The sequence below is a fragment of the Bacteroides hominis genome, from assembly GCF_033042785.2.
In the GTDB taxonomy this organism is placed as follows: domain Bacteria; phylum Bacteroidota; class Bacteroidia; order Bacteroidales; family Bacteroidaceae; genus Bacteroides; species Bacteroides hominis.
The window spans coordinates 2417627-2475297 of sequence record NZ_CP178829.1 but is presented as its reverse complement, the minus strand read 5'-3'; the positions used below and the strand labels follow the sequence as shown (position 1 = coordinate 2475297).

The window sequence follows — 57671 nt, the reverse complement described above, 5'->3', positions numbered from 1 at the left end:
TTGGTAGGCACTTCCAATTTAAAGTTACCCTCCACGTTCGTAATCGTTCCGGTTCCCTGAGCACCTTTCAATTTGATGTTAGCCCCGATTATAGGCTCACCTGCGGTATCTACGATGGTTCCCGATACTTGAATTGTATTCTTTTTCTGTTGGGGAGATGCAGCCAAAGACTGTGCTTCAGCCTCTTTGCGTACATGAAGAGAAATATAATTATCTGCGAAATTATAAGAAATATTATTCTTAGAGAGCACCTCACTCAGTAAATCGGCCACCCTATGAGTACCCTTCTTCACACTTACCTGACGAGAAGCATTGATTTCTGCATCACTATAGATAAACAGATAGTCTGTCTGTCTTTCAATTTCCGCCATAAACTCCTTTAACGGAAGTTGGTTTCGAGACATGTTTACCCTTGCATTTTGCGAGCTTACACCGGCATGTGCCTGAAGGATAAGCAGAAATAATAGCAAGACTGTGCATTTCATAATTCGCAAGATTTGAATAATTTCACGTTGTTTAATTGCATAAGATAACAGCAATAAGTTTTTTTTCATACTTTTGCAATGTAATAAGGTTAATACTTTGTTGTTTTTTATTAGGACCAGCCAAATGTGTTGACTTTATCGGGAGGGAAAGGTGTACCAGACCATTTCCTCCTTTTTTTTCACTTCATACTGTTTTTCTATTTCATAGGCATCTGTCTTTAGTTAGAGTATCATCCGTATTTATCAATAAATAATAATTTCTTCTTCACTAACTATCTTGTATTTGAAAGGCATGGCACCTTGCAAAGCTTTTAAGATACTCTCCAAAGAATCACTTTGCCGGAATTTACCGGAAATGCGTTGGGTTACATTGACCGAACGTTCTATCTTGAAATTTACGTCATTCCATAAAGCGACGCTGTTCAGCACTCTCCCGAAAGGTTCCGACAGGAAGCTCACTATTCCGTTCTTCAGGTATTCTTCATTATCAAAGTCCGATTCCCGCTTCATCAGACGGTCTCCCCACAGCACCGCCTTCTCTTTGGGTTGCAGAAATACTTCATTCCTTATATCTGCCGGGTCGTAAATGTGAACACAGCCTTCTACAAGGTCCGTCTCAAATTCAGCACTATTCTTATAGGCCGATATATTGAATTTAGTTCCGAGCACTCTGACCCGATAGCCCTTGGCCGAAACGATAAACGGCTTTTCAGGATTCTTTGCCACATCAAAATAAGTAGCGCCATCCAATTCTACTTTACGGTCCGACTCATTAAAAGATGCCGACAGGCGGAGACTGCTGCAAGGACTCAGCCAGGCAACGGTTCCATCCGGTAAATCCACTTTTACCCGCTGTCCCTTGGGAGCTGTAATCATAGTATAGTTTTTACCGAATTCCTCTGACAAGTATTGCTTTGTGACATAGAAAGTACCTGCAATCAACACCGCAAAAACAGCGGCATATTTCAAAGATACGGTAATTGTCCGCTTCAATCTTTTACGAAACAGGAGTTGCGCGAAATGCTGCTTCCCTTTTCGGCTGACTTCAGGATCGTCCTGCCGGGAAAGTATTCCGGTCAACGCCACTACATTCTGCATCCGGAGAAATTCTTTCTTCAGAGTTTCATCCGTCTCTATCCGGTCGAAAAGGTCTTTTTTCTCCCGGTCAGTCATTTCTCCTGCAAAATATTTATCTATTAGTTCATTCATTTTTTAGGGTTTCTATTAATAAGGCGTAACAGCCTTTAAAATCCACTAAAAGAAAAACAACTTTTTTTCAAAAAACTTTTTTTCTTTGCAATCAGACCCGTGCAGCCAGAATAAAGCATCACAATCCCCTGTCCCGGCCTTTCATCGGTTCATACCTCTCCCTCTCCGGAAACCTCTTCTGAACAAGCCCATCACAAGATTAAAATCAAACACACAAAAGTCCCTGATCAAAGTTCGTCAGAATACTAAAGAAAATGGGATTCTCCATATCATACTGTCCATCTCAGCACTCAAGATGTGTATCTTAGCAGCCAAGATGCAGATCTCGGCAGCCAAGATGTCCATCTTAGCGGCTAAGATGAACTTTACATGCAGACCAGAAGATTTTTCAGTCATGACTTCACCACTTCATAAAGAAGCACATCCCATCAAGCAATGGACTTCTTAATGCACTTTCTCACTCTTAACGATCACCGCATTTGCCCGAAGACACCCTACTGATCCCAAACAATAAAACGGCCTCAGATGCAATTTCAAATGTCATCGACAGTTTGAAAAAGTCAGCATCTGCGGCCGTTTACAAAACCAGCTTTGTTCATGTGCCATTCTGTTTCCGGCACATCTCCCAAACGATTTCCTTATTTCTTCTTGATCTTCTGTGGAGGTACACCCTCAAAAGTCATCTTCACAGGTTTAATAAATCCGTCTTTGTCAAAAGTCATTTTGTCAATGCAAGTCGCGCGGTGATCGCGCGCATTATCATTCAGCGGACGACGATGATAAACAATATAATAATCATCCGACCCGGGAGCATGCAACACCGAGTGATGTCCGGCACTGGTTGCCACTGAAGAATCCTGCCCCAGAATTTTGGCTACACGTTTAAAAGGACCGAACGGAGAATCGGAAATAGCATAAGCTACAGAGTAATCAGGGCTTCCCCAACCTCCTTCACTCCACATAAAATAATATTTGCCGTCTTTCTTGAACATAAACGGTCCTTCGACATAATTTTCCGGAGTCACTTCTTTATAGATAGTACCGTCTTCGAAAGGTACCAATCCTGTAAAATCATCGTTCAACTGCACTACATTACAATGTCCCCAACCACCATAATACATATAATAACGCCCGTCATCATTGTACACAAACTGGTCGATCGGTTGCGCTCCATTCACTATCTCATTAATCAACGGCTTGCCCAGCAAATCTTTGTACGGTCCTTCCGGACGATCGCTGACTGCCACGCCAATGCCACCAATCTCTCCTTCGTGAACATCGTTCGCTCCAAAAAAGAAATAATATTTTCCATTTTTGCTAATCACCGAAGGAGCCCACATCGCTTTCTTAGCCCATTTAACGGCTGTAGTATCCAGAACCGAAGCATGTTTGGTCCAGTTCACAAGGTCTTTGGAAGAGAAACAATCAAAGAAAGTCTGTTTTTCGTAAACATCGCTCCAAGTTGGAAAGATCCAATAAGTATCATCATAAATAATGCCTTCCGGATCGGCATACCACCCCTGGAGTACAGGATTACCACTCGTGGCCTTATGGGCAGCCACTTTCTTTTGCTGTGCAAAGCAGCAAGCACCGCCCACCATCAGGACGATGCAAATAACTAAGTGTTTCATTGTTGTGTTTTGAATATAAAATAAGTAATTCCTAATAGCTTGACAAAAATAGGGATTCTTTTTCAGATAATGAAAACAAAAAGGGGAAAGTAGTCTTTCAGTTCTTCTTTTAACTTGCGCAATGCGATGGCAATCTGATTCTCAACCGTATTGGGAGAAACATTCAGCCGTATAGCTATCTCTTTATAGCGGAGATTCTGCAAACGGCTCATAATAAATATTTCACGGCAACGCTCCGGCAAGCGATTGATGGCATTATTCAATATCTCCTCAATGTCAGCATCCGAAAGGCGATCGTTGTCAAATGCTTCCAATGAATATAGTTTCAGTTGGAGTTCCCTGTTTTCTATCTCCGAAAGCGAACCTTTACGGATATCACGAACCATCTCTTTACGAAAATAGTCGATACAACGGTTTTTTGCCAATGTAAACAGATAGGCATTCAGGTTCTGAAGTGTTTCGATGATATCTCTGTGTTCCCATAAATAGATAAAGATTTCCTGGACAATATTCTCCGATTCATCCTCTGAAATCAGATACGTTTGGGTAAAACGCAGTAACTTCGGAAAATAAACATCATAAATTTCTGAGAAACCGTCTTTTTTCATACTATCATCTGTTGTAACTAAAGGAACGATAATTATTACACAGGTTGCAAAGATATAAAAAGATTTAAAATTCATTATTACAAATATATGAATATTACTCTTATCTTTGTGAAAAACTAACATAAATACAACATGAAACATTTAGCAGTCTATTTTTTACTGGCATTGCAAGGAGTTCTGTTCAGCCTTTCACTCTCGGCCGCAACTCCTCAGAACACAATAGCCTATTGTGATGGGAACGTACGTTTTAGCATTCTCACAGATGGAGTTATCCGTATGGAATGGAGTCCTTCGGGTACGTTTACCGACGCCCCATCATTTGTAGCAATCCACCGTAACTTACCGGTTCCGGAGTACACGGTACAAAATAAAAGTGCGGTGGTAGTGATAAGTACCGCCCGTATGAAATTGAAATATAAAAAAGGGAAAGGTCCTTTTACGAAAGATAATTTAACGATTACATCGGCCAAAGGAATGTTGCCCTTCGAGTGGACACCCGGTACAACGCAAAAGGGAAACCTGAAAGGGACGGACCGCACACTGGATGGTTTTGAAGGAAACCACAACATATACAGCCATCAGGACATGAAGCTGGAAGACGGTCTTCTCTCAACAGACGGATGGACTCTGATTGACGATTCAAAGAATTTCCTGTTTGATGATTCGGAATGGCCCTGGGTAGAGACACGTGAAAATAAAGACGGACAAGACTGGTACTTCATGGCCTATGGACACGACTACAAAGCTGCCCTGAAAGATTATACAGCCTTTGCGGGAAAAGTTCCTCTCCCACCCCGGTACGCATTCGGCTATTGGTGGTCAAGATATTGGAGTTATTCGGACAAGGAGATGCGGCAATTGGTGGACAACTTCCACACTTATAATATTCCTTTGGATGTATTGGTGGTAGACATGGACTGGCACTATACCGAACCGGGGTTCGGCGGATGGACGGGATGGACATGGAATCGCCGACTCTTTCCGGATCCTGCCAAATTCCTCGGTTATCTGAAAGACAATGACTTAAAGATTACCCTAAATCTACATCCTGCCGATGGTGTGGCCCCTTATGAAGAAAAATATCCGGAGATGGCACAATGGATGGGAATAGATACGGCTAAACACGAACCTATCCCCTGGGTAGTTTCGGACAAACATTTTATGAATGGTATGCTGAACAAGGTACTCCGCCCCATGGAAAAACAAGGAGTAGACTTCTGGTGGCTCGACTGGCAGCAATGGATGTATGACAAGAAAGTGGACAGCCTCAGTAATACCTGGTGGATCAATTATGTTTTCTTCTCGGATATGGAGCGTAACCGTGATACGCGTCCGATGCTCTATCATCGCTGGGGAGGACTGGGCAATCACCGTTACCAGATCGGCTTCTCGGGAGATGCTGTCATATCATGGAAATCGCTTGAATTCCAACCTTACTTTACTAACTGCGCCTCCAATGTATTGTATGGTTACTGGAGCCATGACATCGGTGGGCACATGTTCAAAGGCGGTGAAAAAGAAATACTCGATCCGGAACTTTTCACCCGCTGGATGCAATACGGTGCTCTGACACCCGTGATGCGAACTCACTCTACAAAGAATGCGGTCCTGAATAAAGAATTATGGAATTTCAAAGGGGATTATTTCGAAGCCTTACGTAACTCGATCCTATTCCGCTACCAATTGGCTCCTTATATATATACGATGGCCCGGGAGACTTACGATAATGGTATTTCTATCTGCCGCCCGATGTATTACGATTATCCTGAAGCCAAAGAGGCATACGATTTCAGAAACGAATACATGTTTGGTGACCAGATTTTGGTAGCCCCCATCACTACTCCCATGCAAAACGGACTTTCCACAGTAAAGGTGTGGCTGCCGGAAGGTAACGACTGGTTTGAATGGACAACCGGAACCTTGTTGAAAGGAGGACAGACAGTAGAACGCTCGTTTACACTGACCGAATATCCGGTATACGTAAAAGCGGGCTCCGTACTCCCTCTTTACAACCGGGTGAAGAATCTGAACAGCAATAACGAAGAGATCATCGTAAATGTATTCCCCGGAGGAAGCGGTTCGTTCTGTTTCTATGAAGACAACGGCAATGATAAATATTATGCCGACGAATATGCCCATACCCGGATGGCCTGTGAACGAAAAGATAATCTTTTAACCGTAACGATTGCTCCTCGGAAAGGCAGCTATCGCAACATGCCGCTTAACCGTCAGTTTAAGATAAAAGTATTAGGTTCCGCCATTCCGGAAGCAATTACCGTGAATGGAAGCAAAGCAGAATATGAATACATCGGCGATGAATTAGCATTACTGATCACTCTACCGGAAACATCGTGCAGCCAGGGAAACACGATAGAAATTCAATATCCGACTTCTATCCCGGAATTAAATGACGGAATGGTTTCACAATTCAAACGATTCAGCAAGGCTGTCACCGCGCTCAAATACCGGGATGCCGGGATCGTATTGACCCCTGCCATGGGAACAACCGAAGCGACCAGCATTGCACTGAATTACTCGCCCGAACGTTTTAACAAACTGATAGAAGCATTCAAAAGAAACTATAGTCAAATGCCGGAAATGCTCAAGGAGCAAAAACTGAACGAGACTAATACCCAATGGTTTTTGGAAACAATCGGCTGGAAAAAATAGAATCACTTACATCTTATATTTTTTCCCACGAAACATTGCAAATCCAAGTAAAACTGATATCTTTGATAGAAATAGATATCACCTATCCATGGATTGAAATTATCTATTTGACGAGTAAACAATTTAGCGCTACTTTTGTCAAGTAATAACACGGAAGAGGGGCTGTAAAAGACTTCACATCATTGAAAGCTTTGTTTCCGGTAAAAACCAAAACTATATGGAAAAGAAAAAACTTACAGCAGCTAATGGTCGTCCTATTGCCGACAACCAAAACAGCCAGACAGCAGGCCCCCGCGGGCCAATCATGCTACAAGATCCATGGTTGATTGAGAAACTCGCTCATTTCGATCGTGAAGTGATCCCCGAACGCCGTATGCACGCTAAAGGCTCCGGAGCTTACGGCACATTTACCGTCACACACGATATCACCAAGTACACACGAGCCGCTATCTTCAGCCAGGTAGGTAAACAGACAGAATGTTTCGTACGTTTTTCAACTGTAGCAGGAGAACGCGGAGCCGCCGATGCAGAACGCGATATCCGTGGATTTGCCATGAAGTTTTATACAGAAGAAGGAAACTGGGATCTGGTAGGTAACAATACCCCTGTGTTCTTTCTGCGCGATCCTCTGAAATTCCCCGATTTGAACCATGCAGTAAAACGTGACCCACACACCAACATGCGTAGTGCCAATAACAATTGGGATTTCTGGACCCTATTGCCTGAAGCCCTCCATCAGGTAACCATTACAATGAGTCCGCGCGGTATTCCGGCTTCTTATCGCCACATGCATGGATTCGGCAGTCATACTTACAGTTTCCTAAACGCTGAGAACAAACGTATCTGGGTTAAATTCCACCTGAGAACCATGCAGGGCATCAAGAACCTGACTGATCAGGAAGCTGAAGCCATCATAGCCAAAGATCGTGAATCACATCAACGTGACTTGTACGAAAGTATCGAACGAGGTGATTTTCCGAAATGGAAATTCCAGATCCAGCTGATGACAGAAGAAGAGGCTGACAACTATCGCATCAACCCGTTTGACCTTACCAAAGTTTGGTCGCACAAAGATTTCCCGTTACAGGATGTAGGTATCCTTGAACTGAACCGTAACCCGGAAAACTATTTCGCAGAAGTAGAACAATCGGCTTTCAACCCGATGAACATTGTTGAAGGTATCGGTTTCTCTCCCGACAAGATGTTACAGGGACGCCTATTCTCTTACGGCGATGCACAACGCTATCGACTGGGAGTAAACTCTGAACAGATTCCGGTGAACAAGCCACGTTGCCCGTTCCACGCATTCCATCGTGACGGAGCTATGCGGGTGGATGGCAATTATGGCTCGGCCAAAGGCTACGAACCGAACAGCTATGGTGAATGGCAAGACTCTCCGAATAAAAAGGAACCGCCTCTGAAGGTTCATGGAGATGTATTCAACTATAACGAACGCGAATACGATGACGATTACTATAGCCAACCGGGTGACTTATTCCGACTGATGCCTGCGAATGAACAACAATTATTGTTCGAAAATACTGCACGTGCTATGGGCGATGCAGAACTGTTTATCAAACAACGGCATGTGCGCAACTGCTACAAAGCTGATCCGGCTTATGGTGCAGGAGTAGCCGGTGCCTTGGGCATCAATCTGGAAGAAGCATTGAAAGAATAATTTTCCCTCTTTTTATATGCGCCTTAAATGTTAGACAATAACATTTATGGCGCATTTTTATATCAATGATTCGTCGTCTTCCGTTATTTGTCTATCACAATGCCTTCCACAATTTCTGGAAATCATTATATTTACCGTAGCATACCAATACGTCATCCGGACGAATCTTGGCATTCTCGGGCAATTCGTTCACTATCTTGTGCTCTACCAACGAAATGCCCAAGCAGTTCTTGATGGTATTGGAGCGTTTCAGTCCTATCAGCTTTAAATGAAACTCTTCATCCAGATTTAACTCATTGACAAAATAGCCTACAAATTTCTCGGGAACATTGAATTTGACTACATAGTATTCCGAATCTATCCGGAAAGTTTCCATCTTTGTACCAAAATCCAGCAACTGCACCAAACTTCGGGCGGCATCTTCTTCCGGAGTCAGTATCTTCTCCAGTCCAAATGCTTCAAGCACTGCTTTGTGTACTCCGTCGATGGCACGTGCATAAATATGTTGCACCTGCTTTTGCTTCAACATAGCCACCACGCGGATTGAAGCTCCGAAATTCTCACCAATGGCAACAATCACCATATCAACACTGTTAAGAGGCAAAACGGAAAGAGACTGCTCGTCCGTCGCATCGATTACAAAGGCAGTGGCAATCTTATCTTTTATGCTATCTACCCGTCCTTCGTCCAAATCGGCCCCTATCACCTCGTGCCCTAAGGCGGAAAGTTCCTCAGCCAGCACATGACCGTAGTTTCCAAGACCAATAATAATGTATTTCATAATAAATTCAACTGATTAGTTTATGATAATGTTATCGCTCGGATAACGGTATTTTGTATTCTTTTTCTGTTTCACGATGCCCAGCACCAGAGTGATAAATCCTACACGGCCGATAAACATAAGCAGAGATACCAGCAACTTACTTTCATCACACAGCAAAGGAGTGGCATTCAGACTGGAGCCAACCGTACTTAAAGCCGACACACATTCAAACGTCAGGGTCATGATAGACATCTTGGGTTCCAGTATGCTCAGAATAAAGACAAACACAAACAAGATTCCCAAAGAAACGACTACCGCAGCATTGGAACGTCGGATGGAGTCATGTGACAACTCACGGCCAAATACCTCCACTCTTTCGGTTCCTCTCAGCACAGCGATCAGGTTGAGTGAGGCAACAGCAAAAGCATTTACTTTCACACCACCGGCTGTGGACTGTGCCGCACCACCGATCCACATCAGGACTATATAAAGCATGATGGTTTGTATGCTCAGTGAAGTCAGGTCTACACTGCTGAATCCGGCGGTTCGGGGGCAAGTGGCATTGAAGAAAGCCTGTGTCCACTTATCGGCAACCGACATGCCTGCAAACGAATGATCCCACTCGAAAAAAGCAATGGCAAGCGTTCCGAAAACCAGTAGCAGAACAGTCATTATCAATACAATCTTAGTATTGAGATTGAACAGATGATGTACCTGATGATTGTCCCACTGGCGGGTACGGATCAGACGCCAGAAACGACGGGCATGGTAAACTATAATATCTTTAAAATTAACCAGAATCGGAAATCCGATTCCACCAAAAATAATCAGGAAAGACACGGTTATATACAGCCAGTTATGCTGGGTCATAATCATCGGATTGCCTAAATTACCGGGCAACGTAGAAAATCCGGCATTACAAAAGGCAGAGATGGAATGAAAGGCAGAAAAAGCCAGTTCATCCTGAACATCCATCCCCAGCGTACCATGTATACTGAACCAGATAGAGAGCATGCCTATCCCCTCAATGACCAATGTAAAACCTAATATGTACAATAAAGTAGAGAATAACGACCCCAATGAATTGGAACTTACCATATCACGTACGACCAACTGATTGTACAAAGAAGTATTTCCCATGAAGAACATGGCAAAGAAACTGGTCAGTGTCATCACTCCCAGACCACCGATCTGAATCAAAAGAATGATAACTGTCAGTCCGGCCGGCGTAAAAGTAGCGGATACGTCAACGGGAACCAACCCGGTTACGCAGACGGCACTGGTAGAAGTAAACAACGCGTCGACCCACGATAAGGTAACCCCCTCCACAGTACAACGAGGCAACATCAACAACCCCGATCCGATAAATATAATCACCAGGAAGCTGACAGCCAGAATCAAAGAAGGATTGGTTCTCCTGCCCAACAATCGTACCAGCCCATTAGACAAATTCAGTAAGGAGAAAAGCAACAGCAAGACAATATGGTAAAAGTAACCGTGCAGGAATTCCCACAGATGCAGAATAGCCCCTCCCTCCTCGGGCCGATGGAAGATAACAGGAATCAAAGTCAGATACAGTAACCAGCTCAGTATCCAGGCCAACTTCCGGAAATTCTTTTTCGTATCTCTATATTCAAGCAGGATATGCAGCGTAACGTCGATCAGGAATATAATCCAAACCGTCTTATAAAGAAGATGTATTTTCGTAACTTCATGGGCAGAGAGCGTAAAGCCATGTTCGTAAATCACTCCGACTATCAGCATGATGGAAGCCAGATAGGTGATAATTGCCATTAATCGTAACAAAAGTCGTACGTAAGGCTGCAACAATTTATTCTGGTACAAAAAGAATTTATGATAAATCTTCATCGGATTGCATATTAATAGAGTCGCACAAACTTAACTAAAATAACAAACATATCCGATTCTTTGTTGCTGAAATCATATAATTCTTAAAAATTATACTTACTTTTGGCATCAGAATAATCAAATAACTACAATATTATGAGCGACAAGAAAAAAAGGTACATACTGCCTGAAGAAGAAATTCCGCATTACTGGTACAACATACAAGCCGACATGGTGAACAAGCCGATGCCCCCGTTGCATCCGGGAACCAAACAGCCATTAAAGGCAGAAGATCTGTATCCGATCTTCGCGGAAGAGCTTTGCCGTCAGGAACTGAACCAAACCGACCAATGGATAGAAATACCGGAAGAGGTTCGTGAAATGTACAAATATTACCGCAGTACTCCATTGGTCCGTGCCTATGGGCTGGAAAAAGCATTAGGCACACCGGCACATATTTATTTCAAGAATGAAAGTGTCAGCCCGATGGGTTCGCACAAATTGAACTCGGCCATTCCACAAGCTTATTATTGTAAAAAAGAAGGTGTACAGAATGTAACAACTGAAACCGGTGCCGGACAATGGGGAGCTTCCCTGGCTTACGCCGCCAAACTTTTCGGTTTGGAAGCAGCCGTTTATCAAGTGAAAATCAGTTATGAGCAGAAACCTTACCGCCGTAGCATCATGCAGACCTATGGTGCCCAGGTGACTCCTTCGCCTTCGATGTCGACCCGTGCAGGAAAAGATATTCTGACTGCACACCCGAATCATCAGGGCTCATTGGGTACCGCCATCTCTGAAGCCATCGAACTGGCTCAAACTACTCCAAACTGTAAATATACATTAGGTTCCGTTCTGAGCCATGTCACCCTGCACCAGACCGTGATTGGCCTGGAAGCTGAAAAACAAATGGCAATGGCAGGTGAATATCCCGATATGGTGATCGCATGCTTTGGTGGTGGTTCCAACTTCGGTGGCATCGCGTTCCCATTCATGCGCCATAACATCCTTGAAGGTAAAAAAACACGCTTCATTGCTGCCGAACCGGCATCTTGCCCGAAGCTGACCCGCGGTAAGTTTCAATACGACTTCGGCGACGAAGCAGGATATACCCCACTGTTGCCTATGTTTACATTGGGGCACAACTTTGCTCCGGCCAACATCCACGCCGGCGGACTTCGCTACCACGGTGCAGGAGTGATCGTTTCGCAACTCCTCAAAGACAAACTGATGGAAGCTGTCGATATCAGCCAACTGGAATCTTTCGAAGCCGGATGCCTGTTCGCACAGGTTGAAGGTATTATTCCTGCTCCGGAATCTTGCCACGCCATCGCAGCCGCCGTTCGTGAGGCAAACAAATGCAAAGAAAGCGGAGAAGAGAAAGTGATTCTGTTCAACCTGTCCGGTCACGGACTGATCGATATGGCTTCGTATGACAAATACCTGTCCGGTGACTTGGTAAACTATTCGCTTACAGATGATGATATCCAAAAGAATCTGGATGAAATAGGCAATCTGGCTTAACCGTCGGATCCCATCAGAGCTTTTGCCCCATAACAATATATGTAATCACTCATTACATATATTGTTATGGGGCAAAACATATATTGTTACGGAAATGTTATCTTTGCATATGAATCAAAGAAAAGAATATGAAATATATCGGAGCACATGTCAGTGCATCAGGAGGCGTTGAGTTCGCTCCTGTCAATGCACACGAAATCGGGGCCAACGCATTTGCCCTCTTTACTAAAAATCAACGCCAGTGGGTCAGTAAGCCACTAACCGAAGATAGTATCCGTCTCTTCAAAGAAAATTGTGAGAAATTCGGCTTCGCCCCCGAATACATTCTCCCGCACGATAGTTACCTGATAAACCTGGGACATCCCGAAGAAGAGGGACTGTCCAAAAGCCGGGCTGCCTTCCTTGACGAAATGCAACGTTGCGAACAATTGGGACTGAAACTGTTGAACTTCCATCCCGGCAGCCACCTCAACAAGATACCGGTGGAAGAATGTCTGGATCGGATCTCAGAAAGCATCAATCTGACTTTGGAAAAGACCCAAGGAGTAACTGCCGTTATTGAAAATACTGCCGGACAAGGAAGCAACCTGGGAAATGAATTCTGGCAGCTGAAGTACATCATCGACCGCGTGGAGGATAAAAGTCGTGTAGGGGTTTGTCTGGACACCTGCCACACTTTTACAGCCGGTTATGACTTTCTGAATGATTATGATGATGTCTTCGGAGAATTCGGTGAAGTAGTCGGATTTGAATATCTGCGGGGGATGCACCTCAATGATTCCAAAAAAGAATTAGGTAGTCGAGTAGATCGTCACGACAGCATCGGTAAGGGACTAATCGGTTTCGCTTTCTTTGAGAAACTAATGAAAGATCCCCGTTTCGACAATATGCCGTTGATTCTGGAGACCATTGACGAAACACTGTGGCCCGAAGAAATAGCTTGGCTGAGAGAACAAGCTCAATAGATATTGGCCATACTTACCAAAGGTTCGTATAATTTTTCAATATCTTGTGCATCCATCTCGATCTGCACCTGATCCCCCGGAACAAGTTTTTGCTTTGCCGGGGGTATATCTTTCCGATCACGGTGTATATTGATAATCTCACAACGTTCCGGCAATAGTAATTCGCTTACCGTCTTTCCATCAAAATATGAACCACTCATCACTTCGACAGAAAGAGTATAGCGCTTCTCCTCCTGAAAGTCAGGAGAACTGATCATGTCATCATAAAGTGTTACATTAAACGGCTGGATCTGCAACATCTCCGTAAAATAGTAGGTCAGCCCTCCCACAACAATGGAGGGGTAGAAAACCTCCAGATGTCCTGTGATCTCGGTAATCAAAACGATTGCTGTCAAAGGAGTCCGGATCACCGCAACCAAAAAAGCAGACATACATATCAGCATGACATAGCTGATGTTTTCGTATCCGATAATGCCCTGACGTACCAGAATCAAAGCAACGATCTGCCCGATCAGTCCCCCGGTAACCAGAGTGGGAATAAAACTTCCTCCCGGCAATCCGGAAGAAAACGAAAGCACACTAAAAACAAAATGCAGAATCATCATCCCCACAATCCACATAATATGGGTGTCAGCATGCATCGCCTGCTCCAATAAAAATTGTTCACCTCCACCGGTCAGATTCACTTCCGTGAGTGATATTAAATAAGCAATAAACAGCAAATAGAGCATCTTCACATAAGCCGGATGCTTGATGGCCGGATAAAGTCGCTTAAACCAAACTGTAATAACCGAATAAATCTTACCGGATACGGAAATCACCGCAGCCAGCAATAAGAACAATTTGACTTGTGAAGAAAAAACCAGTCCGGGAGAAATAGCGTCAATCTGGAAATAAGGGTTAATGGGAAAGATCATACTCGCCACACCACCTGCCACCACTCCGGCGAGCAAAGTGGTTATGGCGGTCTTAGGTGCATCAAAACGTTCGATAGACTCAATGACCAATAACGAAGAAGCCAAGGGAGCGGCAAAAGCAGCAGCCAATCCGGCACCTGCACCGGCGGCAAGCAGTTGTTTTCGTTCACCGGCAAGCACCCTTCCCCATTTAGACACCAGACAACCGATATAAGAGCCGATCTGCACGGAGGGTCCCTCACGTCCCAAGGACAAACCGGCACTCAACGCCAACACTCCTCCCACAAACTTAGATACTAACTCTATAAAAGGATGCTTGTAGGAGATACGTCCGTTAATCACTCCACGGGTTTGAGGAATCCCCCCACCGGTGATCAACGGCATCTTTTTCACCAGCCACATCACAAATAAGAGGATACCCCATAAAGACAAAAAGATAGGAATATGCCAATACCAATGTGGCTGTGAATCAAAAAAGTTTCTACGAGTATTAAAAAAGAATTGTAACAGATAGTGATAGGGTACAGCAACAAGCCCTGTCAACAATCCCACGAATATACTGACAAAATAAAGACGGGCATCTATCAATTTCAGCTTCCATACCCGCCATTTCCTCATATCCTCTAAATCACCTGATTTTCCAAACATATCTCCGTCCGTTATACCGTTGCAGAGTACAACAATCCGGAGATTGCTTGGTTTCACCGGAATAGTTAAAATTAGTTCAAACAAATAAAGGCCGCCACAAGCACTCGTCTTGCAGCGGCCTTCTATATGTAGACCTATTGTTTAGAACTTACTTACTTCACTTCCTCAAAGTCAGCATCCTGAACGTTATCGTCTTGTTTGCCGTTATTTTGTCCAGCATTAGCCTGACCTGCGTTCATATCCGGACCAGCCTGCGCACCACCTTGCGCACCACTCTGAGCGTACATTTCAGCACTTGCAGCCTGGAATGCAGTATTCAGTTCGGCCATAGCGCTATCGATAGTTGCCATATCCTGAGCCTTGTGAGCATCTTTCAGTTTCTGAAGAGCTGTTTCGATCGGGGCTTTCTTATCTGTCGGCAACTTATCACCCAGTTCCTTCAACTGAGTTTCAGTCTGGAAGATTAAACTGTCAGCCTGATTCAACTTGTCGATCTTCTCACGTTCTTTCTTATCTGCTTCTGCATTAGCCTCAGCTTCTGCTTTCATCTTTTCGATCTCTTCTTTGCTCAAACCGCTGGAAGCCTCGATACGGATAGCCTGTTCCTTACCTGTAGCTTTATCTTTAGCAGATACTTTCAAGATACCGTTGGCGTCAATATCAAATGTAACCTCGATCTGAGGAACACCACGGCGTGCCGGAGCAATGCCAGTCAGGTTGAACTGACCGATTGATTTATTCTGTGCAGCCATCGGACGCTCACCTTGCAAAACATGGATGGTAACCTCGGTCTGATTGTCGGCAGCAGTAGAGAATGTTTCGCTCTTACGTGCAGGAATCGTAGTATTAGCGTCAATCAATTTAGTCATAACACCCCCCAGAGTTTCGATGCCCATTGACAACGGAGTTACATCCAACAATACCACACCTTTGATTTCGTCAGTCAGTACAGCACCTTGAACAGCGGCACCTACAGCTACTACCTCATCCGGATTAACACCCTTTGAAGGAGTTTTACCGAAGAAATCTTCAACCAACTTCTGTACAGCCGGAATACGTGAAGAACCACCTACAAGAATTACTTCATCAATATCTGAGTTACTCAAACCAGCATCTTGCATTGCTTTCTTACAAGGTTCAAGACAAGCCTGAATCAGATTGTGAGCCAAAGATTCAAATTTAGCACGAGTCAGAGTCTTAACCAAGTGCTTAGGTACACCACCTACCGGCATGATATACGGCAAGTTGATTTCAGTACTTGTAGAAGAAGACAGCTCAATTTTAGCTTTTTCAGCTGCTTCTTTCAAACGCTGCATAGCCATCGGATCCTGAGTCAGGTCAGCACCTTCGTCATTCTTAAATTCCTGAACCAACCAGTCGATAATTACCTGGTCAAAGTCATCACCACCCAAGTGAGTATCACCGTTTGTAGAAAGTACTTCAAATACGCCACCGCCGAATTCCAGAATAGAGATATCGAATGTACCACCACCTAAGTCGAATACGGCAATCTTCATATCTTTGTGAGCCTTGTCGAGACCATAAGCCAACGCAGCTGCTGTCGGTTCGTTTACAATACGTTTCACTTCCAGACCGGCAATCTGTCCGGCTTCTTTTGTGGCCTGACGCTGTGAGTCAGAGAAATATGCAGGAACAGTGATTACTGCTTCTGTTACTTCTTGTCCCAGGTAATCCTCAGCTGTCTTCTTCATCTTCTGCAGAATCATTGCTGAAATTTCCTGCGGAGTATATAAGCGTCCGTCTATATCTACACGCGGAGTATTATTATCACCTTTCACCACTTTATAAGGTACACGTGCGATTTCTTTCTGCACCTGATCCCAATTTTCACCCATAAAACGTTTGATAGAGAAAACTGTACGGGTAGGATTCGTGATAGCCTGACGTTTTGCAGGATCACCCACTTTACGTTCGCCACCATCTACAAATGCTACAATGGAGGGAGTTGTACGTTTACCCTCACTATTTGCTATTACTACAGGTTCGTTTCCTTCAAATACAGAAACACAAGAGTTTGTAGTTCCTAAGTCAATACCAATAATTTTTCCCATGATCGTTATTCTTTTATTTATTATTATTTCAGTTTCTTTTGTCCGGTTATTCCCGCACCCCCTTCAGGAGTTTGTCTCAAACGGACGACTATAAAAAAACAAACCTTGTGCCAAAAGGTTGAGTAAGATCGAAAGTGACAGGATTCTGACAGAAAGTCAGATTTTGACATTTTCATGTCACCCAAAGGATGAAAAAAAGTCAAAGTTACAGGGAAATAAAATAATAATTCCCCGCCCTGAAATGGACGAGGAATTATCGTTGAGATGAAAAAAGAGAAAGTAATATCTAAAGTCTTTCAATCCACTCTCCAGGTATGGTTATGCGAAAACATCCCATAGTATGAAAACGGATTATTATCCGTATTTCTGTTTCCGAAGTATCGAGTTCGCCCACCAGTCCATTTAAAGAACCTCCGGTGACACGAACCATAGGAGCCGGCTCCGGACAATCAGGTATCCACTCCACAGCAGTATCTATATGAGAAAACAATAATTGATAACTGTTCACCTGCCATTCCGGTATCCGATATTCCCATATATTTTGAGGAATAATTAATCCTTGTATTCCGGACAACTGCAAAACATCAGATTCTGAAGCCCAGATAAGAATGCAACGAGTTATCTGTGGTAACAATGTTTCCTTGGGACGGCCCTGCCATTGATAAGTAATTTTCCGCAATGGAAGATAATTCCGTACTTTTCGTTGATCCAGTTCTTGTTTTACACGTTGCTCTGCCCGCGAAGCTGTAAAAGCAAGATACCAATGACATGACTGTTTCTCCGCCATTTCGGGCTTTTCATTTATATTCATCTATCTCTTATTTTGTTAAACTCACCATAGAAGCAACCATTGCAGCAATAGAAGCCATGGAACTACTCATGCCTACTGCTCCGGACACAGTAGCTTTTTTCCGTTCTTCTTTAGTGGGAACGATTATTTCACACCCGGGCTCAATGGCATTTGCCGTATTGTGTCTTAATCGGGAAACAGTGCCATTCATATATACAACATAGGCACGTCGCTTCAAGGCCCGGTTGCCAAAGCCGCCGGCTTGACCTATATAATAATCAATTCCACTTCCTTTTTGATAAAGAACCGTATTGGGATACATCACAGCTCCGGTTATGGTCACAGTACTGACATATTTAGGAATAAAAAGTACATCTCCCTCACGCAACACCAAATCTTCATCGGACTTTGGTTTTGCTAATGCTTTTTCAAGTTCAATACCTACTGAATAAGTCTGATCGACTTCCAGAGCAGCCAAAGATACCGAATCTTTTCCGGTTCCCTTAACAGCAAACCGGACTGCATCTTGTTTTTGCCGGATTTCATCAGCTGTCATCCTACGCATCAGGCGTGCACCTTTTACATAGGCATCTTTCGACAATCCTCCGGCCTTAGCTATCAGATCACTCAACCGTTCATTCCTTTTAGTCAGCGCATAGTTGCCTGTGAATATTACTTCTCCATCAACCGTCACATTCGCCTGTTTCTGATAGCCCGGGCTTCTACGTATAAAAACCATATCATAAGGTTCCAATTCAAACACCCTCTTTGCTCCTATCAATAGGCCATTCTCCAATTCAACCGTAAAACTTTTCCCTATTACAGAAGAGGAAGAGGTGCTTTTAGCATCTTTAATACGCCGCGATACATCGATACGAACCGTTGAAGCTGATTCCAACAGACCACCGGCTTTTAAAATCAGATCCTGGATAGTCATATTTTTAGCAAAAGGAAAATATCCCGGATTTGCCACATCGCCATAGATAGCCAATGTTCCTTCCTTTTCCAGTTCCCGGATACTCGATATATAAAGTACATCATTTTTTTGAAGGGGTAAATCAGGAATACTCCCCTCCATCAGTTTCCTCAAATCAACAGGAATCATTTCATGTGACAGATCCTCACGCTCTCGCTTAAGCAACGCTCTATTAAGAAAAGCATCCCCACGAAGCCCTTCGGCCTGACATATCAGTTGTTTTATAGTTCCTGTCAAACTGTCCAGTTGATACATACCGGCACGATATACTGCCCCACGAACTTCCACTTTATTAGAGAAACGATCTAATACCGCCTCTACGGAAACTTCATCATCATCAGTCAGAATAAAGTTTTCATAATCCACTTTATCTACATTATATATTTGCTTCTCTCTTCCGCTACGACGCAATAAACGAACCGTATTCCGATAAGCATCCCCTGTAAAGCCGCCTGCATAGTTGATTAAGGTAGCCAGAGACTCTCCCTGTTTCATCTCATAAATCATCGGTCGTTTCACTTTTCCTGAAATACCGACCAGATTCTCATAAGGAGAGACCAGAATCACATCTCCTTCCGACAAACGGATATCATCTGCCAGTTTTCCCTCCATTATATATTTATATACATCCACATCAGCTACCTTTTCACCGTTCCGCACGACTTGAATCGTACGCAAGCTGCCAATTCGATTGACCCCTCCAGCCCGATACAAAGCATGAAACACTGATGCAAAAGCAGATAACCGATAGGTACCGGGAACTTCAACCTCCCCCATGACATTGACCATAATGGAACGTATCTTCCCTAATGTCACCTTGATATGTACCGATTCTCCGGAAATAGCTGCATAGATTTTACTGAACTCACGTCGTAAATGCCGCTCAGCCTCTTGCATGTTCATACCACTCAGATAAATAGGACCGATGTTCTCCACCACAATACTTCCTTCGGGAGAGATAGTCTCTCTTACCGTATTTTCCGAAGTTCCCCATATATCAATTATCACTTCATCTCCCGGTCCTAACATGTAGTTTTCTGGAGTAGGAATATTCAGATTAGGTTCAAATGACAAGTTCCGACTTGCAAATATATTGCGCCCAAAAACCTGAGTTTGTTTGCTCTGTCCTACTACTTTTTGCAGCTCTTCCTGTTGAGCCCTTACCCATCCAATAAATAAAAGATACAGTAAAAAGACTAATACTTTCTTGCCCATTTTCCTAAGTTATTCTATCAGATTATTTTTCTTCTTAAATCTCCGAAAATCATAAAGTATCCATATCAGACAAGCAAGCAGTCCTAATATTACACTTCCAAGAATCAATCCTAATAAAATCATAGTAGTTAGCTTTTAATATATTCTCAATAAAACACTCTTATTATCAACGTATTATATCTAAAAAAATGTGTTTTTAAACGTACGTTTATTTGTTCACAAAGATAAAGCTAATATTTAAATACACAAAGTGTTTAATAAAAAGACTTCCTTTTAACTTTCATTATTATTGAAATAACCTCATTCTCAAATCAATGTCTGTTCTTTTTCTTTTCATTTTATCTCTATGATTTTATAAATCTTTCCCTTTAACGAATCACTTGTTTTTAATGTGTTTTTAAACGTACGTTTAAAAACACATTTTCATCGGCTTTCCCTTTGCTCGTATTTACGGCATTTTCCTTATTAGGCAGACCTATAATCCGGAATAATCCTGTATTTTTGCACCACGACTAATCAATATTTAAAGTATGATGAACCGATCTTCTTTTATTCTTTTTGTACTAATATCATTTCTGCTCACTGCTTGCAAAGAAAAGCAGAAAGCAACACTCACTGTCGAAGAAGGTGTTCCGGCCCCTCTTTCATATGCAGAAGGATTCGAAATAACACATTCTCCTGAATACACTACAGTAACAGTATATAATCCCTGGAAACCGGGAGAGACCTATGATATCTATTATCTTGTGAAAACCGAAGATCAGCCTGTCCCTGCCAACGGTCACAAAATAGTGATCCCACTAAAAAGTATTATGACCAACTCAGCTACTCATTTGGGGTTTCTTGAACTTCTGGGGGAATTGCATAAAGTGACAGGGGTGTGCAACTCGGCCTATATTTACAATCCTACCATTCTGCAAGGTGTCAAAGAGGGTAAAATAAAAGATTTGGGCGATGCTTTCAATCTGGACATAGAAAACTTACTTTTATTACACCCACAGGCCGTAATGACTTCTGCCTACAATACCGAAGACGAAAACAGCCGACGTATGAAACAAACGGGATTGCCGATCCTATATAATATTGAATGGCAAGAAAAATCTATTCTGGGACGTGCAGAATGGATTAAATTTGTCGGAGCCCTTTTTGACAAAGAAGCATTGGCTGACAGCATTTTCGGGCAAATAGCAAAACAATACAATGAAGTAAAAAAGAGTGCCGAGAAATTTTCATATGCGCCTTCTATACTTTCCGGGCAAGATTACAGGGGAACCTGGTCTATGCCGGGAGGAAGAAGCTATAGTGCACAACTCTTCCGCGATGCAGGTGCCAATTACTATTATGCCAACGACACAACAGCTTCCGGTAGTATATCCAGCAGTATTGAAGAAGCTCTGATACATTTCAACCAAGCTGACATATGGGTAGGCGTACAAGCCAATACTTTGGAAGAGTTGGGACGAATGGACTCGAAATACAAACTATTCAAATCATATAAAGACGGCAATGTATACCATATAAACAAGCGGGCAAATGCTACTGGTGGAAACGACTATTGGGAAAGTGGAGTAGCTCGTCCGGATCTATTATTGAGTGATATGATCAAGATCGTTCATCCGACACTATTGCCTGACTACGAGTTAACTTACATGGATAAATTAAGAAGTGAATGAAAAACTACCGGCTGTTTTTATTATTAATCATATTATTAGTCATTGCTTTCATGGCAGATATTGCTATTGGGAGCGTCAACCTCTCCATACGAGACGTATGGGATACACTTACCGGAGGCAGTGATAATCTTATCTATCGTGAAATTATCATCAATCACCGACTTCCCAAAGCATTAACAGCTATTTTAGCAGGAGCATCACTTTCTGTTGCCGGAGTATTGATGCAAACTCTGTTTCATAACCCACTGGCCGGTCCTGACGTATTGGGAGTAACTTCCGGCGCCAGCCTGGGAGTAGCCTTACTCACTTTAGGCACTTCTTCGCTTCCTTTATGGCTTATAGCAGGATGGGGGCAAGTGACAGCTGCTATCATTGGGGCTATAGGAGTTTTATTATTGGTCATAATCGTTTCTATCAAAATACCTCAGACTGTCTCTCTGTTAATCATAGGCATGATGTTCGGCAACTTTGCCGGTGCCATCGTCAGTATCCTGCAAAGTATGAGCAATCCGGATACTCTCAAGCTTTTTATTACCTGGACCTTTGGCAGCCTCTCTTCAGTGGGCTGGGAACAGATGAGTGTGATGGCCCCTGTCATTGCCTGTGGAATTCTGACTGCATTGCTCTTGCAAAAGCAACTCAATATTTTGTTGTTGGGAAAAAACTATGCCAACGGATTGGGAGTCTCTGTGATCAGATTACGCCTTTGGATTATTCTGGCCACTGCACTTTTGGCCGGAACTTCGACGGCTTTTACCGGTCCTATAGCCTTCATAGGCATCACCATGCCCCATGTAGCCAGAGGATTGTTTGGGAGCCCTAATCACCGTATTATTCTTCCGGGCTCCATACTGTGTGGTGCCATTACGCTGTTAATTTGCGACTTAATTTCTCAAATGCCCGGAATGCAGGGCACATTACCTATCAATGCAGTAACTGCTTTGTTTGGCTCTCCAGTAATCGTTTGGATCATATTCCGCAACTCATATCTAAAATAAGAAGAACCATTATTATACTAAACCTTAGTTAAAAGATACAGAGAAGGGTGTCCTATCTGGACACCCTTCTCTGTATCTTTTAACTAAGGCACTTCTATTTTTTCACTAACACCATTACCAATGTCCCGTCTGCGTTATACAAACCAATTCCACCACCGGACAATACATCAAATGATTTCACCTCATTGATAGCCTTCATCACTTTACTTTCTACCTCCATGTCCGGACAAGCCATCATAGTAGAAATAACATTTGGGAAAGAAATAGAACGAGGATTTTCTTTATCAGTTTCAAATCCTCCATTAATCAGATTACATCCGGCATTTCCATGAATAGATTTCTTTTTAATGTCAAAACTGATAAAAGGCTGCTTCTCCATACCGGAAGGAATAGCCTCACCATTCACTTCCTCTATTTTCCATTCACCGTTCAGTGCAGACAACTTCACCGTAGATACTTTCTTCTGAAGGACAACTACCGGGCGACTGGAAGCATTACAAAGAGCCATGTTCTGTTTACCCAGCTTTTTATAACTCTTTACCTGTCCCAATGCATTCAGTACATTTTGTTCCGTTGTCATATCAGGACAAGCCATACGAGTACTTCCCAAACGACTCATATCAATAGTACCGGGTTTTGAATTTAGATCTATCGAACCCATCATACGATTACAGCCGCTGTTACCATATACTTTTCCAGTTGCTGTATCAAAACCGATAAACGGCAATTCCTGATTCTCTGCCGGAACAATAGCTGAACCGTTCACTTCAATAATGTTCCACTCACCATTTAAAGATGATAAAGAAGCGGTCTCTTTGGTTGAACCACAAGATGACATTGCGAATGCTGCACCTGCCATGCAAATTGAAAACAATACTTTTTTCATTGTTATACTATTTAAGTTAAATATTGGCGCAAATATAGATAAAAAATAATATAAAGTTGATACATTTGTCGAATTAAGATAAACAGAACAGACATACGAATAGTTCAACAAACAATATACAATCATGAAAAGACGTATCAGAACCTTATTACTCCTCCTCTTGACAGTCGCTTCGGCGGCAATTGCACAGAAAGATTATTCCGTACCCCTCTCTTCCCCCTTGGCTCCATCGGTTGATGAAGAAACGAATTTCATAACAACGTATTTTCCGATGAAACAATTATGTAAGTGGACACCTGGAATAAAATTTATGTTTGTTCCGGATAGTGGTGACGAATTCATCCCCATATTTTATTGTTACGAAAACGGGAAAGAAGTAGTTAACGACTTACTCAAAAATAAAACTGTAGAATATGTAGGATCAGAAGAAACAGAGCATGAAACATATATCGGTAAAATATATACTTCACGTTTCATTTTTGAATGTGAAGGTAAAAAATACTATTACGAAATGAAAGATACCAAACTAAACGATCTGTGTGATAAAGATCCTCGTGCCGGTATCAACGGGCTCGTCTACCTGCAAGATATAAATACTGCCAAAGAATTATTGATTGGAAAAACACTTTATACCCGGACTACCATAGTAAAAGTAGATGATGTCAGCAGTTACTCCGGATACAGAGAGGTCAGCATTCCCAAAGGCGAACCCGTGAAAGTTATGGCAATAAGTATTGGTAGCAAAGCTTTTCCTGTGAGAATTGTTTTTACTGACAGTAAAGGGAACACCTATTATATTGACGTAGCCATGTCCAGAACAAATTCCTGTATGGAACCTGAAGATTTTCAAGCAGAAAAAAGGATGAGCTACTTCCCCAACGCATTTTCTTTTACCAATCCGGACATTAAAGCCAAAGAGTCCATCCAATCTAAATATATCGGACAAGCCGTTTATCCCTTAAAAACAATACGAACAAAACAAGCAGATTTACTGCGTTATACTCCGTTACAAATCAAAGATGTGCAACCTGAAAAAACAGGAACGTCAGCTACACTCCTACTGGCAGATGTTTTGGGAACAACATACCGAATAAAAGTAGATTTGAGATATGACCCTATCCTTAGAAATGAAGATTTCATCGAAAATCTTTTTGAATTTGCCAACATACGAAAAAAATATCCGAACATTAGCGAAGCCAACTGGTTAATGCTTGCTAAAGGAGAAGTAAAACCGGGTATGACAACCGAGGAGTGTAAGTTGGCAATCGGCGAACCTATCGAAATCAGAGCCCGGACCGACTCTCGTTTTGAGACATGGTTATACAGAGGAAAAATACTGGAGTTTGAAAATGGTATCTTGCTTCGCGCCAAATAAAGAAACTTAAATCGGCGAATATTCTGAAATAATGCCGTATATTTGTTCCATCAACAATTCTTAAATTCTTAATTTAAAATTCTTAATTAAAGAAATGGGTAGAGTTCTTATTATCGGTGCAGGCGGTGTAGGTACCGTTGTAGCACACAAAGTGGCACAAAATGCCGATGTATTTACTGATATCATGATCGCCAGCCGCACGAAGTCAAAATGTGACGACATTGTGAAAGCCATCGGCAACCCCAGCATAAAAACAGCCCAAGTGGATGCTGATAATGTAGACGAACTGGTAGCACTATTCAACGACTTCAAACCGGAAATGGTTATTAACGTTGCTTTGCCTTATCAAGATCTGACTATCATGGAAGCCTGCCTGAAAGCAGGTGTAAACTACCTGGATACCGCTAATTATGAGCCTAAAGACGAAGCTCACTTTGAATATAGCTGGCAATGGGCTTATCACGAACGTTTCAAAGAGGCAGGTCTGACTGCTATCTTAGGTTGTGGATTCGACCCAGGGGTGAGTGGCATTTATACGGCATATGCTGCCAAACATTATTTCGATGAAATTCAATACCTGGATATAGTAGATTGTAATGCCGGAAATCATCACAAGGCTTTTGCTACAAACTTCAATCCGGAAATCAATATCCGTGAAATCACCCAAAACGGACGTTATTATGAAAACGGACAATGGATAACCACCGGACCCTTGGAAATTCATAAAGACTTGACTTATCCGAATATAGGTCCTCGCGATTCATACTTGTTATACCACGAAGAGTTAGAATCACTTGTAAAACACTTTCCAACTATCAAACGAGCACGTTTCTGGATGACATTCGGTCAGGAATATCTGACTCATCTACGTGTGATTCAGAACATCGGTATGGCCCGCATCGACGAAATCGATTACAACGGGCAAAAAATTGTTCCTTTGCAATTCTTGAAGGCCGTGCTACCTAATCCTCAAGATCTGGGTGAAAATTACGAAGGGGAAACCTCTATCGGTTGCCGCATCCGTGGCTTAAAAGATGGCAAAGAACGTACCTACTATGTATACAATAACTGTAGTCACGAAGCAGCATACAAAGAAACGGGTATGCAGGGAGTAAGCTATACCACAGGTGTCCCGGCCATGATTGGTGCCATGATGTTCTTCAAAGGCGAATGGAAGCGACCGGGTGTGAATAATGTGGAAGAGTTTAATCCGGATCCGTTCATGGAACAATTGAACAAACAAGGTCTGCCTTGGCACGAAGAATTCGACGGAAACCTGGAATTGTAATTAACATAATAATATGTCAATTGGCTATATGCCACCTTGTGGTAAGCTGATTGACATAATTTATACATTGGGAAAATCATCAAAGATGAATATAGGAGATAAAGCCCCTGAATTGCTGGGTATCAATGAAAAGGGAGAAGAGGTACGCCTCAGCAACTATAAAGGAAGAAAAATCGTCCTTTATTTCTACCCCAAAGATAGCACTTCCGGCTGTACGGCTCAGGCTTGCAGCCTGCGTGACAATTACGCAGAATTGCGTAAGGCCGGATACGAAGTGATCGGTGTTAGTGTAGACAATGAAAAGTCACATCAAAAATTTATTGAAAAGAATAATCTGCCATTTACCTTGATTGCCGATACTGATAAAAAATTAGTAGAGCAATTTGGAGTATGGGGAGAGAAAAAGCTATATGGCCGTGCCTATATGGGTACTTTACGCACTACTTTCCTGATCAATGAAGAAGGAGTCGTTGAACGAATCATCGGTCCGAAAGAGGTAAAGACCAAAGAACACGCTTCACAAATTTTATAAATCGATCATTATGGCAAAGAAAGAAGACGAGTTAAATTTTGAAACAGATAATAATAAAATGGCATCAAGCGAAAAATTAAAAGCCTTACAGGCTGCCATGGACAAGATAGAGAAAAGCTTCGGTAAAGGTTCTATCATGAAAATGGGTGAAGAAGTGGTAGAACAAGTAGAAGTAATTCCTACAGGTTCGATTGCACTGAATGCAGCATTAGGCGTAGGCGGTTATCCCCGCGGAAGAATAATTGAAATTTATGGTCCGGAATCATCCGGTAAAACCACACTGGCGATCCACGCCATTGCAGAAGCACAAAAAGCCGGTGGAATTGCCGCTTTCATTGATGCTGAACATGCCTTTGACCGTTTTTATGCGGCCAAGCTGGGAGTGGATGTAGATAATCTGTTTATCTCTCAACCGGATAACGGAGAACAGGCACTGGAAATTGCAGAGCAATTGATCCGCTCTTCAGCCATCGACATCATCGTAGTGGACTCCGTAGCCGCCTTGACTCCGAAAGCAGAAATAGAAGGAGACATGGGCGACAATAAAGTAGGTTTGCAGGCTCGATTAATGTCTCAGGCATTACGCAAGTTGACATCAGCAGTGAGTAAAACCCGTACGACTTGTGTTTTCATCAACCAATTGCGTGAGAAAATCGGTGTAATGTTCGGTAATCCCGAAACAACAACCGGTGGCAATGCATTGAAATTCTATGCTTCGGTACGTTTGGATATCCGCGGTTCACAACAAATAAAAGACGGTGAAGAAGTGATTGGTAAACAAACAAAGGTCAAGGTTGTGAAGAACAAAGTAGCCCCTCCTTTCCGTAAAGCAGAATTCGATATCATGTTTGGCGAAGGTATATCACATTCTGGAGAGATTATTGATCTGGGAGCCGATTTAGGAATCATCAAGAAAAGTGGTTCATGGTATAGCTATAACGACACGAAGCTGGGACAAGGTCGCGATGCAGCTAAACAGTGTATTGCCGATAATCCTGAACTCGCCGAAGAACTGGAAGGATTAATCTTCGAAAAACTGAGAGAACACAAATAACTCTAATCAATAGATAACGATTGGCTGTATTTCATTGAATGACAGCCAATCGTTTATCATATATCAATTCAGAGAATTCCGTTTTTCCAATGCCAACGGATAGTACTTATCCAGCAACATCGCCCACTCCGCTATAAGTTCAATTGGCATTCTCTGACCATTTTCATCACCAGACTCTGCAAATGTCCTTATCCGATCATCCAATGTAACCAAGCGCCGTATCTCTGGTTCTCTCTCACCTAATACCTCTACAATAATATCCAATTTCGTAATTTCACTTTCACTCATAGTATTTCATTTTAATTAAGGCATTAAAAGTACATCCTTTTCATCAAATATCTTCATATTACTTGCTCTTTTTTCTCTTTCTTTGTAACATAATTCGTCCCGCTACGTCTTACAAATATAAACATTGACAAAAACGAATCCATGGATGCTGAGAGTTTTAAAAAAGAGTTTCTGCCTTATCACCGCAAACTGTACCGTGTAGCTTACCGACTACTGGAGAATTCAGCCGATGCGGAGGATATAGTGCAAGAAGCCTACCTGAAGCTGTGGGATAAGCGGGAAGGACTGACTGTTATTAGTAATCCGGAAGCATTTAGTGTCACTTTGGTAAAGAATATGTGTTTTGATTTGCTCCGCTCAGGAAAGTACATATTGTCCCGACAAACCGTAGAACTGTCTGCCGTTCAGGATATTTCCCAGTCGGACAACCTGGAAGTACGCGAAGGCGCACGACAGGTAACAGATATCATAGCCCACTTACCCGAACAGCAGCAACGGATCATAAACATGCGCGATATCAAAGGCTGTTCTTACGAAGAGATAGAACAAGTTACCGGATTGAATTCTATTAATGTTCGTGTACTGCTATCACGAGCAAGGAAAAAGATACGTGAAGAATTTAATAAATGGAATAATTATGAAAGTCGAAGAAATTGAAAGGTTGCTCGCCAAGTTTTATGAGGGGACTACTACCGAGAGCCAAGAAGAGGCGCTGAGAGATTATTTCAGAACAACGGAAGTGCCCGAACATCTGCTGAAGGACAAAGAAATCTTTCTTAACCTTTACTTAAACGCAGATCATGATGTGGAAATTCCTGCATATTTGGAGGACAAACTAAACTTGTTGATTGATGAAATGGCCGAGAAAGAACAACGCTTCTTCCGCCCCAACAGTTCCAAGAACAATTGGCGCTGGATTGGAAGTATAGCAGCCACTATACTATTACTTGTCGGTCTTGGATATGGTATCGACAATCTGGGTAAAAATGTGTGTCCACCTACACCGCAAGACACGTTTTCTGACCCGGAAGAAGCCTATCGAATGTTTCAGGCGACATTACTGGAGATTTCCGTTAACCTGAACAACGGGTTCAATGAAGTGAAGGAAAGCCAAATTGACATGAGAAGAATACATCAAGAAGTAAAAAACGAAATAAAAAAATAAACGGTTATGAAAACAATGAAATTTATTCTGGTTTGTGTGCTGCTATTATCACCTCTCTTTTGTCAGGCACAAAAGAATCTGTTCAACAAATACAACGACATGAAAGGGGTATCATCAGTTTACATCTCTAAAGCAATGATGGAACTAAATCCGAACTTATTTATGAAGGACCTTTATATAGGTAAGGTGGCAGAACACTTGAATTCTGTTCAGGTCCTTTCTACGCGTGATAATAAGATACGTGAAGAGATGGCTAAAGATATTCGTTCTTTGGTGCAGTCATCCAAATATGAACTATTGATGAAACAAAAAGGGACAACTTCCGGTTCAGAAATCTATGTAAATCGTAAAGGAAGTAAGATAAAAGAACTAATTATGGTAATGGTCGGAGCATCTTCCCTAAAATTTGTATATATGGAAGGAGATATGACGACGGATGATATCAAAAAACTAATGTTGTATCAAAATACCAGTCAGTGCTTTATAATATCAGAAGATAGGCTCTATACCAATAATACACCTGTCATTTATGACAGCAAGAAAGATATAAGCAAACAAAAAGGTATGATAGAATTAAGCGGAACTTATAATTTGAACACTATAGATACAAATTATAGTGAAGAATTAAACGCTTTGAATGACGAACTAAAAAACCTTGGGAAAGAACTAAAAAACATAAGTATAGAGTAAATGATATAGGATATTTATTATATGTAAGAGGTACGATGTATTTAGACATCGTACCTCTTACATACAGTTCTGTTTATATTTAATCAGCACCAATAAATATATGCTAAAGTGCTCAGACTAATCACTGCCCACAAAAGTACTCCCTGTATCAAAGGTTTGATACCTACGGACTTCACAACATCCAATGAAAGAGAAGCCCCGATGAAAAACATAGTGATAGTTAAAGTTTTACGAGCCAATCCATTGATAGCTGCCCCCAATGCAGGCACACTACCCAACAAATAGGTATTCACAATCATAGCTAATACAAAGAAGAAGATAAACCAAGGAATGCTGATCTTCTGTCCTTTACTTTTAAAGATAAACGAAGTAGCAAATGCCATTGGAATAATCCAAAGGGCACGGGTCAATTTAATAGTAGTAGCAACTTTTAGTGCCTCCTCACCGTATGCAGCACCGGCACCTACCACAGAACTTGTATCATGAATAGCAATGGCAGCCCAAGTTCCGAACTCATGTTGACTCATATTTAAAGCATGTCCGATTACTGGAAAGATAAAAAGTGCAAGTGCGTTTAATATGAATATTGTAGCCAACGCTACAGACATTTCACTATCATTCGCCTTTACTACAGGACCTACAGCAGCAATGGCACTACCACCACAAATCGCCGTACCCGAACTGATAAGATAAGAGGTATTACGATCTACCTTCAGGAACTTACGACCAATAAACCACCCAATGATCAGTGTACCGATTACTGAAATAATAGTAAACTCCATTCCTTCTTTACCGGAAGCAAGTGCCGAATGCAAATTCATACCAAAACCTAATCCGACAACAGAGTATTGCAACAAATATTTGGATGTCTTTTTATTAAATTTCGGATGCGCCTGTCCACATGTCAATGCGAAAGCTAACCCAAGGAAGAGAGCTAATGGTGGGGTTACCCATGCAGAAAGTGCCTGCAATCCTGGAACATAATCCAACATTAGAAATAAAGTCAAAATAGAAAGTAAAGAAACATAGACCTTTTTATTGTTTGTCTGTAACGTTTTCGTAATAGCTGATACCATATCTTATTATCTTTTTTATTTTTCGGGTGCAAAGATACGGCTACTTATCGGTATATGCCAATTGCATCTAATTATGCTTTATAACTTTTTATTATGATGCATGGCAAACTGCATCAAAACCTGTGACAATCCACTCTCCTGCCCTTGGGGTTGGGCAAAACAGAATTCACGCAACATAGGCATGCCTTTGATTTCGATAACCCGGAAAGTACCGGAAAGTAATTCACGACTGATGGAACGGATAGAAACAATTCCCATACAATCTGTATGTTCCAGAAATAATTTGATACTCTCCGTACTACCCAAATATAAAAGCACATTCAAAGATGATAACTTTATATTATGTCCGGACAAAGCTCTTTCAAAAACATCCAACGTACCCGAACCTCTCTCACGAAGCACAAGAGGAATTCTGGATAAATCTTCCGGAGTAATTTCATCCGGTAATGAGAGCTTATTACCTGTGTGGACAACAGCCACCAATTCATCCTGCAAAAACGTAGTATATTTAAGATTCGGCAAACGAGAAATTCCCTCCACTAAACCTAAGTCAATGCGGTGTTCCTGCAAAGCTGCTTCTATTTCTCTGGAATTCCCATTCAGCAAAGAAAGATTCACCTGAGGAAATTTTGCTATAAAATTAGCCAATAAAGGAGGAAGCACATATTGCGCAATTGTAGTACTGGCACCTAACTTTAAATCACCTATATATTCATTATGGAGTAAATGCATTTCATATTCCAGCCGTTTATAATCCTCCAATATCTTTTCACTATGTTCTTGCAAAAGCTTCCCTGCCTCTGTCAAAGAAATCTTATTCCCTTGCCTGTCAAACAAGCGGGCCTGATAGCAAGTTTCCAATTCCTGAATATGCTTGGTTATAGCAGGCTGACTGACAAACAACTCCTGTGACGCTTTCGTGAAACTAAGGTTCTTAGCAACACTTAAAAATACTTTTAGACGAAAATCAGACATAAATATAAAGGTTTATTGTCTATATTACAATTCTTCTCCCCTGATTCCCAACGCTTGCATCAACGGATATGCAAGCATTTCCCATTGATGCCCTTCCAGCATTTCCTCCGGTTCATTCATACGAAACTGAATCGTTTTTTTATTTTTAATCTTTTTCAACCGATTCATTACTTTATCACCATATTCTTCATTAAAAGAGACTAAAATCAATTGTCTCACATCGGCAGAATCTGCAACAATATTTAATAAATCGAGATATAATTCCTCACGGGATACCATTTCCTCACAAGGCACACCGGCAAAAGAAAATTCTCCAAACTGACTCTTAAACGCTACACCATTCAGCTCTGTAGATAAATCAGATGGTACACAATTAGATAACCGGACGGAATTCTTATCGTATACCACTAATATTTGAACTTGATTTTCTCCTTCTGTTATGCCTGAGTCTAACGCTAAATAAGTTATCAATTCCGAAAGATCAATCTCTTGTAACTCACGCTTCAATGTTCGCTCAAAATATTTCTTCAGATCCGTTATAACTAAATTCAAGAACGCTGCATCTATCAATATCACATTCGAAGGGAACTTTATTTTTTCGTCCATATAGTAATTCCTTTATAATTATATTCAGGCTATAAAGATACAACATACTTCTAAAATGCCCTTGCATTCGGACACAATTTCCTTGTAAAAAGGAAAATATATGACATTTTGGCTTTTACATTCCTTAAAAAGCTGAAAAAAAGTCAGTTTTTAACCCATGGCAAATCTTTTGCGCCTTCAATAGTGTTATTGAAAATAAGAAAAAGAAAGGAGAATAAACGATATGAATTTCAACAATTTTACCATTAAATCACAGGAAGCTGTACAAGAAGCGATCAATCTGGCACAAAGCCGGGGACAACAAGCCATTGAAACAGCTCATATCCTGTATGGAGTGATGAAGGTAGGCGAAAATGTTACTAACTTCATCTTCCAGAAGTTAGGATTGAACGGCCAGCAAATCGCCCTTGTACTCGACAAGCAAATTGACTCTTTCCCAAAAGTTTCGGGCGGAGAGCCTTATTTGAGTCGGGAAGCAAACGAAGTCTTCCAGAAAGCAACACAGTATTCCAAAGAAATGGGTGATGAATTTGTTTCACTGGAACACTTATTACTGGCATTACTAACGGTAAAGAGTACTGTATCTACTATTCTGAAAGATGCAGGAATGACCGAAAAAGAACTACGCGGAGCTATTAATGAATTGAGAAAAGGAGAAAAAGTCACTTCTCAGTCCAGTGAAGATAATTATCAATCACTGGAAAAATACGCCATAAACCTGAACGAAGCCGCTCGTAGCGGCAAACTCGATCCGGTGATCGGACGTGACGAAGAAATTCGGCGTGTACTTCAGATTCTGAGTCGACGCACCAAAAATAACCCTATATTAATAGGTGAACCGGGTACCGGTAAAACAGCAATAGTTGAAGGACTGGCACACCGTATCCTCCGGGGAGATGTTCCTGAAAACCTGAAAGATAAACAAGTATACTCTCTGGATATGGGGGCACTGGTTGCAGGAGCCAAATACAAAGGAGAGTTTGAAGAGCGGCTTAAATCCGTAGTGAATGAAGTGAAAAAATCTGAAGGTAACATCATACTCTTCATCGATGAGATCCATACATTGGTAGGAGCCGGGAAGGGAGAAGGTGCCATGGATGCAGCTAATATCCTGAAACCTGCACTTGCCCGTGGAGAGTTACGTTCCATCGGTGCTACGACCCTTGATGAATACCAGAAGTATTTTGAGAAAGACAAAGCTTTGGAACGCCGTTTCCAGATAGTACAAGTAGATGAGCCAGATAATCTGAGTACAATATCCATTCTGCGTGGTCTGAAAGAACGATATGAAAATCATCACCATGTACGTATCAAAGACGATGCAATCATAGCTGCCGTAGAATTAAGCAGTCGATATATAACTGATCGTTTTTTACCGGATAAAGCAATTGACCTCATGGATGAGGCGGCAGCCAAACTCCGTATGGAGGTAGATTCCGTCCCGGAAGGATTGGATGAAATATCACGTAAAATCAAACAGTTAGAGATCGAACGGGAAGCCATTAAACGCGAAAATGATGAACCGAAATTACAAACAATCGGCAAAGAATTGGCCGAACTGAAAGAACAGGAGAAATCATACAAAGCAAAATGGCAAAGTGAAAAAAGTCTGATGGATATAATCCAGCAGAACAAAGTTGAAATCGAAAATCTTAAATTTGAAGCCGACAAGGCTGAACGTGAAGGAAACTATGGGAAAGTTGCAGAAATCCGATATGGAAAATTACAAGAATTGAATAAGGAAATTGAGGATACCCAGAAAAAGTTACATGAAATGCAAGGGGATACAGCTATGATAAAGGAAGAGGTAGATGCTGAAGATATCGCCGATGTAGTATCCCGCTGGACCGGAATTCCCGTAAGCAAAATGATGCAGAGTGAAAAGGACAAGTTACTTCATCTTGAAGAAGAATTACATCAGCGTGTTATCGGGCAAGATGAAGCCATTGCAGCTGTATCCGATGCCGTACGCCGCAGCCGCGCAGGATTGCAGGATCCCAAGCGTCCGATTGGTTCCTTCATCTTCCTGGGCACTACCGGAGTAGGTAAAACCGAACTGGCTAAAGCACTTGCAGAGTTTCTTTTTGATGATGAAACAATGATGACCCGTATTGATATGAGTGAATATCAGGAGAAACATAGTGTTTCACGTTTAGTTGGAGCACCTCCGGGATACGTGGGATACGATGAAGGAGGACAGTTGACAGAAGCCATACGGCGTAAACCCTATTCTGTAGTACTGTTTGACGAGATCGAAAAGGCTCATCCGGATGTATTCAATATATTGTTACAGGTACTTGATGACGGAAGGTTAACAGACAATAAAGGTCGCGTGGTAAATTTCAAAAATACAATTATCATCATGACCTCTAATATGGGTAGTAGCTACATACAGAGTCAAATGGAAAAACTGAACAGTGCCAACAAAGACGAAGTTGTAGAAGAAACCAAGAAAGAGGTAATGAATATGCTAAAGAAAACCATACGCCCCGAATTCTTAAACCGTATTGATGAAACCATCATGTTTCTACCACTAACGGAAAAAGAAATAAAACAAATTGTCCTGCTGCAAATCAAGAGTGTGCAGAAGATGCTTGCGGGTAATGGAGTAGAGTTGAAGCTGACAGATGCCGCTTTAGATTTTCTTTCACAAGTAGGTTATGATCCAGAGTTCGGTGCACGTCCTGTAAAAAGAGCTATTCAGAGATATTTATTAAATGATTTATCAAAGAAATTATTAGCACAAGAAGTAGACCGTAGTAAAGCAATTATTGTAGATGCACAAGGTGACGGATTGGTTTTTCGTAACTAAAGAATTGAGAATCTATAAACTATAGCGATCTGCCGGTATGCCTTATGGTATACCGGCTTTTCTCTTTCTTGAAAGTTCAATAAGTGATCCTCCTGACCTCCACCGGATAGGATGCACAATGAATAACAAGCACATACATGCCTCTTCTCGGCAATATAAAAGTAACACAATCTCCCGTTGAGTGAATCTTCCCTATTAACTCACCCTGCTCACTATACAGGTATACCATTGTATTAACTTCCAGACGTTCCAAAGACAAAACTCCGGTAGAATCGTCCAGTTTCATACAGATACCGCTATCTCTTGTTGCTTTCATGCTCTTTCCTTCTCTCCTATCACTCCCGGTTCCCTCGAAAGAATCTTTCGTATATAAAAAAGCGTGGGAACGTTGCAATTATCGTACCTGAGGCTCTGGACTGCCACTATTCAAATAATGTACAACAACCCACGCTCGATACTATATATTTGCATATACAGCAGAGCATGAGCGTTCGTTGCATTATTCCTGAATAGTGAAATTGTCCAGATTTCAAGTACAGAATAATATCTTAAAAACGCTTTTGTTCTTTTTGTGTAATATTCCTCGCAACACTGACTCTTCAGGTATCGACGGATTGCAACAAAGATAATTAAAAAGCCCTGAATACGACAAATAAGTTCTCTAAAATATTCTATGCAAATTTTATATAGTTATGCAAGAACAGCTTAAGGAGCCTTTTGTTTATTGGGGCATGATAAAAAATAAAAGCGCAATATTCCCCTTTCAGTAAGGGATATTGCGCTTTTAACTAAAAGAAACAGAATTAATTTTTATTCCGCCTCAGCAGCAGCTTCTTCACCAAATTCTGTAATTCCGTTAGAAACAAGAATATTGTACCATAAGATCAATTTCTTGATATCATTCACATACACTCTGTCACGATCAAAATCAGGCAAAACTTCAGCTAAATATTGGCGTAGTTGCTCGGGGGTAGCCTTCTTCACATCTATAGAGGCCATAGCTGCATTTTCCTTTTCTTTTATTGAACGCAATACGTCACGTAAAGGTACTTCCGAGTCGTTTGTGTACATTGCTATATCTGCCAAAGAGATAATCTTTTCATTACCATAAGCAGGAAAACGTTTCTTAGTCGCATCAATTGTTTCTACAATTAACATATTTTTCCCCTGCGAAATAAGCTTATACAATCCCGGTTTACCGGAGATAGACAAAATAGTCTTTAACATAGTATATTACTTTTATATTAGTTATTTTTTGCGGAGCAAAGGTAATGAATCTTTTGATATAGGAAAGCAATTAACTCTAAAATCTGTGGTATCAACGGTTTCTCATCATCATTTATTATAACGAAAGAAGCCTGTTCACACTTTTCTTCATCACTCATTTGGCTCCGAATACGTTGCATTATCTGTTCACACGAAGCATTGTCACGCCGAACTGCACGATCCACCCTTATTTCTAAAGGGGCATAAACCATCACAATATAATCAACCTCATCAGCAAACCCCGACTCTATAAGGATTGCTGATTCCATACCTATAATATCCATGCAACCCTTGTGTGAAGCCCATTGCCTGAAATGCTCTTTAACTCTCGGATGTATGATTCTATTGACTTGAGAAGCATGTATGGAGGAAGCAAAAAGGTATGAAGCCAATAAGACCTTATTTAATTTACCGTTTAAGAAAACCTCCTCTCCTACCAAGTCGCACAGTTCCTTACGTATAACAAGATCGGTCGCTACAATTCTCTTGGACTCTTCATCTGAAATATAGACAGGAATCCCCATTACTTCAAGTAGCCGTGAAACAATACTTTTGCCACTGCCTATCCCACCGGTTATACCAATTTTAATTGCCATAAGAAGAAACTTGTTCTATAAGAAAATCAACCTGCTCCGGATGAATGCGTATATGACTCACTCCACGTGGAACTGACTTCAATTTGACAGTATATTTATCAGTGCCCAACTTTAAAAGTTCTTCATAAGAGACATTTACAACAAAATCACTTGCCTTAATTTTGCGAAAACGGCTTAGTCCAACCTGAAATGTAATCTGGACTTTAGACGGAAAAGCTCTCAACACCTTATCTGCCGGAAAATTAATACCACGCAATGGTACTTCAACAGTCTTTTCCGTATATATATCCACAGGCAAAGTTAAATCAATCGCTCCGGGAACAAACTTAGCTCCTTTCACTCCGGCAAGCGCAATTCGTTGCCTCAATGTATCCGCTACATTCTCAAAGTTCACTTTTTGTGTATAGGCAGTTGTAATTGTATCCAATATAGCTACAGGAGCATATACTAAAACAGAATCCGGAGAATAAATGGTATCGGAAATATAGTATTGACGCCCTGCAGTAACTTTACCCTCTAATTTAACAGGCACCAGTTTCGACTTTCCGGTAGAATAAATATACTCCAAGGTATCTGGTTTGACAGAAAGCAGACGAGTGGACACATTGAGCTGTCCCAGAATCTTTTTCTCAAGTTCTGAAGTATAAATCTTCACATGATTATTAGGGGCCTTTGACTCAGAAAAATCGATATTTACCGGAAAGAAACTTTTGCCCAACATATAGTTCAGCAATACCGTACCCTTATCTTTTACTTTGATACGCAATTCAGAAGGAGGTTCAGAAGTTAAAACTACATGATTAGGTACTCCTTTCAGACGAACAGGAATTGAAAATTCTGCTTCATAATCATTATTTAATGTTTGAAGCAGCCAAAATCCACCTGCAATAAAAAAGAAAAATAAAAAAATTAAGAACTCTCTGCTCTTATCACTAAGCAGAAAGTCCTTAATCCTTCTTGATAATTTTAAATAAATATACTTTATGTTCCTACGTTCGAACATAGGCTTTATTTATTTTTAGTTCCTTATTTCGTAGCAGACTGGCTATTGGCAGCTGAAGCATCTGCAAAAATAGAGTTCTTATCTATCTTAATTTTTACATTAGAAGCGATTTCAAGAACAATATAATCATCATTGATTTCCTTAATCACACCATGAATACCACCAGCAGTAATTACATTCTGATTCACCTGGAGAGACTTACGGAAATTAGCGATCTCTTTCTGTTTCTTATTCTGCGGACGAATCATGAAGAAATACATGATAACAAACATTGCTATCAGCATAATCCACATCAAACTACCATCAGGGCCAGCAGCAGGAGCTTGAAAAAATACAGTTAATAGGTTCATAAAATAATCAGTTTTTTAGTTTTTTAATCTATTTGGACAAAGGTATTAGTTTTTTGTCAACTTACCTTCTTTTTTTAATTGATTAACTATTCCGTCCAATGTACCATTGATAAAGCTACCGCTCTTCACTGTACTATAGAGTTTGGCAATCTCTACATACTCATTTAACGAAACACTGACCGGAATGTTCGGAAAACTAAGAATTTCTGCCAACGCACACTGCATAATAATCACATCCATGAAAGCTACACGATCCAAATCCCAGTTCTTTGTGTTTTCACTGATCAGATGACGATAATAATCGGCATTCAGAATGGCCCGACGGAACAAGCGCCGTGCAAATTCCTGATCTTCATCATCTTTAAACTCAGGCAATAATGCCTGGTTAGCCCCTTGTTTTTCTTCAAAACGCTTGATAGTTTTCAATACAAATGTATCAACAATCTCTTTATCATCATTCCAATATAAACTCTGATCTTCCAACACTTGATCCAGCGAATCATTATTGAAAACAAACGTTTTATATAGTTTTCTCCACAACTCACGATCCATTTCATAAGATTTATCGGAAGAAGCCATATATTCTTTATATATATCGGATGCAATAATCTTCTCGTACAATTCTTTGATAAAGTCCTGATCGTTTGCCCAGGTTCTTTTCTGGTTAGCTATAAACTCGCTCAATTGTTTATTTACTTCAAGTTGTGCGATAAACTTATTTTCCACAAACTTCATGTTAGGATACAACTCTTCTTTTGTCGGCGCCAATTTAGCTTTCGCTGTGTCAATGCGTTTTTGTGCATATTCCGTCAAAGCAATCATAAGCATCAGCAAATAGTTGTATAAGTCGTAAGCCTTAGAGAGGCTAAAGAACAACTCTTTCTCCGCTGAGTCTAAATTTTTGCTGCCGTTTTGATAGTAAGCATACACTATCTGTATGATCTTTAGACGAATAAGAACTCTGTTAATCATAATCTTAATTAATACTGTTATTAACGAATTGCAAAAGTAGACATTTTTAATGAGTTTACGCAAATAAATCACATTTTTTAATGCAGTATTTCATTCTCTTTCCTTTTTCTTTTGACGGTTTAAAAAAAATATCCAATTTTGAAGCCAATTATAAACAGACCTAACAATATGGAAGATTTTAAAAAGAAAATAGGAACAGACATGAATGATAAAGAGATTGTATTCTCCAAATCGATTAAAGCTGGTAAACGTATATATTATCTGGACGTTAAAAAGAACCGTAAAGATGAAATGTTTCTTGCCATCACTGAAAGCAAAAAAGTCGTAATGGGAGAAGGAGACGATTCCCAGGTAAGTTTTGAAAAGCATAAAATCTTTTTGTATAAAGAAGATTTTGGTAAATTCATGTCCGGTCTTGAACAAGCGATCAGTTATATCAATCAGAATCAAGAATATACCGAAGAATTAGAATCCGGAAAAAAAATCGAATCTGAAAGCGAAACTGAAACTGCAGTTTTAGATAGTGAAATTAAAATAGATATTGATTTTGAATAATTAAAAACATCAATTCTTTGATATTTCAGAAAGAAAGTGTACTTTTGCACCGCTTTTTGCACATCGTGTGATAATCACATCGTGTGATGGTGAATTAAGCAAGCAAAATAACTTAATTTAGAGTAACACAAAAAATTTCAAGAAATGAGATCAATTGAAGTTAAAGGAACTGCAAGAACAATTGCAGAACGCTCTTCTGAACAGGCAAGAGCTTTGAAAGAAATTCGTAACAACGGTGGTGTACCTTGTGTACTTTACGGTGGTGGAGAAGTTGTTCACTTCACAGTGACTAACGAAGGACTTCGCAATCTGGTTTATACTCCGCACATCCACGTAGTAGACCTGATTATCGATGGTAAAAAAGTGAATGCGATTTTGAAAGACATTCAATTTCACCCTGTAAAAGATACTATCCTGCACGTAGACTTCTATCAGATTGACGAAGCTAAACCTATCGTAATGGAAGTACCGGTACAACTTGAAGGTCTTGCTGAAGGTGTGAAAGCCGGTGGTAAATTAGCATTGCAGATGCGTAAACTGAAAGTTAAAGCTTTGTACAACGTTATTCCTGAGAAACTGACTGTCAATGTATCTCACTTGGGTCTTGGCAAAACAGTTAAAGTAGGCGAATTGAGCTATGAAGGACTGGAACTTCTGAACGCAAAAGACGCTGTCGTATGTGCCGTTAAGTTGACTCGTGCGGCAAGAGGTGCAGCTGCTGCAGCAGGAAAATAATATCGCTATCCCTTTATTAGAGATATCATTCAAACGCAGATTAATGCAGATTTCACATCTGTGTTAATCTGCGTTTTTTATTTAAAACAAATAAACTGAAAGATATGAAATACTTAATTGTCGGATTAGGAAACATTGGTCCTGAATACCATGAAACGCGACATAATATAGGCTTTATGGTGTTGGATGCTTTGGCCAAAGCAAACAACCTATCATTCAAGGACGGTCGTTATGGCTTTACAGCTACCCTATCTGTAAAAGGAAGACAAATGATTCTGTTAAAGCCTTCGACATTTATGAATCTAAGTGGCAATGCCGTGCGTTATTGGATGCAAAAGGAAAATATTCCATTGGAGAATATGCTAATCATCGTTGATGACCTGGCTCTTCCTTTTGGAACATTACGTCTGAAAAGCAAAGGTAGCGATGCAGGTCATAACGGATTAAAACATATCGCAGCTATCTTGGGAACTCAGAATTATGCACGGTTGAGATTTGGCATTGGCAATGACTTCCCAAAGGGCGGACAGGTTGATTTCGTATTAGGACATTTTACGGAAGAAGACTGGACAACAATGAACGAGCGCCTGGAAACAGCCGGAGAGATTGCCAAAAGCTTTTGTTTGGCAGGAATCGACATAACGATGAATCAATTCAACAAAAAATAATAATTCATTTTCAATTTATAACCAATGCCTGAAGCAAGAATAGATAAATGGATGTGGGCAGTCCGCATCTTCAAAACCCGCACCATCGCCGCTGAGGCCTGCAAAAAAGGACGAATCAGCATCAACGGATCGTTTGTGAAAGCATCTCGTATGATAAAGCCAGGAGACGTAATTCAAGTAAAAAAGCCCCCCATTACATACTCTTTCAAAGTATTACAAGCTATCGAGAAACGAATCGGAGCAAAGCTTGTATCCGAGATGATGGAAAACGTAACGACACCCGATCAATACGAACTTTTGGAAATGAGCAAAATCAGTGGTTTCATTGATCGCGCAAGAGGCACCGGACGCCCGACTAAAAAAGACCGTCGAAGCATTGAAGAATTCACTACTCCGGAATTTATGGATGACTTTGATTTTGACTTTGATTTTGAAGAAGACAATAAATAAAAAATCCCCGATAGCCGTCACGGACACCGGGGAGGTATAAATAAATGGACTTATTTATTTATAAAATCACCCACCCGACCGATAACCTATCGGCCGGATGGAGATAGAGGTCAAAACTTAAATCCGATCTTAAACGTCGGAGCCGCCAAAACACTGTAGTTATGGCTGTCTGCCGACAGATCGCCAAGACCGGCTTGCGGATTATACGTAGTCTTGTTGTACGTATAAGCAAACGGATCGATCTGCGCACCGACGTAGAGGGCAGGAAGAACATAGTAATCGACACCGATAGTCAGGGCGCCACGAAGATTCCAGCTCTCGGCAACCGATTTGCCCATAGAGGTCTCTTCATCATACTTCATTTCATTTTCGCCGTAAGCAAAACCTATGCGAACACCTGTATACCACATCAGGTTAGGAACACGCTTGATGTTGAAATAACGATCAACACCTGCCGACACATTATAGGCGAACGACTGAGCACTGGCTACGGCACGGTAATTAGGGATTTCTCCCATATTCTCGTCTGCCGAGTTATTCATATTCGAATCGTCTATCGTGCCGGGAACAGCCGGATAACCGGGGTTATTCGTGAAGCTGACACCGCCACCCAAATTTAGTTTCCACTGATCTTTGAAGAACCAGCCCCCTTCGAAACCAACCATCAGCTTTTTGTCTGCCCAGTTGGTTGAGAGTGCTCTGACTTCATAGTCAGTCAGCAGCCCCGAAGGGGCTGTGACGTTTGTGTAACTATTGTATCCAACAGTAGCTGCTACCGTAAAGTCACCCTTCTTAGGAGTATTGTCTTTACTACAGTTCTGCGCATTCACTGCAAGACACATCATGGGTAGAACGGCCAACACTAAAAGTCTTTTTATTTTCATACGATACTTTTTTTGATTTGTTGTTTATTTGCCGTTACTATTGGCGATTATTTTGCTATTAAAGCATTAATCTGCTCCATAACTATATCCATAAGTTTCTGAATAGCATCGATCTGCGTTGTAAGATTAGCTACAGAAACCTCAAGACGTGCAATTTGTTGCTCACGATTCAAAACGCCATAAGTAGAATCTAAGTCTGCAATTTCTTTATTTAAAGTTGCATTGGCAGCTTCTAAAGTCCGAATTTCGGCCTTGGCATCTACCCCATAATTATTTGCTAAAGCAGATAAAGCAGAATAATTCGCATCAGCTACCTCGTAAGCTTCGTCCGCCTCGTCATACGCATCGCACGCAGCTACATAAGCCAAAACTGTTTCATTTGTCTTCAAAGCCTCAATAGCTTTATCATAAGCAGCAACATCTGCTCCCGACATTGAAGCAATCAACTCTATTGTCTCTTTCAATTCAGCAATGGATTCATTCTGTTCATTTATAGCATCCTTAGCTTTAGCAATACTAATGTTGGCAGCATCAATTTTTACTTGATCCTCACCGGCAGCTTTCAGTTCTTCATTCGCTGCGGTTAAATCAGCATATTTGGTTCCTGCGTCAGCCTTATCACCTGATTTGCCCAGAAGTTTAACAGCAGCAGCATATTCATTATTGAAATTTTGAGTTGCCTTTTCTTTAGCATATTCAGACTTCCAACTATAATAAGTAACAGATAAATCTTCTGCTATCTCTTTTGAACTTATTTCGATTGGCTGAATATATTCTCCATTACCAATGTACAACAGACCTGAATAGTAATATACACCAGTACCATCTATATAATCATATTCACAGCCTGTGATAGGAGTGGTAACACCAAAATTCTGCAATTGATCTATTATGGTACGAGCAGCAACCACAGTCTTCAAAGAAGATTCATCACTTGTAAAATCCGCAATAGCATCCCGATATGCCTTCTGTGCAGGAACTTTAGCTTGAGCGGCAGCTGTTGTTGCTTTTATTGCGTTATTTTTAATCTGCAGTGCCTCAAGTGCTTTATTTTGTAGATCAGCTTTATCCAAACCATCGTACTTACTATAAGCAGCAATTTTAGCATCATTCTGAGCTATATTAGCCAGTTTGATAGCTTTCTGCTTTTCAACTACTTCCTTATAAGATATAAGCCCGGCTTTATAATTAGCCAGAGTAACTGCATTTTGATCTCTTGTTTCCTGTAGACTACTCAACTGATAAGAGTAACCTTGATACTCACCGTATAACCCCTTCAATTGTTCATCCGCAACATTCAGGAAGTCTTGTTTTGCTCTTTCTTCATTAGCCTTAGCTGCCCATAAATCAGCATTTGCCTGAGCTATCAACCTCTCTTTGTCACGTTCATAGGCTTCTTGATCTTTTTGATTTTCAAATTCTTTAGCCGCAGCTTTTGCCTCAGTCAACCGTTTTTGGGCATCCTGAACGCCAGCCTGTGCATTAGCCAATGCAGCAGCACCTTTCAGCTGTTCTGCTTTTGCGTTACGCACCGCTGTTACCGATGCCGATTCGTCGTTGTCTACGCAAGCTCCCAGTGACAAAGCACCCAGGAGCACTGCAACCATCATGAGTTTCTTTTTCATAATCTCAAAATTTTAGTGTTAATAATAATAATATAAATGTTATGTTCCACTCTGTTTTTTCTTCTGTTACCAGAAGGGTGTTAGTGCACTCCTCTCTGTTATCCGCAGCAAATATATCCTAATTTATCTGATAAAACAAATAAATTATGAACAAAATACAGAAATAGACAGATATTCTTTTATGCCGATAAACCTAACTCTTCGGATTATGTTGTACTTTCATGCAAATGAAAAAAAGCAATATTTATATAGGTGAAATTATCAAGAATATAATGTCCGAGAGGCAGGTCACTAAAGCTGAACTCGCAAGAAGATTGGACGTTAAGCCTCAAAGTGTAGATTATCTACTGACAAGGAAAAGCATTGATACGGATACATTATATAATATTTCACTGGCGTTAGATTATGATTTTGCCCTTTTATATAGCATCAAACAAGAACAGATAAATTGTGATAACGAAGCTATCAGATATAAATTGGGAAATGCCAAAATTACAGTAGAAATAGAACTGCAGCAAGATGAAATTATCAAGCTAAACCTGAAAAAGAAAATAGCCGAGTTACTGGATGGAGGAGCTAATAAGTAGAGTTGTTTACACCTTATTATATATAGGGAACAAAAGCTATCAAAGCAAAGATATAATCACAACAGAATAATTTAACAATGTTAAGGAGAAAACAAAGATCGTTATTCCCTCTGTACAAAGAACAAATCTTTTAAATGCAAACAACTTGTTCTTTGCATTCAAAAAACAAGCTTTAACTCTATGTTAAAGTTAGCTTTATAAACATTCAACATTAGACTATTAATCACTTGATTAAAAACGATATAATCAATAAAGATAAAACAGCAGATAAAAATAGAAAGTCAAGAGATGACTCACTTAATTGATAATATAGTAACTATCAACAAAAGGAGTCCGGACATACATATTGTGTATCCGGACTCTTTTATTTCAAAAAAATAACCAAACTAACCTTTTTACCACTACCCCACCTTTATTTCCACTTTTTAAGTTCTTTTCGGTCGGCCGGAGTAGCTTCTATCAGACTGAGAGCGAAACCTCCACTACGAGCCAATTTAGTAGAGATCTTGGTTTTATTAGTCACTATACCTTTTTTAATCTCATAAGAGGTCGGATTCTTCTCATAATCCGCATCTTTCCCATCAGCATATAAAGTGGCTACATACTGTTTCCCCGGATCCAGGAAATCAAGAATGAATGTAGAAGTACGGGGATTTTCACCTGTAATACCTCCAACAAACCAATTATCGGTTCCTTTGGCCTTTCGAGCCACCGTGATATATTCTCCCGGTTCTGCTTCAATATATTTACTGTCATCCCAGTCTACTGCCACGTCTTTAATAAACTGAAATGCGTCCATGTGGCGCTCATAACTCTCCGGAAGATCAGCAGCCATTTGCAGCGGACTGTAAAGTGTAACATAAAGGGCCAATTGTTTTGCCAAAGTGGTATGCACAAAACTATGTTCACCACTCAAGAAAGACAATTGAGTGTCAAAAATACCCGGAGTATAATCCATTGGACCACCAATCAGGCGTGTAAAAGGAAGCAATGTAGTGTGGAATGGTTTATTCCCACCAAAAGCTTCATATTCTGTTCCACGGGCAGACTCGTTACCGATCAGATTCGGATACGTACGACACAATCCGGTTGGACGAACGGCTTCGTGAGCATTCACCATGATTTTATGATCGGCTGCCTTCTTCACTGCATAGAGATAATGATTATTCAGCCATTGCCCGTAATGATGCTCACCGCGTGGGATTATATTGCCTACATATCCGCTCTTCACAGCGTTGTAGCCGTTATCTTCCATAAATTGGTAAGCTTTGTCCATATGGCGTTCATAGTTACGAACAGATGCAGAGGTTTCATGGTGCATCATCAACTTTACCCCTTTATTCTTGGCATATTCATTCAACATTTTCACATCAAAGTCGGGATATGGAGTGACGAAATCAAACACATAATCTTTTGACTTGCCAAACCAATCCTCCCATCCTTCATTCCAACCCTCAACCAATACCTGGTCAAAACCGTGTTCAGCGGCAAAATCGATATAACGTTTCACATTCTCATTATTGGCACCATGACGCCCATTGGGCTTAGTCTTAGCATAATCGGTCTCACCCAACTTCACTGAATAAACGTCGTCAGTATAAGCCCATGTACTTTTACCCGTAATCATCTCCCACCATACACCTACATATTTGACAGGCTTAATCCAGGAAGTATCCTCCAATTTACATGGCTCGTTCAGATTTAATGTTAATTTGGAAGTAAGAATGTCACGTGCATCATCACTGACCATGACTGTACGCCATGGAGACTGACAAGGAGTCTGCATATATCCTTTATCTCCCTGTGCATCAGGAGTCAGCCATGATTCAAAAACAAAGTTTTTATCATCTAAATTAAGATGCATACAAGAGTAATCCACCAAGGCAGCTTCATGAAGGTTGATATACAATCCATCATCGGTCTTCATTTGTAAAGCAGTCTGAACCCCGGTAGGAGAAAAAGGAGTCTGGGAAGCATTGGGAGTCACAGCTGTTTTCATCAGGCCACGTATTTCCGAAAGCTTCGATCGAGTATAATCATATTCTTGTGTATCATAATCGCCCGGTATCCAGAAAGCAGTATGATCGCCTGTCATAGCAAATTGGGAATGCTCCTCTTTTATCACAAAATAATTCAGATTCTTTTGCTGCGGAAATTCATAGCGAAAACCGAGTCCGTCATCGTACAAACGAAAACGAATCAACATCTTACGATCCTGAGCTTTTTGGTCTAAAGTTACCGCAAGCTCATTATAATTGTTACGGATTTGCTTTACTTCTCCCCAAACAGGTTCCCAGGTTTCGTCAAAAGAAGAAGTCTTGGCATCAATCAATGTAAAACCATCCATCAGACCGGGATCATCTTTCAGTTCAAGGCCCAGTTTAGAAGGTTTAATCACTTCTTTACCCTTATAAGAAAGTTCATACACAGGCTCCCCTTTTCCATTCACCGAAAAGTTCAGTTTCAAGAGTCCATTTGGAGAAGTAATGCTTTCGGCCATTGCCACACTACTCACTAAAAGAGAAAGAAAAAAGCAAGCCAACTTAAAAGTCAGTTTATTCATGTTCTTCATGATATGGTTTAATATAAATTAGTAATCATGCAACAAAGATAAGCAAGAAGCAGATTCCGGTTCGACGAATAGAACCGAAATAAAGAAGATTTATCAGAAAACGTTTGCATAAACAGTTGACAGTGGTAACTTTGCCAACAAAACAAAAAAGATGAAAGAGATTATTTATATATTTATCGGAGGAGGCATAGGCAGTGTATCCCGCTATCTGGCACAAATAGCCGTCAACGAAAAACTTAGCCCTACTTTTTTCCCCTTTCCGTGGGGAACGTTTGCCGTGAACATTGCTGGGAGTTTGTTAATAGGATTATTTTATTCACTTTCGGAACGTCTTGATCTATCCTTCGAGTTAAGGCTATTTCTGACTGTTGGTTTCTGTGGAGGTTTTACCACATTTTCTACTTTGGCTAATGATGGCCTGAGTTTACTGAAAGGAGGCTTCTACGGCATATTCGCATTTTACACATTAGCCAGTATGATACTCGGGCTTTTAGCCGTATTAGGTGGAGGATACCTCGGAGAACATTTAAAACAATAGACTAATATATGAAACCAGCAATTAAGAAAGTCCAACCTGTTAAAGTCGTAGCCCCATTCATCAATGAGCAGTCCGAAAGCATCACTCCGCTCGATATTTTGGTGGATGAAGAGAAAATTTCTGATTTATATTTTTCTAAAGGAGTTGTCCGACAAGTAAATAAGCCCTATCTAAGTATTAACAATTGTACTTTCAAACAACAAATATTCAACGAATGCCAGTTGAAATCAGCCCAATTAACAGACATACGTTTTGAAAATTGCGACTTATCCAACGTGTCCTTTGCCGGAACTACTTTCTACCGGGTAGAATTTATATCATGCAAGCTCTTAGGAACAGGTTTTCCGGAAGCCACCCTAAACCATGTCCGGATGGAGCATTGTTATGGACAATACATCAATCTTTCCATGACGAAAATGCGAACCGTTCGTTTCAGCCATTGTGATTTTCGAAACGCCAGCCTCAATGACAGTAAATTAATACCGGCAGCTTTCGACAACTGTGAACTGCTTGAAGCAGATTTTTCGCATACGTCTTTAAAAGGTATCGACCTCAGGAGCTCAAGAATAACAGGCATTCAACTAAACATAGCTGACCTGAAAGGGGCTATAGTCAGTTCATTACAGGCAATGGACTTACTGCCTCTGTTAGGAGTCAAGGTTGAAGACGACTGAACTTTTCCACCTCTCTCTTTGTTTTATAGTATAAAAGCGATAATACTGATTTATAGGGAAAGAGACCGCACGGAATACCTATTAATAGTTATTCTACCGCTTCCCATAAGTGAGTACATTTGCAGAGACTAAAAAAACAAGAGAAACAATGAAAATAGAAAAAATTACAGGACGAGAGATTCTCGACTCAAGAGGTAACCCTACAGTAGAAGTAGACGTAGTATTGGAATCAGGCATCATGGGACGTGCATCCGTTCCGTCGGGCGCATCGACCGGTGAGCATGAAGCGCTTGAACTCCGCGACGGTGATAAACATCGTTACGGCGGTAAGGGTGTACAGAAAGCAGTAGAGAACGTTAATAAAGTCATTGCCCCACATCTGATTGGTATGTCAGCCCTCGACCAAATGGGCATTGACCATGCTATGCTGGCACTGGACGGAACAAAGACAAAAGCCAAACTGGGTGCAAACGCTATCCTGGGTGTTTCACTTGCCGTAGCCAAAGCAGCTGCCAATTATCTTGATATTCCCCTTTACAGATATATCGGCGGCACAAATACTTATGTTTTGCCCGTCCCAATGATGAATATCATTAATGGAGGATCACATAGCGATGCCCCAATCGCCTTTCAAGAATTTATGATTCGCCCGGTTGGTGCAAACTCTTTCAAAGAGGGACTGCGCATGGGTGCCGAAGTATTCCACGCCTTGAAAAAAGTATTAAAAGACCGTGGTTTGAGTACAGCTGTAGGTGATGAAGGAGGCTTCGCTCCGAATCTGGAAGGCACAGAAGATGCACTAAACTCTATCCTTGCCGCTATTAAAGCTGCCGGATATGAACCGGGTAAGGATGTAATGATCGGCATGGACTGCGCTTCTTCCGAATTCTATCATGACGGTATCTACGATTACACCAAGTTTGAAGGTGAAAAGGGTAAAAAACGTACAGCCGAGGAACAGATTGACTATCTGGAGAAACTTATCAACGAATATCCGATTGATTCCATCGAAGACGGTATGAGTGAAAATGACTGGGAAGGCTGGAAAAAATTAACTCAACGTATCGGTGACCGCTGCCAATTGGTAGGTGATGACCTTTTCGTTACTAATGTTGATTTCCTGGCAAAAGGTATCGAAAAAGGTTGTGGCAATTCTATTCTGATTAAAGTAAACCAAATAGGTTCGCTGACAGAAACATTAAACGCTATTGAAATGGCACACCGCCACGGATATACAACAGTCACCTCTCACCGTTCCGGCGAAACAGAAGATGCAACCATTGCAGATATTGCCGTAGCAACAAACAGCGGACAGATTAAGACCGGTTCGTTGAGCCGTTCGGACCGCATGGCGAAGTACAATCAGTTGCTCCGTATAGAAGAAGAATTGGGTGACCGTGCTGTATATGGTTACAAACGAATTACCGTAAAAGGCTAAATAAAATCATGATAAGCATAGCATGATGAAAGGTTAGTTATTTTTATAATGATTGAATGTAAATGTGAAAAGGAGGTTGTGTCAAATACGCTTTGACACAACCTCATAGTATACGTAAAGAACAAGAGCAACACCCTCTATTCGGTCAACAATCCTGCGAATGGAATAAAAGGAGTGTTCAGCAGGTGGTGGATGATCCGCTGCTCTTGATAAAATAGTTGGTTGCCTTTTTCATTTTAAACCACTATTTTTTTTGCTTTACCAACATGATTACAGGATTGTCTTCTTCATTCAACTTTGAAGCAATTTCTTTCAATTTGCCATCTTTCAGTTGCTCTTTCTTATAAATCTCAACAAGTCGGGATGCACTTAAACTCGTGACATTTTCGATATCGCGATTAATTGATTTCGCCGTCATAGCTACAGTTCTTTTTTCTGCATAGTCATCATTATATACGGCAACTTGAAATATGGCTTTTTCCTTCTTGTCGTACACCAGCTCATCTGTATAGAATCCGTTACCTTTTTCAAAGTTAAATACATTTTTAACGGTTTCCATAAAGTAATAACGGTCGGTATGAATACCCATATAAAGAAAAATTTCAGGCTCCATAGTATTTGCAGAGGGGGTTCTTACAATAAAGGGGCTTAATGTACCATCCGGTGCATAGTTATACAATGTATCGGCTGATGCATCTATAAGTGTCCATTTTCCGTTGCTTAGGCGTATTTGGTAAGAATAATTTGCTATAAATCGATCTCCATCAGTCACAATCGGTGTGTTAATCGTTTTAAAAGGAATAAAAATTTCCCGGGTGATACTTCCATCCTGTTTTGATATAAGAATATGGTACGATTTGTTTCTATCCTTTCCTTTATTATGATAATCTGACATATCATAACAGATCAAATTATGTTTGTCATAATCAAAAATAGATGAAACATCTCTACCAAGATTCAAACACCGTTTGAATTCTCCGTTAAGATCGTATACTAAGATTTTATTTCCCGGTGACTTTACGAATATTTCATCATTGCTTTCATCAAGAATAATCTCATTAATCCTTGCATATTCTTCTGCCCCTTGCCCTCGCCGATTTATCTTTTTTAATCCTTTACCGGTTTGCCTGTCAAAAATAAAAATATCCCCATCATTATTCCTATTGGTTACCAATAAGTATTCTTTTCCCACATCTTGTACTAAGCCTTGTGTAAGAAACTCATCTGTAGTTTCCAGCGCAACATATTCCACATTCATAAAATCCTGAAGAATCAATTCTTTTTTAGGATAGCTTTTCGAAACGTCCACGATGATTAAATCATCGTTTGATTGTTTATTTCTTCCACATCCTGTCAATACTACCAACAGAATGACTGTCAAAACTGTGTTTACTTGTTTCATCTTATTTGTTTTATTTGTTTTTTTATGTAACAAAGATTAGTACGATCAATAATTATTTTAAATTTTTCATATTCAATTCCTTTTAAGGTTAAGAAACGGGCTGGAGTGTTTCGGGGTAAATATACCACTATCTGATGTCTAAAGCAAGAAAAAAACATTAATATACAAGAAATCAAAAAGAATAAATTAAGCGACAAGATTCTATTATTGAAAGAATATCACAATATCGACTTCTCTTTTTTTCCATCATTCGAACTGTTCGAATTGAATAATAGATTACTGCCTTCGTCTGATTTCTATCTTTCTGCTTCAGAAATGCATAGGGTTGTATGGGTTGGTTATAAACTATCTTTTGAGATCTACATTCATTTCGTTATGAATGAAATACCGGTTATACCTGTAACATGTTCATTGTTATCGGAGAAATTGTTATCTGAAGGATTGGAATATGATCAGGGGGATAAAGAAATTCAGTAATATTGTACCGGTGGGGATATCATCGTTATTGGGTGGATGACGTATGATAGCCTTTTTATGTCTGAAAACGAGTAATGGAACTTGTTAATGGTTAACAATACAAGTGTGAAATGTTAATAAGTTATCGGTAACATTAAACCATGTTATAATAGAGCAGAATATCGTGCGTAAATTTGCTAATTAGTTGGGAATCGGTATTTTTGTATTGTGTTTTTTCATAAGTATTAGATTTAAGGTTAACAAAAGATTGGTTGCTCGGGACGAGTAGCCATTTTTTGTTTTATGCAGTAATGTGGTTTCGCTTCCGATGATATTTATTTCTTTAATTTCCCTGTTCCCTTTGTAATTTATAGATGGTTTTGAGAGCAAAACGACTTTTATATTGTTATTAGTGCAATATCAGCTATCTATAGGCTTGTTCTATTTACTAATTATTAAAGGAAACATTATGAAAAAGAATCTATTGTTTTTTGGAGCACTTGTGAGTGCTTTTCTGTTGGCCTCTTGTTCGGGTGGAAGCAAGAGCAAAGCTCCTGTTGCCAGTACGGCAGATATTGAAAATGCGACAGAGGTAATCAAATATTATAATACTTCTCTCGGAGTATTAAAAGATATGGTGAAGGAAAAAGATGTAAATGCCGTTTTGGATTATATGGAACAAAAAGGAAAAGTACCGGCTCTTACCGCCATCGCCCCACCGACAGTTGTTGCAAAAGATTCGGCGACGGTGATGAATCCCGGAGATTACTTCAATGGAGAAACCCGCCAGAATCTGGTGCAGAACTATGCCGGATTGTTTAAGGCGAGAGCAGAGTTCTACGCAAATTTCGATACCTATCTTTCTTACTTGAAAAAGAAAGATGTAACCAAAGCGAAGCAACTGTTAGAGGCGAATTATCAGTTGAGCACACAGATGTCTGAATACAAGCAGAATGTTTTTGATATTCTGAGTCCGTTTACCGAACAGGCTGAACAGGTGCTTCTGGCGGACAGTCCGCTGAAAGAACAGATTATGTCTGTACGGAAGATGTCTGCTACGATGCAGAGTATTTTGAACCTGTATGCACGTAAGCATATGATGGATGGCCCCCGCATTGACCTGAAAGTAGCTGAACTTACCAAACAACTCGATGCTGCTAAAAAACTTCCTGCCGTGAATGGTCATGAAAGCGAGATGAAGTCTTATCAGACTTTCCTTTCACAGGTAGAAATATTTATCAAACAGGTGCAGAAGGCTCGGGAAAAAGGAGAATACAGTGATGCCGATTATGATATGTTGACCAGTGCATACGAGACTTCCATTATTTAGAAAAATAGAATGAATATTATACTTTTCGATGGTATATGTAATCTCTGCAACGGGACAGTTTCTTTTATTGTAAAGAGGGATAAAAGAAAGCTGTTCCGTTTTGTTTCACTGCAATCTGAAGCGGGTAAAACTTTGTTGGGCCGGTATGCTGTTGAAAGTAGTAATAAGACTCTCTATTATTTTCGGAAAGGAGATTGTTATTCTAAATCTACGGCTATACTTTATATCTTAAAAGACCTGGGAGGATTCTGGCAGTGTTTTTATCCATTGATCCTGATTCCGGTAAAAGTAAGGGATGCATTGTATTTATTGGTTTCCAAATATCGGTATCGGATATTTGGGAAAGTAGATTCATGTACTAAGCCGGCGAGTTTTTCTGATGAAGAATCTAAAAGACCGGATTAATTTTAACTTATCTAAAAAAAATATATCTTTGTAGCAAAGATGTACATTTTTAAATGAAGAAATATGGATAAAGTAATTATTAATTCTTATGAAGATTTTGAGAAATTAGTGGGGCAGCAGATTGGAGTCTCTGACTATCTGGAGGTTTCTCAGGAACGTATCAACCTTTTCGCTGATGCAACATTAGATCATCAGTGGATTCATGTGGACACAGAGCGTACTAAGGTGGAGAGCCCTTATCATAGCACCATTGTTCACGGATATCTGACATTGTCATTACTTCCTCATTTGTGGAATCAGATTATTGAAGTAAATAATTTGAAGATGATGATTAATTATGGTATGGACAAGATGAAGTTCGGGCAAGCAGTACTGTCAGGTCAAAGTGTGCGACTGAAGGCAAGTCTGCATTCTCTTACTAACTTGCGTGGTGTGGCTAAAGCTGAAATTAAGTTTGCGATTGAGATTAAAGATCAGCCTAAGAAAGCACTCGAAGGTATCGCTATCTTTCTGTATTATTTTAATTAAGAAAAGAATATGGCATACACAAGTTATAGAAAACTGTGTATGCCATTGTTTTATACTTCATATTGCTTCGAAAGACAAAAGAAAATCCTTCCTGTAACATTGGTTACAAATTATTTGTTTTCTGTTCCCTACCTTTGTCCTCTGAATAATAAAAGAGGAAAATATGAAAGATTATAAACTTATGACAGTCGGCCAGATTGTAGCCGATCGTTTTGACCACGCAAAGGTATTCAATAAGTATGGCATTGATTTCTGTTGCAATGGAGATGTCTCGCTGACTGATGCTTGTGAAAGAGCCGGAGCAGGGGTGGACAGTTTGTTGGAAGAGTTGAGGCAAACGCAACCGAACCATTCTCCGATTTTTGATTTTAAAAGTTGGCCTATGGATTTATTGGTAGATTACATCCTGAAATTCCATCATCGTAATATCCGTTACCAGAGACCGCAGATTCTTCAATTGCTTGATAAAGTTTGTGAGGTACACGGTGAGAAACATCCGGAACTTCATGAGATACGTGGGTTGTTTCAGGAGTCCTGGATAGATCTGAATAATCATCTTACCAAGGAGGAAATGGTGTTGTTTCCTTATATATACGATTTGTTCGATGCAGTGACCCAACACCGCCCCGTTCCGCCTTTTCATTGTGGCAGTGTCAGTAGCCCTATTTCGGTAATGATGCATGAACATGATGCCGAAGGTGAACGTTTTCGCCGGATTTCTTTATTGGCTCAGGGATATTTAGTACCCGATGATGCTTGTGACACCTACAGGTTATTGTTTGAGATGTTGGAGACATTTGAGAAAAATTTGCATCATCATATTCATTTAGAAAATAATATTGTTTTTCCTATGGCTATAGAGCTACAGGAGAACTGTGAACGAATGTGTTAATTGTTAACGTTTTTAGCCTAAAGTATTAACAAAACAAGATCGAGTATTAAACGGTGTTATAATACAGGATATTTTTGCTCTGATATTTGCTAATTGCTTGAAATTCGGTATATTTGTATTGTGTTTTTTTCATAAGTATTAGATTTAAGGTTAACAAAAGATTGGTTGCTCGGGATGAGTAGCCATTTTTTGTATTCGATACTTTGGTTATTTATTCTTCAATTAGAGTATGACGTTTAAAATCTATATCCCAGTCCTATTCTCACAGTAGGATAGATGGCGGAATTGCCGTTGGAGGACTTTATATAACCGGCTCCGCCAGATAGATCGAAAAGAAAATGTTTCCATACGCGTCGAAATCCCCAATATGGGGTGATAACATATATATGCGCTGTTTTTACTCCGCTGCTGATGGCTATTGGAAAAGAATATCCGAAACAGGCAGATAAATACCCACCGGAATTGCCCCAAGTACGCTTGCCATTGCGATGCCTTTTCTTCAGGTTATAATAAAAACGTGGTTCTATGGCTAAATCTCCGGTTACTAAATGATAGTCTTTGGTGGCGATATGAAATTCGCGAAGTGATTCCATTTTGAGTTGCCATGTTCTTCCAAAAGCATAAGAAGCTCCTGCGCTAAAAATAACAGTACCTTTCGGAGCAAAAGCATATTCATAACTATATGCCAGTCCGATACCATTTAAACTGATACTGTGACCGGAGACGGTTTGGAATTGGGCAGATGCATCTGGTCTTTTTTGAGGATTGTGCTCAGCATGGATAGAGAGGGCGAATAATGTAAGTAGAATTGTGGTGATAAATAATACTTTCTGCATATGTTTTCTGTTTTGGGTTTTATAATTGATTTCTTGATTATAAAGACAGAAAAAAGAAGAAGATTCCCTATTCGAATGAAGAGAATAATTTAACGATAAAATACAGAATCTAAAGTTTGGGCCAGTAGCGGTGAGGAGATCTACCTAAACTTTAGATTCTGTATGATAGGCAAAGTGCTTGTTATTTACGGATGCATCTGACAGAAAGAGCTCTGTCTGTTATATTGCCGTCTTTTATTTCATTTGTAGTATGCAGCAAATAGATTGCTTTATTTATTTGATTTCCAGATGAATTGGTAGACCAGTATACCACCGTATATAAGCCGTTGGTATACCCGTTCTTACTTTTTAGAATATATCCTTCCGGCATTCCATTGAATCCTGTAGTGTTAAGTATAGGAAGCTTGTCACCGTTTTCATCGCTTGACCATGGCCCAGATTTCAGTTTAGAAGCATCATTGTTTATATATTGCTTTAGTTGTTCCCACTCGGTTTCGGTAGGAATATTCCATCCTTGGGGTGATAACTTGCCTGAAATAACAGCTTCAGAATTGTAAAAGTAAAAATTTTGAGGCGCATCTTGATATTTCCCGGTGTAATAGCCTGCTGTTGCCGTGAAATCCTTTTTCAAAGTAATTGTTTTACCGTCGGTATAGCGTGTCGCTTCCAAACTACGTCCCATCCAATATTGGATTCCTATTTTTACTATAGGATAAGTTTTGGTTTCCGTATTCCGTATATCTGTCAAGACATCTTCTTGCAATCGTACAGGTAGAGGATTTTCCGGCTTGGATATTGATATTGAGTTATCTTCGGCTATGTAGAAATCGTTGATGACGCTTTGATTTCCGGGCGTGTAGGCTAATACATTATTAACTTTGTTCCAAGAGACCTTGCCTCCGTGAACGGCTGCTGTTTCGTCAAGTAAACAAATTACCGTGCCGTTGTTTAAATCTGTCTTTCCATTTAGAACAGGATAGGCGACGATGGCTTGTGCATCGATATTGTCTGCCAATAGATACTCTTTACAGATCTCTGCTACCTGCGTCCCTTCGTTAATGGCTTTATATACATTACTCTTACTGAATTTCAGTGCAGCCAGGTGAATTATACCTGATGTTTCCTGAGCTGTCGTTTCACCCGACTCCCCTTCTGTCCAGTCTGCAATGCTATGATCGAAGTTATTGATTTGAATACCTTCGGATGATTTATAGATAATGCCTATGGAACAGCTTTTTTCACTGGACAGCTGAAAGTTGTCCGGAAATGGGCAACTATAGCTCTTTCCATCTATTTCCATATTTATGTAGTGACTGTCAGACTCTATTTTTTCGGGTATCAGTATTGCTTTTTTGCCTATAAGGGTATTATTCTCTATTTTCCATTCTCCATAAGGAATAATGCCGCTCGTTTGTCCCGATGACCCGAATTGGCCGGTGAGAAAATCATAAGATGCTTCCGAATGGAATCCGTTTAAGGATAAGGTAGGGTT

General features: G+C 40.5%; 53 protein-coding genes (2 of these 53 running past the window's edge). 26 read left to right on the top strand and 27 right to left on the bottom strand.

Annotated features, from left to right (window positions below):
• The 4 genes from R3O62_RS10285 to R3O62_RS10270 all read right to left on the bottom strand — a co-directional run.
• Positions 1–554: the 5' end (the start) of a SusC/RagA family TonB-linked outer membrane protein gene (locus R3O62_RS10285; RefSeq protein WP_005818853.1), read on the bottom strand. It extends 2833 nt beyond the left edge of the window; 554 of the gene's 3387 nt are visible here — the first part of the coding sequence; it begins with the start codon at positions 552–554; its stop codon lies beyond the left edge, outside the window.
• 174 nt (positions 555–728) lie between these two features.
• A complete protein-coding gene (locus tag R3O62_RS10280; protein ID WP_317472744.1) occupies positions 729–1694 on the bottom strand; it encodes a FecR family protein in 966 nt (321 codons plus the stop codon).
• Between the two features lie 638 nt (positions 1695–2332).
• The gene (locus R3O62_RS10275; RefSeq protein ID WP_269110102.1) at positions 2333–3325 is read right to left on the bottom strand and encodes a glycoside hydrolase family 43 protein; all 993 of its coding nucleotides are present in this window, start codon (positions 3323–3325) and stop codon (positions 2333–2335) included.
• Between the two features lie 62 nt (positions 3326–3387).
• Positions 3388–3933 (bottom strand): RNA polymerase sigma-70 factor, encoded by a 546-nt coding sequence (locus R3O62_RS10270; protein WP_032529786.1) that lies wholly within the window; start codon positions 3931–3933, stop codon positions 3388–3390.
• Between the two features lie 132 nt (positions 3934–4065).
• On the opposite strand from R3O62_RS10270, the gene R3O62_RS10265 reads away from it, so the two are divergent.
• Positions 4066–6603, top strand: a complete 2538-nt coding sequence (locus R3O62_RS10265; RefSeq protein WP_269110101.1) for a glycoside hydrolase family 31 protein — start codon at positions 4066–4068, stop codon at positions 6601–6603.
• 217 nt (positions 6604–6820) lie between these two features.
• Positions 6821–8281 carry a catalase gene (locus R3O62_RS10260; RefSeq protein WP_269110100.1) on the top strand — a complete coding sequence of 487 codons (1461 nt, stop codon included), beginning with the start codon at positions 6821–6823 and terminating at the stop codon, positions 8279–8281.
• Between the two features lie 94 nt (positions 8282–8375).
• On the opposite strand, the gene R3O62_RS10255 is transcribed toward R3O62_RS10260, so the two are convergent.
• Positions 8376–9062, bottom strand: coding sequence for a potassium channel family protein (locus R3O62_RS10255; RefSeq protein ID WP_005775954.1), 687 nt, complete (start codon positions 9060–9062; stop codon positions 8376–8378).
• Positions 9063–9077: 15 nt separating this feature from the next.
• Complete coding sequence (locus R3O62_RS10250; RefSeq protein ID WP_005775953.1) at positions 9078–10913, bottom strand: TrkH family potassium uptake protein; 1836 nt, start codon at positions 10911–10913, stop codon at positions 9078–9080.
• Positions 10914–11048: 135 nt separating this feature from the next.
• Between R3O62_RS10250 and R3O62_RS10245 the strand changes: the two genes are divergently transcribed.
• Together R3O62_RS10245 and nfo are read left to right on the top strand one after the other, a co-directional pair.
• On the top strand, positions 11049–12416 hold the full coding sequence (locus R3O62_RS10245) for a TrpB-like pyridoxal phosphate-dependent enzyme (protein ID WP_005809773.1): 1368 nt from the start codon (positions 11049–11051) through the stop codon (positions 12414–12416).
• A 128-nt stretch (positions 12417–12544) separates the two neighbouring features.
• On the top strand, positions 12545–13381 hold the full coding sequence (nfo, locus tag R3O62_RS10240) for a deoxyribonuclease IV (RefSeq protein ID WP_032535522.1): 837 nt from the start codon (positions 12545–12547) through the stop codon (positions 13379–13381).
• On the opposite strand, the gene R3O62_RS10235 is transcribed toward nfo, so the two are convergent.
• The 4 genes from R3O62_RS10235 to R3O62_RS10220 all read right to left on the bottom strand — a co-directional run bounded on the left by R3O62_RS10235 (position 13375) and on the right by R3O62_RS10220 (position 19999).
• Positions 13375–14946 (bottom strand): ClC family H(+)/Cl(-) exchange transporter, encoded by a 1572-nt coding sequence (locus R3O62_RS10235; RefSeq protein WP_005775949.1) that lies wholly within the window; start codon positions 14944–14946, stop codon positions 13375–13377. The genes nfo and R3O62_RS10235 overlap by 7 nt on opposite strands.
• A 152-nt stretch (positions 14947–15098) precedes the next feature.
• Positions 15099–17018, bottom strand: coding sequence for a molecular chaperone DnaK (gene dnaK, locus R3O62_RS10230; protein ID WP_044299548.1), 1920 nt, complete (start codon positions 17016–17018; stop codon positions 15099–15101).
• 286 nt (positions 17019–17304) lie between these two features.
• Positions 17305–17829: a UpxY family transcription antiterminator gene (locus R3O62_RS10225; protein ID WP_165016035.1), complete on the bottom strand. Its 525-nt coding sequence runs from the start codon at positions 17827–17829 to the stop codon at positions 17305–17307.
• Positions 17830–17836: 7 nt separating this feature from the next.
• Positions 17837–19999, bottom strand: coding sequence for an SLBB domain-containing protein (locus R3O62_RS10220; protein ID WP_250710202.1), 2163 nt, complete (start codon positions 19997–19999; stop codon positions 17837–17839).
• 533 nt (positions 20000–20532) lie between these two features.
• Between R3O62_RS10220 and R3O62_RS10215 the strand changes: the two genes are divergently transcribed.
• Both R3O62_RS10215 and R3O62_RS10210 read left to right on the top strand, forming a co-directional pair.
• Positions 20533–21672: an ABC transporter substrate-binding protein gene (locus R3O62_RS10215; protein ID WP_122296642.1), complete on the top strand. Its 1140-nt coding sequence runs from the start codon at positions 20533–20535 to the stop codon at positions 21670–21672.
• Positions 21669–22670 carry a FecCD family ABC transporter permease gene (locus tag R3O62_RS10210; protein ID WP_005809813.1) on the top strand — a complete coding sequence of 334 codons (1002 nt, stop codon included), beginning with the start codon at positions 21669–21671 and terminating at the stop codon, positions 22668–22670. The genes R3O62_RS10215 and R3O62_RS10210 overlap by 4 nt, the downstream gene beginning before the upstream one ends.
• A gap of 94 nt (positions 22671–22764) precedes the next feature.
• Here R3O62_RS10210 and R3O62_RS10205 read toward each other — a convergent pair whose 3' ends face one another.
• On the bottom strand, positions 22765–23556 hold the full coding sequence (locus R3O62_RS10205) for an META domain-containing protein (protein ID WP_005809815.1): 792 nt from the start codon (positions 23554–23556) through the stop codon (positions 22765–22767).
• A gap of 124 nt (positions 23557–23680) precedes the next feature.
• Here R3O62_RS10205 and R3O62_RS10200 point away from each other — a divergent pair, with 124 nt between their 5' ends.
• The 4 genes from R3O62_RS10200 (at position 23681) to recA (ending at position 27805) form a co-directional block, all read left to right on the top strand.
• Positions 23681–24931 (top strand): hypothetical protein, encoded by a 1251-nt coding sequence (locus R3O62_RS10200; protein ID WP_186993139.1) that lies wholly within the window; start codon positions 23681–23683, stop codon positions 24929–24931.
• Positions 24932–25025: 94 nt separating this feature from the next.
• A complete protein-coding gene (locus tag R3O62_RS10195; RefSeq protein ID WP_022011920.1) occupies positions 25026–26219 on the top strand; it encodes a saccharopine dehydrogenase family protein in 1194 nt (397 codons plus the stop codon).
• Positions 26220–26304: 85 nt separating this feature from the next.
• Complete coding sequence (gene bcp / locus R3O62_RS10190; protein ID WP_005775939.1) at positions 26305–26751, top strand: thioredoxin-dependent thiol peroxidase; 447 nt, start codon at positions 26305–26307, stop codon at positions 26749–26751.
• 10 nt (positions 26752–26761) lie between these two features.
• Complete coding sequence (gene recA / locus R3O62_RS10185; protein ID WP_005775938.1) at positions 26762–27805, top strand: recombinase RecA; 1044 nt, start codon at positions 26762–26764, stop codon at positions 27803–27805.
• Between the two features lie 63 nt (positions 27806–27868).
• Here the strand turns inward: recA and R3O62_RS10180 are convergent, their stop codons facing one another.
• Complete coding sequence (locus tag R3O62_RS10180; RefSeq protein WP_005809822.1) at positions 27869–28093, bottom strand: hypothetical protein; 225 nt, start codon at positions 28091–28093, stop codon at positions 27869–27871.
• 141 nt (positions 28094–28234) lie between these two features.
• Between R3O62_RS10180 and R3O62_RS10175 the strand changes: the two genes are divergently transcribed.
• Genes R3O62_RS10175 through R3O62_RS10165 form a run of 3 tightly spaced genes read left to right on the top strand, consistent with a single transcriptional unit; the run spans position 28235 to position 29948 of the window.
• On the top strand, positions 28235–28750 hold the full coding sequence (locus tag R3O62_RS10175; protein ID WP_005775936.1) for an RNA polymerase sigma factor: 516 nt from the start codon (positions 28235–28237) through the stop codon (positions 28748–28750).
• On the top strand, positions 28731–29258 hold the full coding sequence (locus R3O62_RS10170) for a hypothetical protein (RefSeq protein ID WP_005775935.1): 528 nt from the start codon (positions 28731–28733) through the stop codon (positions 29256–29258). Before R3O62_RS10175 ends, R3O62_RS10170 begins: the two co-directional genes overlap by 20 nt.
• A 6-nt stretch (positions 29259–29264) precedes the next feature.
• Positions 29265–29948, top strand: a complete 684-nt coding sequence (locus R3O62_RS10165) for a DUF4252 domain-containing protein (RefSeq protein ID WP_227559560.1) — start codon at positions 29265–29267, stop codon at positions 29946–29948.
• 83 nt (positions 29949–30031) lie between these two features.
• On the opposite strand, the gene R3O62_RS10160 is transcribed toward R3O62_RS10165, so the two are convergent.
• The 3 genes from R3O62_RS10160 to R3O62_RS10150 all read right to left on the bottom strand — a co-directional run bounded on the left by R3O62_RS10160 (position 30032) and on the right by R3O62_RS10150 (position 32605).
• Positions 30032–31024 (bottom strand): YeiH family protein, encoded by a 993-nt coding sequence (locus R3O62_RS10160; RefSeq protein WP_005775933.1) that lies wholly within the window; start codon positions 31022–31024, stop codon positions 30032–30034.
• Between the two features lie 78 nt (positions 31025–31102).
• Entirely contained in the window at positions 31103–31999 is an 897-nt protein-coding gene (locus R3O62_RS10155; RefSeq protein ID WP_005775932.1) for a LysR substrate-binding domain-containing protein, read from the bottom strand.
• Positions 32000–32023: 24 nt separating this feature from the next.
• Positions 32024–32605: a DUF6621 family protein gene (locus tag R3O62_RS10150; protein ID WP_005775931.1), complete on the bottom strand. Its 582-nt coding sequence runs from the start codon at positions 32603–32605 to the stop codon at positions 32024–32026.
• 223 nt (positions 32606–32828) lie between these two features.
• Here R3O62_RS10150 and clpB point away from each other — a divergent pair, with 223 nt between their 5' ends.
• The gene (clpB, locus tag R3O62_RS10145) at positions 32829–35417 is read left to right on the top strand and encodes an ATP-dependent chaperone ClpB (protein WP_005775930.1); all 2589 of its coding nucleotides are present in this window, start codon (positions 32829–32831) and stop codon (positions 35415–35417) included.
• Between the two features lie 76 nt (positions 35418–35493).
• Here clpB and R3O62_RS10140 read toward each other — a convergent pair whose 3' ends face one another.
• The 6 genes from R3O62_RS10140 to nusB all read right to left on the bottom strand — a co-directional run bounded on the left by R3O62_RS10140 (position 35494) and on the right by nusB (position 39604).
• Complete coding sequence (locus R3O62_RS10140) at positions 35494–35733, bottom strand: hypothetical protein (RefSeq protein ID WP_032535516.1); 240 nt, start codon at positions 35731–35733, stop codon at positions 35494–35496.
• Positions 35734–36227: 494 nt separating this feature from the next.
• The gene (locus tag R3O62_RS10135) at positions 36228–36644 is read right to left on the bottom strand and encodes a DUF5606 domain-containing protein (protein WP_022011923.1); all 417 of its coding nucleotides are present in this window, start codon (positions 36642–36644) and stop codon (positions 36228–36230) included.
• Positions 36645–36661: 17 nt separating this feature from the next.
• On the bottom strand, positions 36662–37279 hold the full coding sequence (gene coaE, locus R3O62_RS10130; protein ID WP_005775927.1) for a dephospho-CoA kinase: 618 nt from the start codon (positions 37277–37279) through the stop codon (positions 36662–36664).
• Complete coding sequence (locus tag R3O62_RS10125) at positions 37269–38282, bottom strand: CdaR family protein (protein ID WP_005818784.1); 1014 nt, start codon at positions 38280–38282, stop codon at positions 37269–37271. Before R3O62_RS10125 ends, coaE begins: the two co-directional genes overlap by 11 nt.
• 23 nt (positions 38283–38305) lie before the next feature.
• Positions 38306–38632 carry a preprotein translocase subunit YajC gene (gene yajC / locus R3O62_RS10120; protein WP_005775925.1) on the bottom strand — a complete coding sequence of 109 codons (327 nt, stop codon included), beginning with the start codon at positions 38630–38632 and terminating at the stop codon, positions 38306–38308.
• Between the two features lie 45 nt (positions 38633–38677).
• Entirely contained in the window at positions 38678–39604 is a 927-nt protein-coding gene (gene nusB, locus R3O62_RS10115; RefSeq protein ID WP_195317069.1) for a transcription antitermination factor NusB, read from the bottom strand.
• Between the two features lie 168 nt (positions 39605–39772).
• On the opposite strand from nusB, the gene R3O62_RS10110 reads away from it, so the two are divergent.
• From R3O62_RS10110 to R3O62_RS10095, 4 genes are all read left to right on the top strand, one after another.
• Entirely contained in the window at positions 39773–40159 is a 387-nt protein-coding gene (locus R3O62_RS10110; RefSeq protein WP_044299561.1) for a PUR family DNA/RNA-binding protein, read from the top strand.
• Positions 40160–40303: 144 nt separating this feature from the next.
• Positions 40304–40894 (top strand): 50S ribosomal protein L25/general stress protein Ctc, encoded by a 591-nt coding sequence (locus tag R3O62_RS10105; protein ID WP_005809832.1) that lies wholly within the window; start codon positions 40304–40306, stop codon positions 40892–40894.
• Positions 40895–40998: 104 nt separating this feature from the next.
• A complete protein-coding gene (gene pth, locus R3O62_RS10100) occupies positions 40999–41562 on the top strand; it encodes an aminoacyl-tRNA hydrolase (protein WP_005809833.1) in 564 nt (187 codons plus the stop codon).
• A 24-nt stretch (positions 41563–41586) separates the two neighbouring features.
• A complete protein-coding gene (locus R3O62_RS10095) occupies positions 41587–42012 on the top strand; it encodes an RNA-binding S4 domain-containing protein (RefSeq protein WP_005809834.1) in 426 nt (141 codons plus the stop codon).
• Between the two features lie 110 nt (positions 42013–42122).
• Here R3O62_RS10095 and R3O62_RS10090 read toward each other — a convergent pair whose 3' ends face one another.
• Positions 42123–42896, bottom strand: coding sequence for a BT1926 family outer membrane beta-barrel protein (locus tag R3O62_RS10090; RefSeq protein WP_413958307.1), 774 nt, complete (start codon positions 42894–42896; stop codon positions 42123–42125).
• Positions 42897–42943: 47 nt separating this feature from the next.
• Complete coding sequence (locus R3O62_RS10085; RefSeq protein WP_317472901.1) at positions 42944–44521, bottom strand: hypothetical protein; 1578 nt, start codon at positions 44519–44521, stop codon at positions 42944–42946.
• Between the two features lie 227 nt (positions 44522–44748).
• On the opposite strand from R3O62_RS10085, the gene R3O62_RS10080 reads away from it, so the two are divergent.
• Positions 44749–45108 carry a helix-turn-helix domain-containing protein gene (locus R3O62_RS10080; RefSeq protein ID WP_165016011.1) on the top strand — a complete coding sequence of 120 codons (360 nt, stop codon included), beginning with the start codon at positions 44749–44751 and terminating at the stop codon, positions 45106–45108.
• A gap of 412 nt (positions 45109–45520) precedes the next feature.
• Here R3O62_RS10080 and R3O62_RS10075 read toward each other — a convergent pair whose 3' ends face one another.
• The gene (locus R3O62_RS10075; RefSeq protein ID WP_022011838.1) at positions 45521–47680 is read right to left on the bottom strand and encodes a glycoside hydrolase family 97 protein; all 2160 of its coding nucleotides are present in this window, start codon (positions 47678–47680) and stop codon (positions 45521–45523) included.
• 151 nt (positions 47681–47831) lie between these two features.
• On the opposite strand from R3O62_RS10075, the gene crcB reads away from it, so the two are divergent.
• From crcB to eno, 3 genes are all read left to right on the top strand, one after another.
• Positions 47832–48218, top strand: a complete 387-nt coding sequence (gene crcB / locus R3O62_RS10070) for a fluoride efflux transporter CrcB (RefSeq protein WP_005809844.1) — start codon at positions 47832–47834, stop codon at positions 48216–48218.
• An 8-nt stretch (positions 48219–48226) separates the two neighbouring features.
• A complete protein-coding gene (locus R3O62_RS10065) occupies positions 48227–48892 on the top strand; it encodes a pentapeptide repeat-containing protein (RefSeq protein ID WP_005818765.1) in 666 nt (221 codons plus the stop codon).
• Between the two features lie 148 nt (positions 48893–49040).
• Positions 49041–50330, top strand: a complete 1290-nt coding sequence (gene eno / locus R3O62_RS10060; RefSeq protein ID WP_317471505.1) for a phosphopyruvate hydratase — start codon at positions 49041–49043, stop codon at positions 50328–50330.
• 244 nt (positions 50331–50574) lie between these two features.
• Here the strand turns inward: eno and R3O62_RS10055 are convergent, their stop codons facing one another.
• Positions 50575–51732, bottom strand: coding sequence for a 6-bladed beta-propeller (locus R3O62_RS10055; RefSeq protein ID WP_122329944.1), 1158 nt, complete (start codon positions 51730–51732; stop codon positions 50575–50577).
• 925 nt (positions 51733–52657) lie between these two features.
• Here R3O62_RS10055 and R3O62_RS10050 point away from each other — a divergent pair.
• The 4 genes from R3O62_RS10050 to ric all read left to right on the top strand — a co-directional run bounded on the left by R3O62_RS10050 (position 52658) and on the right by ric (position 55343).
• Complete coding sequence (locus R3O62_RS10050; RefSeq protein ID WP_005809848.1) at positions 52658–53518, top strand: DUF6845 domain-containing protein; 861 nt, start codon at positions 52658–52660, stop codon at positions 53516–53518.
• Between the two features lie 9 nt (positions 53519–53527).
• On the top strand, positions 53528–53923 hold the full coding sequence (locus R3O62_RS10045) for a thiol-disulfide oxidoreductase DCC family protein (RefSeq protein ID WP_005809850.1): 396 nt from the start codon (positions 53528–53530) through the stop codon (positions 53921–53923).
• 63 nt (positions 53924–53986) lie between these two features.
• On the top strand, positions 53987–54451 hold the full coding sequence (locus tag R3O62_RS10040; RefSeq protein WP_317471507.1) for a MaoC family dehydratase: 465 nt from the start codon (positions 53987–53989) through the stop codon (positions 54449–54451).
• A gap of 163 nt (positions 54452–54614) precedes the next feature.
• Complete coding sequence (ric, locus tag R3O62_RS10035) at positions 54615–55343, top strand: iron-sulfur cluster repair di-iron protein (protein ID WP_317472902.1); 729 nt, start codon at positions 54615–54617, stop codon at positions 55341–55343.
• Positions 55344–55579: 236 nt separating this feature from the next.
• Here the strand turns inward: ric and R3O62_RS10030 are convergent, their stop codons facing one another.
• Positions 55580–56179 (bottom strand): hypothetical protein, encoded by a 600-nt coding sequence (locus tag R3O62_RS10030; protein WP_032529850.1) that lies wholly within the window; start codon positions 56177–56179, stop codon positions 55580–55582.
• Positions 56180–56360: 181 nt separating this feature from the next.
• On the bottom strand, positions 56361–57671 hold the 3' portion of the coding sequence (locus tag R3O62_RS10025) for a fimbrillin family protein (RefSeq protein WP_317472903.1). Its footprint extends 579 nt past the window's final position; 1311 of the gene's 1890 nt are visible here — the last part of the coding sequence; the start codon falls outside the window, past its right edge; the stop codon is at positions 56361–56363.

Excerpts from the sequence above, each read along its gene's own strand:
- R3O62_RS10280 (WP_317472744.1), bottom strand. The coding sequence starts at position 1,694 with ATGAATGAACTAATAGATAAATATTTTGCAGGAGAAATGACTGACCGG.
- R3O62_RS10275 (WP_269110102.1), bottom strand. The coding sequence starts at position 3,325 with ATGAAACACTTAGTTATTTGCATCGTCCTGATGGTGGGCGGTGCTTGC.
- R3O62_RS10270 (WP_032529786.1), bottom strand. The coding sequence starts at position 3,933 with ATGAAAAAAGACGGTTTCTCAGAAATTTATGATGTTTATTTTCCGAAG.
- R3O62_RS10265 (WP_269110101.1), top strand. The coding sequence starts at position 4,066 with ATGAAACATTTAGCAGTCTATTTTTTACTGGCATTGCAAGGAGTTCTG.
- R3O62_RS10260 (WP_269110100.1), top strand. The coding sequence starts at position 6,821 with ATGGAAAAGAAAAAACTTACAGCAGCTAATGGTCGTCCTATTGCCGAC.
- R3O62_RS10255 (WP_005775954.1), bottom strand. The coding sequence starts at position 9,062 with ATGAAATACATTATTATTGGTCTTGGAAACTACGGTCATGTGCTGGCT.
- R3O62_RS10250 (WP_005775953.1), bottom strand. The coding sequence starts at position 10,913 with ATGAAGATTTATCATAAATTCTTTTTGTACCAGAATAAATTGTTGCAG.
- R3O62_RS10245 (WP_005809773.1), top strand. The coding sequence starts at position 11,049 with ATGAGCGACAAGAAAAAAAGGTACATACTGCCTGAAGAAGAAATTCCG.
- nfo (WP_032535522.1), top strand. The coding sequence starts at position 12,545 with ATGAAATATATCGGAGCACATGTCAGTGCATCAGGAGGCGTTGAGTTC.
- R3O62_RS10235 (WP_005775949.1), bottom strand. The coding sequence starts at position 14,946 with ATGTTTGGAAAATCAGGTGATTTAGAGGATATGAGGAAATGGCGGGTA.
- dnaK (WP_044299548.1), bottom strand. The coding sequence starts at position 17,018 with ATGGGAAAAATTATTGGTATTGACTTAGGAACTACAAACTCTTGTGTT.
- R3O62_RS10225 (WP_165016035.1), bottom strand. The coding sequence starts at position 17,829 with ATGAATATAAATGAAAAGCCCGAAATGGCGGAGAAACAGTCATGTCAT.
- R3O62_RS10220 (WP_250710202.1), bottom strand. The coding sequence starts at position 19,999 with ATGGGCAAGAAAGTATTAGTCTTTTTACTGTATCTTTTATTTATTGGA.
- R3O62_RS10215 (WP_122296642.1), top strand. The coding sequence starts at position 20,533 with ATGAACCGATCTTCTTTTATTCTTTTTGTACTAATATCATTTCTGCTC.
- R3O62_RS10210 (WP_005809813.1), top strand. The coding sequence starts at position 21,669 with ATGAAAAACTACCGGCTGTTTTTATTATTAATCATATTATTAGTCATT.
- R3O62_RS10205 (WP_005809815.1), bottom strand. The coding sequence starts at position 23,556 with ATGAAAAAAGTATTGTTTTCAATTTGCATGGCAGGTGCAGCATTCGCA.
- R3O62_RS10200 (WP_186993139.1), top strand. The coding sequence starts at position 23,681 with ATGAAAAGACGTATCAGAACCTTATTACTCCTCCTCTTGACAGTCGCT.
- R3O62_RS10195 (WP_022011920.1), top strand. The coding sequence starts at position 25,026 with ATGGGTAGAGTTCTTATTATCGGTGCAGGCGGTGTAGGTACCGTTGTA.
- bcp (WP_005775939.1), top strand. The coding sequence starts at position 26,305 with ATGAATATAGGAGATAAAGCCCCTGAATTGCTGGGTATCAATGAAAAG.
- recA (WP_005775938.1), top strand. The coding sequence starts at position 26,762 with ATGGCAAAGAAAGAAGACGAGTTAAATTTTGAAACAGATAATAATAAA.
- R3O62_RS10180 (WP_005809822.1), bottom strand. The coding sequence starts at position 28,093 with ATGAGTGAAAGTGAAATTACGAAATTGGATATTATTGTAGAGGTATTA.
- R3O62_RS10175 (WP_005775936.1), top strand. The coding sequence starts at position 28,235 with ATGGATGCTGAGAGTTTTAAAAAAGAGTTTCTGCCTTATCACCGCAAA.
- R3O62_RS10170 (WP_005775935.1), top strand. The coding sequence starts at position 28,731 with ATGAAAGTCGAAGAAATTGAAAGGTTGCTCGCCAAGTTTTATGAGGGG.
- R3O62_RS10165 (WP_227559560.1), top strand. The coding sequence starts at position 29,265 with ATGAAAACAATGAAATTTATTCTGGTTTGTGTGCTGCTATTATCACCT.
- R3O62_RS10160 (WP_005775933.1), bottom strand. The coding sequence starts at position 31,024 with ATGGTATCAGCTATTACGAAAACGTTACAGACAAACAATAAAAAGGTC.
- R3O62_RS10155 (WP_005775932.1), bottom strand. The coding sequence starts at position 31,999 with ATGTCTGATTTTCGTCTAAAAGTATTTTTAAGTGTTGCTAAGAACCTT.
- R3O62_RS10150 (WP_005775931.1), bottom strand. The coding sequence starts at position 32,605 with ATGGACGAAAAAATAAAGTTCCCTTCGAATGTGATATTGATAGATGCA.
- clpB (WP_005775930.1), top strand. The coding sequence starts at position 32,829 with ATGAATTTCAACAATTTTACCATTAAATCACAGGAAGCTGTACAAGAA.
- R3O62_RS10140 (WP_032535516.1), bottom strand. The coding sequence starts at position 35,733 with ATGAAAGCAACAAGAGATAGCGGTATCTGTATGAAACTGGACGATTCT.
- R3O62_RS10135 (WP_022011923.1), bottom strand. The coding sequence starts at position 36,644 with ATGTTAAAGACTATTTTGTCTATCTCCGGTAAACCGGGATTGTATAAG.
- coaE (WP_005775927.1), bottom strand. The coding sequence starts at position 37,279 with ATGGCAATTAAAATTGGTATAACCGGTGGGATAGGCAGTGGCAAAAGT.
- R3O62_RS10125 (WP_005818784.1), bottom strand. The coding sequence starts at position 38,282 with ATGTTCGAACGTAGGAACATAAAGTATATTTATTTAAAATTATCAAGA.
- yajC (WP_005775925.1), bottom strand. The coding sequence starts at position 38,632 with ATGAACCTATTAACTGTATTTTTTCAAGCTCCTGCTGCTGGCCCTGAT.
- nusB (WP_195317069.1), bottom strand. The coding sequence starts at position 39,604 with ATGATTAACAGAGTTCTTATTCGTCTAAAGATCATACAGATAGTGTAT.
- R3O62_RS10110 (WP_044299561.1), top strand. The coding sequence starts at position 39,773 with ATGGAAGATTTTAAAAAGAAAATAGGAACAGACATGAATGATAAAGAG.
- R3O62_RS10105 (WP_005809832.1), top strand. The coding sequence starts at position 40,304 with ATGAGATCAATTGAAGTTAAAGGAACTGCAAGAACAATTGCAGAACGC.
- pth (WP_005809833.1), top strand. The coding sequence starts at position 40,999 with ATGAAATACTTAATTGTCGGATTAGGAAACATTGGTCCTGAATACCAT.
- R3O62_RS10095 (WP_005809834.1), top strand. The coding sequence starts at position 41,587 with ATGCCTGAAGCAAGAATAGATAAATGGATGTGGGCAGTCCGCATCTTC.
- R3O62_RS10090 (WP_413958307.1), bottom strand. The coding sequence starts at position 42,896 with ATGAAAATAAAAAGACTTTTAGTGTTGGCCGTTCTACCCATGATGTGT.
- R3O62_RS10085 (WP_317472901.1), bottom strand. The coding sequence starts at position 44,521 with ATGAAAAAGAAACTCATGATGGTTGCAGTGCTCCTGGGTGCTTTGTCA.
- R3O62_RS10080 (WP_165016011.1), top strand. The coding sequence starts at position 44,749 with ATGAAAAAAAGCAATATTTATATAGGTGAAATTATCAAGAATATAATG.
- R3O62_RS10075 (WP_022011838.1), bottom strand. The coding sequence starts at position 47,680 with ATGAAGAACATGAATAAACTGACTTTTAAGTTGGCTTGCTTTTTTCTT.
- crcB (WP_005809844.1), top strand. The coding sequence starts at position 47,832 with ATGAAAGAGATTATTTATATATTTATCGGAGGAGGCATAGGCAGTGTA.
- R3O62_RS10065 (WP_005818765.1), top strand. The coding sequence starts at position 48,227 with ATGAAACCAGCAATTAAGAAAGTCCAACCTGTTAAAGTCGTAGCCCCA.
- eno (WP_317471505.1), top strand. The coding sequence starts at position 49,041 with ATGAAAATAGAAAAAATTACAGGACGAGAGATTCTCGACTCAAGAGGT.
- R3O62_RS10055 (WP_122329944.1), bottom strand. The coding sequence starts at position 51,732 with ATGAAACAAGTAAACACAGTTTTGACAGTCATTCTGTTGGTAGTATTG.
- R3O62_RS10050 (WP_005809848.1), top strand. The coding sequence starts at position 52,658 with ATGAAAAAGAATCTATTGTTTTTTGGAGCACTTGTGAGTGCTTTTCTG.
- R3O62_RS10045 (WP_005809850.1), top strand. The coding sequence starts at position 53,528 with ATGAATATTATACTTTTCGATGGTATATGTAATCTCTGCAACGGGACA.
- R3O62_RS10040 (WP_317471507.1), top strand. The coding sequence starts at position 53,987 with ATGGATAAAGTAATTATTAATTCTTATGAAGATTTTGAGAAATTAGTG.
- ric (WP_317472902.1), top strand. The coding sequence starts at position 54,615 with ATGAAAGATTATAAACTTATGACAGTCGGCCAGATTGTAGCCGATCGT.
- R3O62_RS10030 (WP_032529850.1), bottom strand. The coding sequence starts at position 56,179 with ATGCAGAAAGTATTATTTATCACCACAATTCTACTTACATTATTCGCC.